General features: G+C 35.3%; 37 protein-coding genes (1 of these 37 only partly in view). 27 read left to right on the top strand and 10 right to left on the bottom strand.

The annotated features are described in order from the left end of the window. Positions 1-267, bottom strand: partial view of a M28 family metallopeptidase gene (locus ACNQGO_RS05580; protein WP_417984617.1) — the 5' end (the start) only. Its footprint begins 1,044 nt before the window's first position; only the first 267 of its 1,311 coding nucleotides appear in the window; it begins with the start codon at positions 265-267; the stop codon falls past the left edge of the window. Between the two features lie 754 nt (positions 268-1,021). Here ACNQGO_RS05580 and ACNQGO_RS05585 point away from each other — a divergent pair. From ACNQGO_RS05585 to acs, 9 genes are all read left to right on the top strand, one after another. Continuing rightward, complete coding sequence (locus tag ACNQGO_RS05585; protein ID WP_417968896.1) at positions 1,022-1,441, top strand: IS1/IS1595 family N-terminal zinc-binding domain-containing protein; 420 nt, start codon at positions 1,022-1,024, stop codon at positions 1,439-1,441. Between the two features lie 101 nt (positions 1,442-1,542). Then, entirely contained in the window at positions 1,543-2,922 is a 1,380-nt protein-coding gene (locus ACNQGO_RS05590; RefSeq protein ID WP_417984618.1) for a porin, read from the top strand. 23 nt (positions 2,923-2,945) lie between these two features. Then, on the top strand, positions 2,946-4,481 hold the full coding sequence (locus ACNQGO_RS05595; protein WP_417984619.1) for an MFS transporter: 1,536 nt from the start codon (positions 2,946-2,948) through the stop codon (positions 4,479-4,481). A gap of 100 nt (positions 4,482-4,581) precedes the next feature. Continuing rightward, the gene (locus ACNQGO_RS05600; protein WP_417946554.1) at positions 4,582-4,806 is read left to right on the top strand and encodes a DUF6814 family protein; all 225 of its coding nucleotides are present in this window, start codon (positions 4,582-4,584) and stop codon (positions 4,804-4,806) included. 143 nt (positions 4,807-4,949) lie between these two features. Continuing rightward, complete coding sequence (locus ACNQGO_RS05605; protein ID WP_417984620.1) at positions 4,950-5,144, top strand: hypothetical protein; 195 nt, start codon at positions 4,950-4,952, stop codon at positions 5,142-5,144. Next, positions 5,137-7,842, top strand: a complete 2,706-nt coding sequence (locus ACNQGO_RS05610) for an ATP-binding protein (RefSeq protein ID WP_417984621.1) — start codon at positions 5,137-5,139, stop codon at positions 7,840-7,842. The genes ACNQGO_RS05605 and ACNQGO_RS05610 overlap by 8 nt, the downstream gene beginning before the upstream one ends. Before the next feature lie 2 nt (positions 7,843-7,844). Next, positions 7,845-8,207 (top strand): response regulator transcription factor, encoded by a 363-nt coding sequence (locus tag ACNQGO_RS05615; RefSeq protein ID WP_417944961.1) that lies wholly within the window; start codon positions 7,845-7,847, stop codon positions 8,205-8,207. A 17-nt stretch (positions 8,208-8,224) separates the two neighbouring features. Next, on the top strand, positions 8,225-10,123 hold the full coding sequence (locus ACNQGO_RS05620) for an acetate--CoA ligase (protein ID WP_417984622.1): 1,899 nt from the start codon (positions 8,225-8,227) through the stop codon (positions 10,121-10,123). Between the two features lie 14 nt (positions 10,124-10,137). Then, positions 10,138-12,045: an acetate--CoA ligase gene (acs, locus tag ACNQGO_RS05625; protein ID WP_417984623.1), complete on the top strand. Its 1,908-nt coding sequence runs from the start codon at positions 10,138-10,140 to the stop codon at positions 12,043-12,045. 112 nt (positions 12,046-12,157) lie between these two features. Here acs and ACNQGO_RS05630 read toward each other — a convergent pair whose 3' ends face one another. The 5 genes from ACNQGO_RS05630 to ACNQGO_RS05650 form a co-directional block, all read right to left on the bottom strand. Continuing rightward, the gene (locus tag ACNQGO_RS05630; protein WP_417968884.1) at positions 12,158-15,034 is read right to left on the bottom strand and encodes an alpha-amylase family glycosyl hydrolase; all 2,877 of its coding nucleotides are present in this window, start codon (positions 15,032-15,034) and stop codon (positions 12,158-12,160) included. A 175-nt stretch (positions 15,035-15,209) separates the two neighbouring features. Beyond that, positions 15,210-15,956, bottom strand: coding sequence for a SusE domain-containing protein (locus tag ACNQGO_RS05635; RefSeq protein ID WP_417968882.1), 747 nt, complete (start codon positions 15,954-15,956; stop codon positions 15,210-15,212). Positions 15,957-15,967: 11 nt separating this feature from the next. Continuing rightward, on the bottom strand, positions 15,968-16,966 hold the full coding sequence (locus tag ACNQGO_RS05640) for a SusE domain-containing protein (RefSeq protein WP_417968880.1): 999 nt from the start codon (positions 16,964-16,966) through the stop codon (positions 15,968-15,970). Between the two features lie 21 nt (positions 16,967-16,987). Then, on the bottom strand, positions 16,988-18,598 hold the full coding sequence (locus ACNQGO_RS05645; protein ID WP_417968879.1) for a RagB/SusD family nutrient uptake outer membrane protein: 1,611 nt from the start codon (positions 18,596-18,598) through the stop codon (positions 16,988-16,990). Positions 18,599-18,608: 10 nt separating this feature from the next. Then, positions 18,609-21,554, bottom strand: a complete 2,946-nt coding sequence (locus ACNQGO_RS05650) for a SusC/RagA family TonB-linked outer membrane protein (RefSeq protein ID WP_417984624.1) — start codon at positions 21,552-21,554, stop codon at positions 18,609-18,611. Between the two features lie 235 nt (positions 21,555-21,789). Here ACNQGO_RS05650 and ACNQGO_RS05655 point away from each other — a divergent pair, with 235 nt between their 5' ends. The 9 genes from ACNQGO_RS05655 to ACNQGO_RS05695 all read left to right on the top strand — a co-directional run bounded on the left by ACNQGO_RS05655 (position 21,790) and on the right by ACNQGO_RS05695 (position 33,985). Beyond that, positions 21,790-22,812, top strand: a complete 1,023-nt coding sequence (locus ACNQGO_RS05655; protein WP_417947520.1) for a LacI family DNA-binding transcriptional regulator — start codon at positions 21,790-21,792, stop codon at positions 22,810-22,812. Between the two features lie 190 nt (positions 22,813-23,002). After that, complete coding sequence (locus tag ACNQGO_RS05660; RefSeq protein WP_417984625.1) at positions 23,003-24,367, top strand: MFS transporter; 1,365 nt, start codon at positions 23,003-23,005, stop codon at positions 24,365-24,367. Beyond that, a complete protein-coding gene (pgmB, locus tag ACNQGO_RS05665) occupies positions 24,367-25,023 on the top strand; it encodes a beta-phosphoglucomutase (protein WP_417984626.1) in 657 nt (218 codons plus the stop codon). Before ACNQGO_RS05660 ends, pgmB begins: the two co-directional genes overlap by 1 nt. A 96-nt stretch (positions 25,024-25,119) precedes the next feature. Then, positions 25,120-27,423: a glycoside hydrolase family 65 protein gene (locus ACNQGO_RS05670; RefSeq protein ID WP_417984627.1), complete on the top strand. Its 2,304-nt coding sequence runs from the start codon at positions 25,120-25,122 to the stop codon at positions 27,421-27,423. 247 nt (positions 27,424-27,670) lie between these two features. Further along, complete coding sequence (locus ACNQGO_RS05675) at positions 27,671-29,473, top strand: glycoside hydrolase family 13 protein (protein WP_417984628.1); 1,803 nt, start codon at positions 27,671-27,673, stop codon at positions 29,471-29,473. Between the two features lie 49 nt (positions 29,474-29,522). Next, positions 29,523-31,181, top strand: a complete 1,659-nt coding sequence (locus ACNQGO_RS05680) for an alpha-amylase family glycosyl hydrolase (protein ID WP_417984629.1) — start codon at positions 29,523-29,525, stop codon at positions 31,179-31,181. An 80-nt stretch (positions 31,182-31,261) separates the two neighbouring features. After that, a complete protein-coding gene (locus tag ACNQGO_RS05685; RefSeq protein ID WP_417984630.1) occupies positions 31,262-31,939 on the top strand; it encodes a glycerophosphodiester phosphodiesterase in 678 nt (225 codons plus the stop codon). Beyond that, complete coding sequence (locus ACNQGO_RS05690; protein WP_417984631.1) at positions 31,936-33,156, top strand: BaiN/RdsA family NAD(P)/FAD-dependent oxidoreductase; 1,221 nt, start codon at positions 31,936-31,938, stop codon at positions 33,154-33,156. The genes ACNQGO_RS05685 and ACNQGO_RS05690 overlap by 4 nt, the downstream gene beginning before the upstream one ends. 85 nt (positions 33,157-33,241) lie before the next feature. Further along, on the top strand, positions 33,242-33,985 hold the full coding sequence (locus ACNQGO_RS05695; RefSeq protein WP_417984632.1) for a hypothetical protein: 744 nt from the start codon (positions 33,242-33,244) through the stop codon (positions 33,983-33,985). A 64-nt stretch (positions 33,986-34,049) separates the two neighbouring features. Here the strand turns inward: ACNQGO_RS05695 and ACNQGO_RS05700 are convergent, their stop codons facing one another. Next, positions 34,050-34,526 carry a TspO/MBR family protein gene (locus ACNQGO_RS05700; protein WP_417944994.1) on the bottom strand — a complete coding sequence of 159 codons (477 nt, stop codon included), beginning with the start codon at positions 34,524-34,526 and terminating at the stop codon, positions 34,050-34,052. A 57-nt stretch (positions 34,527-34,583) separates the two neighbouring features. On the opposite strand from ACNQGO_RS05700, the gene ACNQGO_RS05705 reads away from it, so the two are divergent. Next, positions 34,584-34,763, top strand: coding sequence for a hypothetical protein (locus ACNQGO_RS05705; protein WP_417948259.1), 180 nt, complete (start codon positions 34,584-34,586; stop codon positions 34,761-34,763). Here ACNQGO_RS05705 and ACNQGO_RS05710 read toward each other — a convergent pair. Continuing rightward, positions 34,731-35,444, bottom strand: a complete 714-nt coding sequence (locus tag ACNQGO_RS05710; RefSeq protein WP_417948260.1) for a LytR/AlgR family response regulator transcription factor — start codon at positions 35,442-35,444, stop codon at positions 34,731-34,733. The genes ACNQGO_RS05705 and ACNQGO_RS05710 overlap by 33 nt on opposite strands. 3 nt (positions 35,445-35,447) lie before the next feature. Continuing rightward, positions 35,448-36,494 carry a sensor histidine kinase gene (locus tag ACNQGO_RS05715; protein WP_417984633.1) on the bottom strand — a complete coding sequence of 349 codons (1,047 nt, stop codon included), beginning with the start codon at positions 36,492-36,494 and terminating at the stop codon, positions 35,448-35,450. Positions 36,495-36,697: 203 nt separating this feature from the next. Here ACNQGO_RS05715 and ACNQGO_RS05720 point away from each other — a divergent pair, with 203 nt between their 5' ends. From ACNQGO_RS05720 to ACNQGO_RS05755, 8 genes are all read left to right on the top strand, one after another. Continuing rightward, positions 36,698-39,097: an outer membrane beta-barrel protein gene (locus ACNQGO_RS05720; protein WP_417984634.1), complete on the top strand. Its 2,400-nt coding sequence runs from the start codon at positions 36,698-36,700 to the stop codon at positions 39,095-39,097. A 100-nt stretch (positions 39,098-39,197) separates the two neighbouring features. Next, positions 39,198-40,280 carry a diphosphomevalonate decarboxylase gene (locus tag ACNQGO_RS05725; protein ID WP_417984635.1) on the top strand — a complete coding sequence of 361 codons (1,083 nt, stop codon included), beginning with the start codon at positions 39,198-39,200 and terminating at the stop codon, positions 40,278-40,280. 41 nt (positions 40,281-40,321) lie between these two features. Then, the gene (locus tag ACNQGO_RS05730; RefSeq protein WP_417984636.1) at positions 40,322-40,516 is read left to right on the top strand and encodes a hypothetical protein; all 195 of its coding nucleotides are present in this window, start codon (positions 40,322-40,324) and stop codon (positions 40,514-40,516) included. Between the two features lie 50 nt (positions 40,517-40,566). Next, entirely contained in the window at positions 40,567-41,505 is a 939-nt protein-coding gene (locus ACNQGO_RS05735) for a mevalonate kinase family protein (protein WP_417984637.1), read from the top strand. Between the two features lie 95 nt (positions 41,506-41,600). Further along, positions 41,601-42,557 (top strand): geranylgeranylglycerol-phosphate geranylgeranyltransferase, encoded by a 957-nt coding sequence (locus tag ACNQGO_RS05740; protein ID WP_417984638.1) that lies wholly within the window; start codon positions 41,601-41,603, stop codon positions 42,555-42,557. A 274-nt stretch (positions 42,558-42,831) separates the two neighbouring features. Further along, entirely contained in the window at positions 42,832-43,740 is a 909-nt protein-coding gene (locus ACNQGO_RS05745; protein ID WP_417945001.1) for a pseudouridine synthase, read from the top strand. A gap of 83 nt (positions 43,741-43,823) precedes the next feature. Beyond that, a complete protein-coding gene (locus ACNQGO_RS05750) occupies positions 43,824-44,186 on the top strand; it encodes a nuclear transport factor 2 family protein (protein WP_417984639.1) in 363 nt (120 codons plus the stop codon). A gap of 210 nt (positions 44,187-44,396) precedes the next feature. Continuing rightward, positions 44,397-46,160 (top strand): DUF885 domain-containing protein, encoded by a 1,764-nt coding sequence (locus ACNQGO_RS05755; protein WP_417984640.1) that lies wholly within the window; start codon positions 44,397-44,399, stop codon positions 46,158-46,160. Positions 46,161-46,795: 635 nt separating this feature from the next. Here the strand turns inward: ACNQGO_RS05755 and ACNQGO_RS05760 are convergent. Next, positions 46,796-47,182, bottom strand: a complete 387-nt coding sequence (locus tag ACNQGO_RS05760; RefSeq protein WP_417984641.1) for a recombinase family protein — start codon at positions 47,180-47,182, stop codon at positions 46,796-46,798. Positions 47,183-47,833 lie beyond the last annotated feature (651 nt).

The following is a 47,833-nucleotide window of genomic DNA, read 5'->3' on the forward strand; positions in this document are numbered from 1 at the left end:
ATTTTTAGACTCGGTCATGAAAAACTCCTGCTTAAAATCTTTCGCCCCATTAAATGTTTGCAATCCTATTTTCTTAAATTCAGATTCAATAAAAGAAGAAGCCTTATCAATACCCGGAGTAAATGCTCTACGACCTTGCATATCATCTGCTGCGAGTGCTTTCTCAATTTTGGTAACGTCTTTTGTATTGATTATTTTATTGATATTCTGGGCCTGCAACATACAAGCAGAACAAAGTACAAAGGCACTTAAAACAATTTTTTTCATAAATTATAGCTTTTTATAATAATAGATTCTACAGTAAGAATGCAATATTGAAAATGTGTTACAGTAAAACTACTAAAAAGGTTTGGTCCAATTCACAAGTTGGAGCAGAATGATTGCCGTTTTCAAGAAAAAATCCTCCTGCTGTACGCTGTATCTCTTCGCTACGCTACGAGGATGCCGCTTCCATCAGGGCTAAAAATCACGAACTATTTTCATAATACCGTTTTCACAATCTGAACCTTACGCAAAACGAATCCATTGCAATACATTATTTCCTCAAACAATTAATCCAATTTAACTATTAAAATACCAGAATCCATCGCGCGTGCGATGTCATTAAGTTAAGTGTTTATTTGTCATTCCGACGAAGGAGGAATCTCTGTTTGTTGCTCACGTTTGTTGAGATTCCTCCTTCGTCGGAATGACACAATCATGGGGGTTATTCCTTAACTTAATGACATTGAATGAGCGCATCCCGCTCGTGCCTATAAACAATATTAGTTACATGCTTTTTATAAAAATATCTTTTAAATTAAAAATCGTATCAAAACCATAAGAGCGAATTTTTAAACAAATCAATTTCAAGATATACAAGCAGTTGAAAGTAAAATATTTTGTTTAAAAGGATAAAAATTATTAAACACGTGTATTTTTTATAATAAAAATGCATCTTTCATTAAATTAAAACAGATTACTTAGACAATTCATTTTTATATAATTGCTAAATTGCTATATTTATGCAAAATTTATATATATGGAACTTTTAACGTGTCCGAAATGCCAAAATAACCACATTATAAAAAGTGGCATAATCAACAGTAAACAAAGGTACTTATGTAAAAAATGTAACTATTTTTTTACGGTAAATAAAATAGGCAAAAAGATCGATGATTACTATGTAACCAAGGCATTGCAACTATACCTTGAAGGGTTGAGTTTTCGTGAAATTGAGCGAATTATAGGTGTCTCCCACGTCACCGTAAGCAACTGGGTTAAGACCTTCAACATAAAAAAACCATCGCATGCCAACTACCATCCTACTTACAAGATATTAAGCCACTTAGAACTTATCGAATACCTTAAAAATAAAGAACAATTATCTGGAGCAGGCATGATCATAACCGAACTAGGAGATAAATTTATGCTTATAAAATGGGAGCGATTTAAAGATTAACTATAGCAGTTTACACATAAATATATCTAAATTTTTTTTAACAATAAAATAATAGAATTTGGCACTTTATTAACCAACCATTTACTAACCAAATTTTATTTATGAAAAAAATATTTTTTATGGTGGCAGTACTCTTACTGTCACTCAAAGGATTTTCACAAGGCTCCACTGACTATGGCGCTGGATTGAAATTTAACCTGAACGAAGACGGTTCCAAATTCATGCGAGTAATTGCGTGGAACCAAATCTGGTTTCGTTCTGCACAGATGAATCCCGGAACCATGATTGGAGGAGAGCCAGCATCAACTGCAACCGATATTGGTAATCGACGTTTGCGTTTTCTAGCGTATGCTCAAGTATCTAAAAGATACATGATCTTAACCCATTTTGGAATCAACAACCAAACTTTTATTAACGGTGGTGCAGCAGGAACCTCCGGTACTGGTGGCTACGGTGCCGGAAAAAAACCTGGTTTATTTTTTCATGACGCATGGAATGAATATGCAGTTGTATTGCCCGAAAAAGACAAGAAATTTAGTTTCACCCTTGGTGCTGGATTGCACTACTACATGGGATTGTCTAGACTTACGATGGCTTCAACACTAAACTTCTTAACCATAGACGCCCCTATTTTTAACTGGCCTTTAATAGAGAACTCCGATCAGTTTGCCAGACAAGTGGGTTTATTTGCTAAAGGGAAATACGGTAAGTTAGAGTACAGAATGAGTTATAATAAACCGTATGCTACAAATTTAGTTCCTACTAATGTAACTGTGGCCGATGATGCAGTAGCGGTTGACAATAGTGGCAACACTAAATGGTCTAAAGCGGGTTATTTTGAGTATCAATTCTTAGAGCAAGAAGCCAATGTATTGCCTTTTAAAGTAGGTAGCTATTTAGGAACTAAAAAAGTATTCAACATTGGCGCTGGTTTTTACACTGCTCCAGATGCAACTAAATCTTCTGTAAACAGCACTATCAACAAACATGACATCAAACTTTTCTCTGCCGATGTTTTTCTTGATATGCCTATTGGAAAAAAAGAAAACAAAATGGCCGTTACAGCTTACAGTGTATTATATGATTATGATTTTGGTCCTAATTATTTGCGAAATGTTGGTATTATGAATATTGGCTCAGTAGATCCAAATTTCACAGGGAGTAGAGCTATAGCAGGAGCTGGAAATGCACAGCCAACAATGGGATCCGGAAATATTTGGTACACACAAGCAGGCGTTTTATTACCATGTAAAGACGCAAAACCTAAAATTCGTGTCCAGCCTTTTGGTGCTGTTACCTATAAAAACTTTGATGCTTTGGAACAATCAAGCACACAGTTTGACATAGGATCTAACTTTTTCCTAGATGGACACCATGCCAAAATAACGGCACAATATTCTACTAGACCCGTATACACCTCTCTAACAAACCGCTCAGGATCATTAGGAGACTTCATAGTACAACTTCAAATTTATCTTTAATCAATTTTTTAAAATAACAATACATGAAAGAAAAATCAACAAAAGGAATTTGGAAAGTTATTTCCGCATCCTCAATGGGTACCATGATCGAATGGTATGACTTTTACATCTTTGGAAGTTTAGCCGTTGTAATTTCAACTAAATTTTTCCCTTCGGATAATCCAACAGCAGCCTTCTTATCAACCTTGGCAACATTTGCTGCAGGGTTTGTAGTTAGACCATTTGGAGCCCTTTTCTTCGGAAGATTAGGCGATTTAATTGGAAGAAAATATACGTTTATGGTTACGCTTTTATTAATGGGTGGAGCAACTTTCCTTATAGGCTGTATCCCGAGTTATGAAACTATTGGATTCATGGCTCCTTTATTAGTATTAATTCTTCGTTTATTACAAGGTCTTGCACTGGGTGGTGAATATGGCGGAGCCGCAACCTATGTGGCTGAGCATGCTCCTGTAGGACAACGAGGATATTGGACTTCTTGGATTCAGACTACTGCAACGGTAGGTTTGTTCATCTCTTTAATGGTAATTCTTGCTACAAGAAATATCTTAACACCAGAACAATTTGATGAATGGGGCTGGAGAGTTCCGTTTTGGTTATCCATAGTTATGGTTGGAGTTTCGTATTTGATTCGTAAAAACATGGATGAATCACCTGTTTTCGCCAAAGCTAAAAGCGAAGGGAAAACAAGTACAAATCCTTTGAAAGAAAGTTTTGGAAATCGTTACAATATGAAATTTGTATTATTGGCTTTATTTGGAGCTACAATGGGGCAAGGTGTTGTTTGGTATACGGGTCAGTTTTACGCAATGAATTTCATGAAAACAGTAATGTCCATTGACTCCTCTCAAGTGGATACTTTATTAGGAGTTGCCTTAATTCTTGGAACCCCGTTTTTCGTGTTTTTTGGTTGGCTGAGTGATAAAGTAGGTAGAAAATACATTATGATGGGCGGAATGTTATTGGCCATTTTATTATACCGACCAATCTACAAACAAATGTACGAAACCACATCGGTGAAAAACAAAACCGAAATGGTCGAAAAAACTACGGTACTTGCTGAGTTGAAAGAAAATAAAAAGCAAACCATGGATTCTATCTATACTACTAACAAAGGGTATGCAGATGGAACAACATTAGTAGAAGTAAAAACGGTATCTTTAGAAAACGGTACAGCTAAAGTTGTAGATGGTAAACCTAAAACAGAAACTAAAACCACTATTAAAATTAACTCCAGTGACAATTGGGCTTTGATATTTTTAGTATTTGTACAAGTAATTTTTGTAACTATAGTTTATGGTCCTATTGCAGCGTTCTTAGTTGAAATGTTCCCGGTAAAAATTAGATACACATCAATGTCATTGCCATATCACGTAGGAAATGGGATTTTTGGAGGGTTACTTCCTGCTATTTCAACCTATTTTGTGACAAATGCAAAAGACTTAGGCCATCCGGAGTTTTACCTAGAAGGACTTTGGTATCCAATTGTTATCGCTGCAGTCAGTTTTGTAGTTGGAATGGTTTACATTAAAAATAAAGATAAAAACGCTCACGAATAAAAACACAGCTATGAAATGAGCATTACTGTAATTGGGTCGCAAACACCAATGATGATATGCGAATTACATATGACCGATAAAAAACAATAAAAATCAACATATGAATCAGATAAAAAGACTTTTAGGATTAGTTTGGATTGCATTAGCAGTTGCTACGGCCTATTATTGCATTGACATTTTTGGAGGAAAATTAACCTCCGGCAAACAGGAAGATTTAGTTTTCGGAATAATCATATTTTTCATACTGCTACCGCTTGTGGTTTTAGGACTCGGCACTTTTGGTTACTACTCCTTAATGGGAGATTACGATGAAAAAGACAGTTAACCAAACCATTACCAAAATAGACAGTCTCTGCATGAATTTGCAGAGGTTGTTTGTTTTTTTTTAATTTAAGCCTTCGATTCTAAAACAGAATTATAACAAAAAGACCAAAGCACATTCCGCTGCAAAACAAACTGCATCACCGTATGAAAAAGAGACATGAACAAAAGTTGGTTATCCTTTCAATGCTAATGTTATTGGCTTTGAATGCGCCTCTTTTGCTGTTATTTGACAGTTCACAACCACTTTTTGGATTTCCAATCATCTATATTTATATCTTCTCAGCTTGGCTGTTTTCAATCGCCATATCGTACCTAATCGTAAAAAGATATTATGAATAGCATTGGACTCTTATTAATATTAGTACTTTATTTGTCGATTCTTTTTTATATTGCCTATTGGTCCGAAAAAAGAAGCCATTCTAAATGGACAAATAATCCCTACATTTATTCCTTTTCATTAGCAGTATATTGTACAGCCTGGACCTATTACGGAAGTATTGGTGTTGCTGCAGAATCTGGTTTGGGTTATTTACCCATTTATTTAGGCCCCATATTAATTATCCCAACGTGGATGATTATTCTGAAAAAAATTATCCGAATTTCGAGAGTAAATAAAATTTCCAGCATTGCAGATTTTATTTCTTTACGATACGGAAACAGCAGATTTCTGGGAGCATTAGTTACCATAGTTTGTATTTCTGGTATTTTACCTTACATTTCCCTACAACTTAAATCGATATCAGATACCTTTCATATTGTTACAAAAACACAAGCAAGTTCAAATATTTTTACTGATACTACAACCTACGTATGTCTTGCTCTAGCCCTTTTTGCCTCCTATTACGGAACAAGATATGTAGACGCTTCCGAAAAAAGACGCGGAATAGTAACTGCCGTAGCCATGGAATCTATCCTGAAATTAGTTTTCTTTTTGATCGTTGGTATTTATGTTACCTATTTTGTTTTTGACGGTTTTGATGATATTTATCAAAAAGCGGCTATCCTTAAAGATTTCGATAAAAAAAATACGATTGGCGGCATTACAAACGGAATCAACTGGTTTTTCCTTTGTATTCTATCCATGTTTGCTATTTTCCTTTTGCCAAGACAATTCCACACGGCGATTGTCGAGAACAATAAAGAAAGTCACATCCGAACAGCCATTTGGCTTTTTCCGTTGTACCTGCTACTTTTCAACCTTTTTGTATTCCCAATTGCTTGGGGCGGTAATATTCTTTTTGAAGGCAAAGACCATAATGCAGACACCTATTCACTGCTGATTCCTCAGTTATTTGACAATAATGTATTGACAGTGATGGTTTTTCTAGGTGGATTTTCTGCAGCGATTTCAATGATTATCGTTTCGTCTATAGCTCTAGCCACAATGTTAAGTAACAACTTATTGATTCCGTATGGCTTTATTGGCTCCTTAGAAAATTCGTCGCAAGAAAAAAATAGCAAACGCATCGTAAACAGTCGTAAAATTGGAATTTTTTCTCTAATTATTTTGGCCTATGCCATATACAGATTATTTATTTTAGACTATTCACTGGTTTCAATAGGCTTAGTAGCATTTGTGGTAATTGCCCAATTAGCGCCCTCCTTTTTTGGCGCTATCTTTTGGCGAAGAGGCTCTAAAAATGGCGCTATCACCGGAATCATTCTCGGATTTGCTGTTTGTTTTTATACCTTATTAATTCCGTATGCAACCGGAATGACAAATTCAGTCAGTCGTTTTGTTACCGAAGGACCATGGGGAATTTCCCTCTTAAAGCCTTTTCAACTTTTTGGGTTGGATTATTTAGAGCCTATTCCGCATGCTGTTTTTTGGAGCTTATTGATTAACATCATGAGTTATGCAGCAGTATCGGTGAGTTTTAAAGGTAATTACAGAGAACGCAATTATGCCGAAATGTTTGTGGATATTGACAAATACATCACCAATCACGAAAACGCTTTTGTATGGAAAGGAACCGCTTACATCTCGGACATTCAAAAAGTGTTGCAACGCTTTCTTGGCGAAGACCGAACAAAACGAGCTTTGACTATTTTCAATTTAAAATACAACATCGATAAAAACATTACGACTGCCGATGCTCGATTTATAAAGTTTGCCGAGAATTTATTAACAGGTCACATTGGTACGGCTTCCGCCAAAATATTAATATCAAGCGTAGTTAAGGAAGACAAAATCAGTTTGCCCGAAGTATTGCGAATTTTAGAGGAATCCAAAGAAAACATTATTATCAACAAAAAGCTGACAGATACTTCGAATGAATTAAAAAAAATATCGGAACAACTCAAAAATGCCAATCAGGAACTGGTCAACAAAGACATTCAAAAAGATGAATTTCTGGATACGGTTACCCACGAATTGAGAACGCCAATAACGGCGATTCGTGCCGCAAGTGAAATTCTTCATGATGATGACGACATTCCGGAGGAATTGAGAAAGCAGTTTTTGCAAAACATCATATCGGAGTCTGATCGTTTGAATCGTTTGATTGATAAAATTCTGGATTTAGAAAAATTTGAAACCGGAAAACAAAAGATTTATTTGTCTAAAAACAACATTACAAAAACCATTAAAAACACCTTAGAATCCTTAAATCAATTAATTAAAAATAAAAAAATTCGCATTGAATTTGATGATTCAAACAAGACAATAAGAGCTTTTTATGACGAAGAACGAATTGTTCAGGTGATTCATAATTTGTTGTCGAATGCCATAAAGTTTTGTTCAGAAACAAATGGAAAAATAGCTATTTCGATACTTGAAAATGAAACCAATATAGAAGTCAAAATTCACAATAACGGTAAAATCATTAAAGCAGAAGATACTGAAGCGATTTTTGATAAATTCTATCAATCCAGAAACCAGAATATCAAAAAACCAGTAGGAAGCGGTTTAGGATTAGCCATTTGTAAACAAATTATAGAACACCATAAAGGAAACATTTGGAGTGAAAATAATATAACTGACGGAGCCACTTTCATCTTTACATTACCCAATTATAATACAACAGAAAATAGCTAAAAATGAAGAAAATTTTAATTGTAGATGACGAGCCAAATATTGTAATGGCTCTAGAATATACTTTCAAAAAGAACAATTTTGAAGTTTTTATAGCACGCGACGGCCAAGAGGCTTTAGATATTTTAGAAGTACAACTTCCGGATGTGATTATTCTGGATGTTATGATGCCTATGGTTGATGGTTTTGCCACATTGGAACAAATAAAAAAAGACGAACGATTGCGGCATTGCAAAGTCATTTTCCTTTCGGCAAAAAACAAAGAAAAACACATTGAAAAAGGACTTGCATTAGGTGCAAATTTATATGTGGTAAAGCCTTTTTCCGTCAAAAAATTAGTAGAACAAGTACAGGATTTAATTCAATAAGGAACAAATTCAACACCATGAAATACGAAGAAATTTATACCCGAAGCATCGACCAACCAGAAGCATTTTGGGCGGTACAGGCCGATGAAATTGAATGGTATAGTAAACCGGAAACGATTTTGTCTAAAGATGAAAATGGATATCCACTTTGGTACAAAGATGGTGAATTGAATATTTGTTATCTCGCATTAGACAAGCACATTCAAGACGGATATGGCGATCAAATTGCCATTATATATGATTCCCCAGTAACACAAACTATAAAAAAATACACCTATTCAGAAGTAAAAACGGAAGTCGCAAAATTAGCCGGAGGCATGCAGTCGCTAGGATTGAAAAAGGGAGATACTGCCATAATTTACATGCCAATGATTCCTCAAACTGCATTTGCCATGTTGGCTTGCGCGAGAATTGGCGTGATTCATTCCGTTGTTTTTGGAGGTTTTGCACCACATGAATTGGCCATCAGAATCGATGATTGCAAACCCCGAGCAATCATAACCGCTTCTTCCGGGATTGAAATAGATCGATTAATTGCGTACAAACCATTGGTTGATGAAGCCATTGAACTTGCTTCACACCGACCAAAAAAAGTAATTGTTTTTAATAGAAAATTAGGCGCTAGAATTCCGTTTAAGAAGTATGATGTGGATTACGATGCATTAGTTTACGGCTCCGAAGAAACCCCTTGTGTTCCTGTGAATTCGAATCATCCGCTGTATATTTTATACACATCCGGCACTACGGGAAAACCGAAAGGAATTGTAAGAGACACTGGTGGATATGCCGTAGCATTGAAATTTTCTATGAAATACATCTATAATGTCAAAGAAGATGAGACTTTCTGGGCAGCATCAGATATGGGTTGGGCAGTGGGTCACAGCTACATTCTTTACGGACCGTTATTAAACAGAAATACAACCATAATTTTTGAAGGTAAACCGATAAAAACTCCAGATGCGAGTACGTTTTGGAGAATAATTTCAGAGCACAAAGTGGGCACCATGTTTACGGCTCCTACCGCCATCAGAGCCATCAAAAAAGAAGATCCCGACGGAGAATTCATAGAACAAAATGATTTAAGTTGTTTAAAAAATCAATTCTTGGCGGGCGAACGTTGTGATAATGCCACTTTAGAATGGTATCAACAACATATTCCTATTCCTGTAATTGATCATTGGTGGCAAACAGAATCAGGCTGGCCAATGATTGCTAATTCTCTTGGTATTGAAAAAATGAAGGTGAAATCCGGCTCTGCCACAAAAGCAGTTTGTGGATATGATATTAGGATTTTTAACGAACATGGTGACGAATTAAGTGCCAATGAAGAAGGTTTAGTTGTCGTAAAGCTGCCGTTGCCTCCGGGAAATATGCTGGGAATTTGGGACAATGAAGCGCGTTTCAAAGCCGGTTATTTCAGCAAATTTGATGGTTATTACTTGTCTGGCGATGGTGGTTACAAAGATGAAGACGGATATATTTTCATCACCGGAAGAACGGATGATGTCATAAATGTAGCGGGACATCGATTGTCAACGGCTGAAATGGAAGAAGTCGTTGCTTCCCACCGTTCCGTTGCTGAATGTGCCGTTATTGGAATTCAAGATGAGTTGAAAGGACAAATTCCTTTGGCTTTGGTGGTAACCAAATCAGGAGATGAAATCGAACAGTATCAATTGGAACAAGAAATCATTAAACTGGTTCGATACCAAATTGGGGCAGTTGCTTCCTTGAGAAATGTAGTTATTGTACAACGATTACCAAAAACGCGCTCAGGGAAAATCCTCCGAAAACTGATGCGCAGCATTACCGATGGTGCCGAATTTCAGATTCCTTCCACCATTGATGACGAATCCATTGTGGAAGAAATAGTTACCACATTAAAAAAGTATAAAATAGGCGTTTATCATATTTAATATTTACCAAAATCATGAGTTACTATAAAATTAATAATTTAGAAGAATACTTTAAACATCACAAAAAATCAGTTCGTGAACCCAAAAAATTCTGGGACAAAGTGGCGTCTGAAAATTTTACTTGGTACCAAGAATGGGATAAAGTTGTAGACTTTAATATGGCTGAGGCCGATATAAAATGGTTTACCAATGCGAAAGTAAATATTGTAAAAAACTGTATCGACAGGCATCTTGCCAAAAAAGGAGATAAAACTGCTATCATTTTTGAACCAAATGACCCAACAGAGCAGGCGTTGCACATCACTTACAATGAACTGCACGAGCGTGTTTGCAAAATGGCAAACGTACTAAAAGAACAAGGCATACAAAAGGGAGATCGCGTTTGTATTTACCTACCCATGATTCCTGAACTAGCCATCACCACTTTGGCCTGTGCCAGAATTGGAGCGATTCACTCGGTTGTTTTTGCAGGATTTTCTGCTTCGGCAGTAGCAGCAAGAATCAACGACAGCGCATGTAAAATGGTCATCACTTCTGATGGTGGCTATCGTGGGAACAAAACGATTGATTTAAAAAGTATTGTTGATGAAGCCTTATTGAATTGTCCCTGTGTGGAGAACGTCTTGGTTGCCAAAAGAATCAACTCCTCTATCAATATGAAAGATGGTCGTGACCAATGGTTGCAACCTCTTCTAGACCAAGCTTCGGATAATAATGTAGCCGAAATCATGGATGCCGAAGATCCTTTATTCATCCTTTACACTTCCGGTTCTACAGGAAAACCAAAAGGAATGGTACACACTACGGCAGGTTATATGGTGTATTCCGCCTATACGTTTAAGAACGTTTTTAATTATGAAGACAATGATATTTTTTGGTGTACCGCTGATATTGGCTGGATTACCGGACATTCCTATATTCTTTACGGGCCTTTATTGAACGGAGCTACAACCGTAATTTTCGAAGGCGTTCCGTCTTATCCAGATTTCAGTCGCTTTTGGCAAACCATCGAAAAGCATAAAGTCACTCAGTTTTACACGGCACCAACAGCCATTAGAGCTTTGGCAAAAGAAAGCATCGAATACGTGCAGCGCTACCAATTAGACTCTTTGAAAGTAATAGGATCCGTGGGAGAACCTATTAATGAGGAAGCTTGGCACTGGTACAACAACCACGTAGGAGACAAGAAATGTCCAGTTGTAGATACGTGGTGGCAAACAGAAACGGGAGGAATTATGATTTCGCCAATTGCCTTTGTAACCCCAACAAAACCTACGTATGCTTCTTTACCATTACCGGGAATACAACCCGTTTTGATGGACGAAAAACGCAACGAAATTGAAGGCAATCAGGTGACCGGAAGTTTGTGTATTAAATTTCCGTGGCCCGGAATTGCCAGAACCATTTGGGGCGATCACCAGCGTTATAAAGACACGTATTTTTCTACCTTTCCAGGTAAATATTTCACTGGAGATGGCGCTTTGCGTGATGAAGTTGGATATTATAGAATTACGGGTCGTGTAGACGATGTAGTTATTGTTTCAGGACACAATCTAGGAACTGCTCCTATCGAAGATGCCATCAATGAGCATCCTGCAGTTGCCGAAAGTGCTATTGTTGGTTTCCCACATGACATCAAAGGAAATGCTTTGTATGGTTTTGTAATTTTAAAAGAAACGGGAGAATATCGCGATAGAGAAAACCTTAGTAAAGAGATTAACCAGCACATATCCGATCATATTGGACCAATTGCCAAATTGGATAAAATTCAGTTTGTTTCCGGTTTACCAAAAACCCGTTCTGGAAAAATCATGCGTAGAATTTTACGTAAAATAGCCGAAGGCGATTACTCTAATTTTGGAGATACTACAACCTTATTGAATCCTGAAATTGTGGACGAAATCAAAGAAGGTAAAATTTAATTCTAGGTTTTAATTTGTTGTTGAAAAACTGCTTCATTTCTGGAGCAGTTTTTTTTTACCGAAAACGGCTGTCTTTTTAGAGACAGCCGTTTTTCACTAATTCAAAACATTCTTAATTTTTCAATAATTTTAATACCGTCATTTCATTATTTTCATCAAACGCTTTTACAATGTAAAGACCTTGATTCAAATCACTAACTGAAAATTCAGATCCTGCCGATTGATTAGTATCAAAACTTTTTACCAATTGTCCCGTGATAGAAAAAATCTGAACTTTAGAAGCCGTTTCGTTTAAAGTAAAATAATCAGATGCAGGATTAGGGTATAAAGCAATTGTAGCTGCTTTTTCGTAATCAGCAATTGCCAATGAAGCGACTTTATTACCATAAATTCTAAATTCTCCTGCTGGTATTGACATTGTTGCATTGACATCGCTAACTACAAAAGAGGTATTATCCATTAAGTTATACCAAGTTCCCGGATAAGGAAAGCCAGTAGGTACATTTTGAGTTGTTACATTAAAATTGGCCAACACTAAAACATCCTTTAATTGAGTCGATGCCAACGCATTATTCGCAATCTTAATATTCGGTAATAAAGTACTCGTATTGCTAATACTGGCTGTTCCTAAAAACACAGGTTCTGTAGTTTTCATGGTAATCATTTTAGACCAGTCGGTATAAATTTTATTCCTATTACTATCACCAAGCCAATTAGAAGTCCATTGTGGTTGAGGCTTAGTATCTAATTTACAATCACCTGCTGTACCATCTGATGGGGTATTCACTGATCCATTATTACAAGAAAAAATTGACTTTTCCCATCCCAATTCGCCAAATTGCCAAATCATTTTAGGCCCAGGAACCAATAAAGAAACAGCACCTAGAGCAGACATTCTCGATAATGCCACAGACAATGTTTTCACATCATGAGTAGAAGCGGAACTATTACCCGATTGCAGATTATTATACATTAAACGTTCCTCATCATGACTTTCTGCATATCCCATCAAGCGGTGTGCAGTAAAACCTCTATTGGATGCAACCATTCTTGAAATATTACCACCGTAGCCCTTTGTTAAATTGTTATAATCGTTGGTCAATATTCCCCACATCATAACTCCCTTGCTAGGCGTTTCATTCAATTTATAATTGGCCCATTGCTGTTCTTCATCATCATTCCCTAAATGTTCAAAAATAGCATAATGTGTAGGGTCTAAATTCCAAGAATAATCAGCATAAGCTTTTAAAACATCAACTCTATCTTGTTTGTAACTATTCGTACAACCTTGATCATTTGCGGTACACAATTGAGTAAAACCCTTAGTTAAATCCCAACGTAAACCATCAATTTTATATTCTTGAATCCATTGTTTAATGACACGCTGCACATAATTTTGCGTTCTTGCCTGTTGATGATTAAAATCCTCTCCTACATTATAACTGTGTTTGGCTACTGTATTGAAATACGGATTTTCAATAGATGGTGATCCCCAACCATCGCCATCAGGATCGTTCATCCACATTCTGACCATTGGATTTCTGCCAAAAGCATGATTCAGCGCCACATCAAGAATAACTGCAATTCCGTTTTGATGACACAAATCAATAAACTCTTTTAACTTATCAGAAGTACCATAGAATTTATCCAAAGCCATGTGAAAAGAAGTATTGTATCCCCAACTCTCATTGCCCTCAAATTCCATTACCGGCATTAACTCAATCGCATTTATTTTCAAATTTTTGAAATAATCAATTTTATTAATTAAGTCTTGGTAGCTTCTGTTAGCATCAAAATCACGCACTAACAATTCGTATACCACTAAATTTTCTTTAGCTGGTTTCACAAAATTTGTTGTTGCCGCACTCCAAGCATAAGGAGATTTTCCTGTTTGTAAAACGGTAACTTCTCTCTCTTGTCCTACTGGATATGCCGGCAAATTAGGATAACTTGCAGCCGGAATACCTCCATCATCAAAAGGAGATAATACTAAAGTAGAATAAGGATCTGCAGTTTTTACTAAAGAAGGAGTTCCTGCAATTGGGGTTTGATCTACCACCCAATACTGATACGTATACGTAGCAGGAGTGCTTAAACCAGTAAGTTCTAGCCAAAATTTTGTCGAGGCAGGATCTTTTTTCATAGCGTATGCCGCTGTAGGTTGCCAATTATTGAAACTTCCGGCCACATAAACAAAATCTTTAAATGGCGCATCTACAACTAAAATAGCTTTTGTAGCATCGGTGGTATTATAATTAATCCCATCTACTAAACCAGCTGGCAATGCTTCGCTAACCACATTTGGGTTTACAATGGCGCTGAATTTTTTTGTGATAACTGTAGTTCCTTGTGTAACCTGCAATTCATAATTTTGATTTACAGCAATACTCGTATGATTATATGAGTAGTTCGAAGTAGCAGCATTTGTGTTTAAAGTTGTACCGTTAGCCCTGAGCACATAACTGGCATTTCCGCCAGTATTAGTTGCAGCAATACTCAAACTTCCGCCAGATGTAATTATTGTAGCACTATTTTCTGCAGGAGCAGTTAAGGTTACTTGAAAACTTCCAACTTCAGTTAATATGTCTTGCGATTTTTTATCACCCGTACCGTCTTTGGCTTTGACCAAAAACCCTATTCTACCAATTGCGGTTCTGCTATAGAAAGTAGTTGGTGTAATGGTTTTAGTATAAGTATCCGAACCTGCGTTGTACGTAAAGCGGTTCGCTTCATTGGATGCAGTCCATGCACCATTAGTAGGACAATCAACAATATTAGCATCATTGATGTCATAAGACCAAGCCCACATATATAAAGCATTTCCAGTTACTCCCCAAGCTGATTCATTTACACTACTCCCATTGATGGTAATAGTTATTGAAGTCGTTTCTTCAAAAGTAGGAGGATTAATGCTACTGGTAACTGTTTGTTGTTGAGCAAATGTTGAAATTGAACAAAACAACAACGTTAAAAATATAATTTTTTTCATAAATAATTAGAATTTAAAAAGACCTAATAGGCAAAACTTTACCTATAATTGAGATGATGTACTATTTATAAAATCAAAAGAGAATATCGATTTTACAAAATACAAGTACACTTTTTAAAAAAAAAAGAAGCTGTTACAATAAATGGAACAGCTTCTTTCAGGTTAATCAACAAAATTATAGTTTTGTAACTTTATACGTTTTGGCATTGAAGTCTGCAGTTATTTTGTAAGATCCTGCAACTGTAATTGGAATATTAGCACCATCTGCATCCAAAGTTAAATTATTACCATTATCTCCAAAATTAGTACTCCATCCGTCATCTAGTCTAAATTTAAACTCGCCAACTTTCATATTCATAGTAATAGAGTATGTTTTGGTGCTTAAACTGTAGTCTAAATTAGTATCAGAATCCCATCCTGTTATGGTAGCACTTCCTATGATTCCCCAATTAGGCCAAGCTGGATATGGCGTTACTTTAATAGTGTAAAAATTAGAATTTTGAGCAATACTTCCCGAAGTACCAACTGTAGACTTAATACGCACATCAATTGCACTTTCAACAAAAGGAGTAAAACCCGCAGCTAATACCGCAGCATTTAATTCTCCTACTTTAAAATTTTTAAAACGCTCCATAGAAGTTGCAACAACCGTTGGGGCAGCAAATTTAGTTCCTGCTGCAGCAAACTCAATACTATAACTCACGGTGGTAGCAGTACCTGAATAGGCTGCATAATTCCAAACCATGGTTGTTACCATATCATTTGGTTTGTCTTTATCTAAAACGAATGTTAGGCCTGATTTTGGACTTAATAACTGAGGAGCCACACTAGCGGTTAACTCTTCTCTATTTGAAATTTCATCAGTACATGAAACTGATGCTATACTTAAAATAGCAATTAATAATTTAGATATATTTTTCATACTGTTTGTATTTATAATTGTTTAATAGTATAATTCAATCCATTAAAATCAGCCGTGATATAATAATTCCCGGCAGTCTTTACAGCAATATTATCACCTCCTGAATCTAGGGATAAATTGTTTCCATTATCGCCATAATTAGTTCCCCAATCACGATTTAATCTGAATTTAAACTGACCTGCATTCATTTTTACAGTGATAGAATATTTTTGAGTCGTAGGATTATAATCCATAAGGGTGTCTGCACCCCATCCTGTTGGAGTTGCGTCTCCAATAATTCCCCACGCATTAGTAAGGCGAGTTATTGTGTACGTCTTAGTAGTAAAGTTAGCCGTGATGGTGTAATCTCCTGCAGTTACGGCAATGTTACTTCCCCCAGCTTCAAGTGATAGGTTATTTCCATCATCACCAAAGTTAGTAGCCCAACTGTTATCTAATCTAAACTTTAATTCTCCAGTAGTTAAACCAAGAGAAATTGAATAGGTACCAGCTGCAGCATTGTACGTCATATCCGTACTTGCATCCCACCCTTTTGGCGTTGCACTCCCGATAATTCCCCAATTTGGTTGGTAAGGAGTAACCTTTAGTGTAAAAACGTTTGAAACTCCAGCTGATGATTTAACACGAACATCAATAGCGCTCTCCACAACGAAAGGCAAACCCAATGTTTTCGCTACAGCATCAAGAGTCCCAACTGTTACATCCTTAAACAAACTGGTTGTTGGTGTTCCTATTACCACAGGTACAGCAAAATTTGTACCTGCCTTAGCTGCTTCAATAGTGTAGCTTACAGTTGTACCCGCAGTACTATTTGAAGTGTCATTCCATACAAATGTTGTAGCTAAGTCATTTAACTTAGTCCCTTCTAGAACTAAATTAAAACTAGAAGTAGGAGCCAATAGGGTAATTCCAGTTGCTTTCTCACCTGCAATTTTAGTTTCAACATCTTCCGTACATGATAAGGTAAGGAAGCTGATGAAAGCAATTACTAATTTAATTGTGTTTTTCATCTTTATAAATTTTATATTAGTCTAATATCCAATGTTTTGTGTCAGATTTGGATTTGCTGCTATTGAGGCCGAAGGAAGTGGAAAAACATTTAAATTGGTTCCAAAGGAAGTTCCGTTAGCAATATTTCCTTTCCAAGCCCAATTATAGCTTCCGCCACCGTATTTATTAAAACGAATTAAATCTTGTCTTCTGTGTCCTTCCCAGTGTAATTCTCGGGCTCTTTCATCAATTATGAAGTCTAAATTCACTTGACTCTGATTCACATTTGCAACCGTTGAACCATTGTTAGCTCTCTGTCTTAACGCATTAATATAGGTCAACGATTGCGCTGAAGCAGTATTAGCAGTGTTCGCATTTGTAGCACCATCTTTTCTCATTTGTGCCTCAGCATACATTAAATACGCATCTGCCAATCTAAACAATGGAAAATCAGTATCTACAAATGTTGAGCTTAAACCAGCAACACCTGCACTTGTTTTATTTGAAAATTTATGTAAAATATAACCTTGCGCCGCATTTGTAGGGTCAGCAATATCAATTGATCTTGAACCAGCAGTGTATGTTTTTCTTACATCTGTTGCAAATTGAGATCCATCAAACTTTTCTACTAATTGTTTTCTAATTCTCAAAGCACCTCCAAAACCACCAACACCAAACTCTGCACCATTGCCTTCAAGTGATCCTACTTGACCGTTGATAATGATCGTAGAAGCACCATAGTTTTGTGTTCTGACACCATCGGACTGCAAAGTAAAAATCATTTCAGAAGAAGTATGGTTATCTGCCTTGAAGTTGTCTAAATAATTAGTTTTTAAAACATACCCCCCAGCAATTACATCAGCACACTTAGCCATACATTCTGTGTACTTTGGCGTCCCAATATAAACTTGAGCATTTAGATACATTTTAGCTAAGATCATTTGAGCCATCGCTTTATCTAATCTACCGTACTCGTTTGTTCTTGCCGCTTTCAAGTTCGGAATAACTTCATTTAATTCTTTCTCAATAAACGTAAACAATTGCTGTCTATCGTATTGAGGTCCTTTGAAATCTAAAGGGTCATTTTCAGTTACAAAAGGTGCTTTCCCAAACAAGTCCATCATATTGTAATAAGCAAAAGCTCTCAAGACACGTACTTCATTTCTGTAAAAATTGATTTCAGCAACATCAGCAGGAGCAGTAATACCTCTAGAATTTAGTAAGGCAGGCGTAGATTGTCTTAAAAAATCATTGGCAATCGCAACCTCAGCCATAGTTCTACTAAACATTCCTAGTAAAATAGGATTAGCAGCAGTCCAAGTATTACGTTGCAATTCAGCTACACCTCCATCATTTTCATACGTCCAGATTACCTCATCAGTAGTCAAATCTTGTAAGTACCACATACACCTTCCAAATTGGCTTGTTCCAGCATCTATTCCTTGTAAAAACGAAGAACCTGCATCACCTGTTCCTGTTAAACTAAGATTTCCATATACTCCAGCAAGTGCTTGTTTGTATCCTTTTGGCGTAGCAAATAATTCTTCAGGAGAAAGAACACGTGGGTCCTCAGAAACTACATCTAAATCACTAGTACACGATTGCAATGCCGCGAATGCGAATAGAACGTAAATAAATTTTATTTTTTTCATGATCTGTTTATTAAAATTTAACATTAACCCCACCTAATATTGAACGTTGTCTAGGGTATATGGTATTATCAACTCCGTTATTAGCAACCTCAGGATCCAATCCAGAATAATCTGTAATTACAAATACATTTTGCATTCCAGCAAATAATCTCAAAGAAGCTTTCCCTTCCAACCATTTTGGGAATGTATATCCTAATGTGATGTTATCCATTCTTAAAAATGATGCGTTTTCTACATACAAATCAGATAAAACTACGTTTGATGTTGTCGTAAAATCAGTATCTAAAACAGATGTTGGAATGTTTCCTAATTGAGAATCGGGTACTAATTGTCTGTACTGTGCTCTTGCAGCATTAACTGCATTAAAAACACGGTTCCCAACGCTAGCTCTTAAATTAAAAGAGAAATCAATATTCTTGTAATTTAAGGTAGATGCAAAACCAAAAACTGCTTTTGGATCTGGATTTTTATAAATATACTTATCATTTGCATTGATTATACCATCAGCATTTGAATCTTCGTAGGCACCTTCAACCGGTTTACCGCCAGCATCATATAGTTGCTTATGTACTAAGAATGAGTAAGGCGCAAAACCTACTTGAAACACTTGACCTTGTGTTCCTGTCCCCGCCAAATTATCTCCTAAGAAAATAGAAGAAGGATTTAAACTAGTGATCTTTCTTTCAAAAGCAGTCGCATTGAAATTTAAATTCCAAGTTACATCATCTGTTCTTACTACGTCTGTACTTATAGAAAGCTCTACACCCTTTGTTGTCAAATTTCCTATATTTTGCCATGATCTATTCGAAAAGTTACCTCCGTCTGCTGTGGCTACATCTGCTAACAAATCTTTAGAATCCTTGTAAAAAACTTCTAAACTACCCGTTACTCTATTGTTGTACAATCCAAAATCTAAACCTGCATTATATGTAGTTGTTTCCTCCCACTTTATATCTGAACTTTGTCTTGCCGAAACCGCAATAGGCAAAGCAACTGTGCCAAAATAATACTGAGAGCTACCACTTCCTAGATTGTATTGTTGCAAAAAATCATTATTATTACCTATTTCCTGTTGTCCAGTAATACCATACCCTACTCTAAGTTTCAAGTCAGATACTGTAGTGCTGTTTGGCAGTAAATCTTCTTTAATTTTCCAAGCAAATGCAGCAGCTGGAAAATTTGCCCATTTATTGTTTTTATCAAAACGAGAAGAACCGTCTCTTCTAAATGATACAGTTAATAGATATTTATCATCAAAATTCAAGTTAGATCTCCCAAAGAAACCAACATTTACTCTGTCAAAATCAATCGTAGTTCTAGGGAAACCACCTTCAGACGCTGGTTGTAAATTTGCATCATTTGTATTTCCTGTAACATAATTATATGAATCCCATTTTTGATATGAATATCCTGCTGTAGCATCAAAAACAAGTTTGTTAAATGTTTTGTTGTACACTAAATAAGCATCCAGCAACTTATTTTTTCTTTCGCTTTTTGAAAATTCATTTGTTCCAAAAGGAACATTGTTATTTGCACCTGAGCTAGCAGCAAATCTAGAAGCTGTTTTTGATCTTTCTCCATTGGCTTGATCAAAACCAGCATTCACAACCGCTCTCAACGCAGGAAAAAAATGAAGTTTATAATCTAATTCAAAGTTACCAAAAAACCTATCATTAATTCCTTTATCAAAAGTTTGCAATAATTGAGCTACGGGATTACGTGGTGATTGAGCAGACAATTCGCCGTTGGTACGGTTATAGTATTCAAAGAATCCTCCATAAACAGATCCAGCACTATAAATAGGTTGTGTAGGATCGAATCTAATAGCTGCACCTTCTACTCCATCTGCAAATCTATTTTTCTCGTTCGAGTAATTAGCATTTAGCTTAATTTTTAAATGATCTTTAAGAAAAGATGGATTTAATGCTAAACCAACTGTACTTCTATTGAACGTATTTGTTAATCGCAATCCTTCTTGATACGTATTTCCTATTGTTAAACGAGTTGGAATCGCATTAAATAAATTTCCTCTCAAAGAAATATTGTTGTCAACAAAATCTGTTTTTCTATAAATTGCTTTTTGCCAATCAGTGTTAGCAGTTCCTAATTTTGATACATCTGCAGGGCGTTTTTCTGCAATAATTGCTCGGAAAGCCGCAGCATCAAATACATCTGTGGTTTTAACGAGTTCTCCACTTCCGTATTGAAAGTTATAATCTACTGCAAGTGTTTTTCCTCCCTTTTTTGTAGTGATGATAATAACACCATTAGACGCACGCGAACCGTAAATTGCGGTAGCAGAAGCATCTTTTAATACAGTCATCGACTCAATCGTACTTGGGTTTAACGATGCTAAAATAGAAGTTGAACCAAAGTTTTTATCTGAGTTATTTTCAATAGGCAAACCATCTATTACAATTAATGGATCATTACTCGCAAATAAAGAGGAACCTCCACGAATTCTAATTTGAGAACCAGAACCTGGAGCACCACTAGTATTAATGGTCACACCGGCAACTCTACCATTTAATAAGTTTTCAACTGTAACGTTCGCTCCTTTATTAAAATCTTTAGTACCTAAAACGGTAACTGCTCCTGTGGCATCCTTTTTCTTAACGGTACCATATCCTACTTGAACAACAACCTCTTTTAACTGATTTGCATCTTCTTCTAATAAAACATTTAGTGATTTTTGACCAGTATAGCCTACAACACTATTTTTATATCCTATGTAAGAAAATAATATTTTATCCCCATTTCTGACGTTTGTCAACTGATATGTACCATCAAAACCGGTTGAGACACCATTAGAAGATCCTTGTACATTTACATTTACTCCCGGAAGTGGCTGTCCTGATACTTTATCGACAACAGACCCAGTAACTGCGCTTTGAGCCAAAACACTAAAAGGGAGTAATAGTACTAAAATCAACAACTTTTTGTAAATTGTTTTCATACTTTTTATTTAATTTAATTTAATTTTTGGTTTAGTTTTAAGTTTAACTAGTACTTCGAATGTTAAACTTATGTAAATTTTAGTATACCCCAACAACACCAATATTTATTTGAGTCACGAAAACGTAATAGTGTTGAAAACTTTCTCATTTATGTAAAATTTTACCAGTTTAATTACCATTTCTAAAATTAAATTTTATCTTTATTACGAAATAAATTTATTCCCCAAAAACAACATGAAAAGGAAAATAACGCTTAAACAAATTGCAAAAGAATTAGACGTTTCCATTTCTACCGTTTCAAAATCATTGCGAAACAGCCTTGAAATAGGTGAAGAAACTAGACTCAAAGTGCAGGCTTTTGCCAAATTTTATAATTATAAACCCAACAACATTGCACTGAGTTTAAAAAATCGAAAAACTAAAGCTATTGGAATCATTATTCCTGAAATTGTGCACCACTTTTTCTCTACGGTCATCAATGGAATTGAACAAGTTGCCAATGAACACGGATATAGTGTGATCATTTGCCTTTCAGATGATTCTTTTGACAAAGAGGTTCTTAATATGGAAATGCTGGCAAATGGAAGTATTGATGGTTTTATCATGTCCCTTTCTAAGGAAACCCAATTTAGAGGGGATTTTCACCATATTACCGAAGTGATCAATCAAGGTATGCCCGTAGTCATGTTTGACCGTGTGACCAATGATATTCTTTGTGATAAAGTCATTATCGATGACAAACACGCTGCTTATGAAGCCGTACAAAGTTTAATTAATAAAGGACGAAAAAAAATTGCCTTAGTTACCACAGTTGATTACGTATCTGTAGGGAAACTGAGAACCGATGGCTATATCAAAGCACTTATAGACAACGGAATTCCATTTAATGAGAATCTAATCATCAAAATTGAAGACATTGACACCTGCGAAATCACCATTGGAAAATTATTAGAAGACAAGGCCATTGATGCTGTTTTTGCAGTTAACGAACTTTTTGCGGTTACCATCATCAAAACTGCTAATAAAATTGGACTCAATGTCCCTAAAGATCTTGCTGTTATCGCCTTTACAGACGGTATAATTTCAAAATACTCTACACCTACTATAACGACTGTAAGTCAGAGCGGTATAAAAATGGGAAATAAAGCTGCCAAAATGCTAATTGAAAGACTCGAAACTGAGGAAGATGAAGAGGACGAAAACTACAAAACAGAGATAATCGAAACCCATTTGATAGAAAGAGAATCAACCAATTAGCATTTAAATGTTAATTTATTCGCAACTACAACCTTGTAGTTGATAAAGATCAATAAAATTTATTTCTCAAAAACAAAAGTTTAAAATATATTTTTATATTTACCACTCAAAGCTTTAACTTTTACTTCGAAAATAAGGTAAGTTTTGATAAGCATTGCGCTTATCGTATTAATTTTTTTAAATTACGATAATGGAAAAGCGTAGATTAAGTTTCTGGGAAATTTGGAACATGAGTTTCGGTTTCTTGGGAATACAGATGGGTTTTGCCCTTCAAAATGCTAATGCCAGCAGAATTCTTCAAATTTTTGGCGCAGATGTACATGAACTATCTTGGTTTTGGATAATTGCCCCTCTAATGGGACTAATCGTTCAGCCTATTATAGGACATTACAGCGACAAAACGTGGGGGAAATTTGGAAGAAGAAAACCTTTCTTTTTAGTAGGTGCTTTGTTAGCCTCAATTGGACTAATATTAATGCCTCAAGCCGAAATTTTTATCGCTTTTCTACCTGCCTTATGGGTTGGTGCCGGAATGCTGATGATTATGGATGCGTCTTTTAATATCGCCATGGAACCTTTCAGAGCTTTAGTGGGAGATAATTTAAGAACAGACCAAAGAACATTAGGGTTTAGCGTACAAACGGCATTAATTGGCTTTGGTGCTGTTATTGGTTCATGGTTACCGTATGTTTTAACAAATTTGTTTGGTGTTTCCAACCGAAATGAGGATGGCGGCGTTCCTATGCACTTGATTTTATCATTTGTAATTGGAGCCATTATTCTTGTTGGCTCGATTTTGGTTTCCATATTTACGACCAAAGAATATTCTCCCGATGAATTACTACAATTTGAGGATGAAATGGCACATCGGGAAACTAAAATTGCAGATGCTAATGCTAAAGAATCCAGTTTATTAGACATTTTTGAAGATTTCAGAAAAATGCCTACCACCATGCGACAATTAAGCTGGGTACAATTTTTCTCTTGGTTTGGTCTTTTTGGAATGTGGGTTTTCACCACTCCAGCTATAGCACATCATATTTATGGCTTACCTATTTCAGACAGCAAAAGTGAAGCTTATCAAAACGCAGGAGACTGGGTTGGAGTCCTTTTTGGAATTTACAATTTAGTTTCTGCTTTCTATGCTTTTGCACTACCGTATATTGCAAAAAAAATAGGACGAAAATTAACGCATTCTATCTCCTTAATTATTGGTGGACTCGGATTAATTTCCATCTATTTTGTACCCAATGAAGACTGGCTTATCTTATCGATGATTGGTATTGGAATCGCTTGGGCAAGTATTTTATCGATGCCATATGCCATATTAGCCGGATCAATCTCTCCAATGAAAATGGGAGTTTACATGGGTATTTTCAACTTCTTTATCGTTATTCCCCAAATTATCAATGCCTTGATTGGCGGACCGTTAGTTAAATATGTATACAATGACAATGCCATATTTGCATTAGTTACAAGTGGCATCAGCTTCTTGATTGCTGCAATTTTAGTAGTGAAAGTAAAAGATGTTGATGACGTAATAAAACAACAATAATGAATACGAAAGCATTTATATTCGATCTAGACGGGGTGATTGTAGATACGGCTAAATACCATTATTTAGCGTGGCAAAAAATCGCGAATGAATTGAATATCGAATTTACACTCGAGCACAATGAATTATTAAAAGGAGTTAGCCGTGTTCGCTCTTTAGACATTATATTAGAATTAGGAAAAGTAACCGCTTCGCAAGAAGATAAAGACCGATGGCTCTTTCAAAAAAACGAAGACTATTTATCGTATTTAGTTGATATGGATGAAAGTGAAATTCTGCCAGGAGTTTTTACAATTTTACAATTTCTGAAAGACAACAACCAACCCATTGCACTAGGTTCAGCTAGTAAAAATGCACGACCTATTCTAGAAAAAACAGGTTTGCTTTCGTATTTTGATGCAGTTGTAGATGGAAATGATGTGACCAATGCCAAACCAGATCCGGAAGTTTTCTTGATGGCTGCAAAATTGCTAAATATTACTCCAGAAAATTCGATCGTGTTTGAAGATTCAGTAGCGGGAGTTCAGGCTGCCAATATTGGGAATATGACCAGTATCGGAATTGGCGAAGCGTCTACATTACATGAAGCAAAATATATCTTTAAAGATTTTACAGCAATTGATACGCACTTTATAGAAGAATTAATTAAAGAATAAAAAACAAGATTCAAAAACAAGAAAAAAGGATCAGATTGTATGTGAACCACAACAATCTTTGAATTTTAAAATCATTGAATTTTAAATTAGAAAAAAATGAATCAAGATTATATAAAACCAGATAATTGGTCCATCATAGAAGAAGGATTTGATGTAGAACGCGTCAAATCGTCTGAAAGTTTGTTCAGCATTGGCAACGGTGCTATGGGACAACGTGCTAATTTTGAAGAAAATTATACTGGCAAAACTTTCCAAGGAAGTTATATTGCCGGAATTTACTATCCAGACAAGACAAAAGTAGGCTGGTGGAAAAACGGCTATCCAGAATATTTTGCTAAAGTTTTAAATGCACCCAACTGGATTGGAATCGATATTGAAATCAACGGTGAAAAATTTGATTTGAATGCGTGTTCCAACGTGAAAAATTTTCGTCGGGAGCTCAACATGAAAGAAGGCTGGTACCATCGTTCTTTTGAAGCTACTTTAAATAACGGTACCGAAATCGCAGTTTCAATTCGTCGTTTTCTATCAATCGTTCTCGACGAAGTGGGAGTTATTAATTACGAAATTACGTCTTTGAACAAGGACTCAAAAATAGTTTACAAGCCCTATATCGACGCTGGTGTTAGCAATGAAGATGCCAACTGGGAAGAAAAATTTTGGGAACCTCTTGATGTTAAAAAATCAGGAAATGAAGCTTTTGTAACGGCTCAAACCTTCAAAACGCATTTCAAGGTGACCACTTTCATGCACAATAGCATTTTGACAAATGGTGAAAAAACAAGTATTTCGCCATCCAATATTGACGCAACTGCAGATAAAATTCAGTTTAGCTATGATGTAATTGTGGCTCAAGGCCAAAAATCATCCATTCAGAAAATTGGTGGTTACACGGTTTCTTTAAACCATGACAACACGGTAACCGCTGCCGAAAAAGCCATACAAGCCGCATTAAATTTGGGCTACGACCAATTACTACAAGATCAGATTAATGCTTGGGCAAAAATCTGGGACATGTCAGACATTACCATTGATGGCGATGTAAAAGCACAACAAGGAATTCGTTTCAATATTTTTCAATTGAACCAAACGTATTTAGGAAAAGATTCTCGATTAAATATCGGACCAAAAGGATTTACTGGTGAGAAATATGGCGGATCTACCTATTGGGATACCGAGGCCTATTGCATTCCGTTTTACATGGCAACCAAAGACCAAGAAGTAGCCCGAAATTTATTGACGTACCGCTACAATCAATTAGACAAAGCTATAGAAAATGCTGCTAAATTAGGATTTACAAATGGCGCTGCTTTGTACCCAATGGTTACTATGAACGGTGAAGAATGCCATAACGAATGGGAAATTACTTTTGAAGAAATTCACAGAAACGGAGCCATTGCCTTTGCCATTTATAACTTTTATAGATATACAGGAGACTACAGTTACATACCTGAAAAAGGATTAGAAGTACTTATTGGCATTGCTCGTTTCTGGCATCAAAGAGCGAATTTTTCTACTAATTTAAACCAATACGTAATTCTTGGAGTTACGGGTCCAAATGAATATGAGAACAACGTAAACAATAATTTCTATACCAATTATATTGCAAAATGGTGTTTAGAATATACATACGAACAAATTCAGAAAGTATCTCTGGAATATCCCGTTGATCACAAGAGAATTACCGAAAAAGTAAAAATCACAGACGCGGAATTGCAATCTTGGAAAAAAGTATCGGATGCTATGTACTTTCCTTTTTCGGAAGAACATAACGTTTACTTGCAGCAAGATGGTTTCTTAGACAAGGAATTGGTTCGCGTAGCCGATTTAGACACAAACCAAAGACCAATTAATCAAAAATGGTCTTGGGATAGAATTTTACGTTCGCCTTACATCAAACAAGCTGATGTTTTGCAATGTTTCTATTTCTTTGAAGATCATTTTACCAAGGAAGAACTGAAAAACAACTTTGAATTTTACGAATCGTTCACCGTTCATGAAAGTTCACTTTCGCCTTGCGTACACTCAATTCAAGCCGCTTTATTAGACAAAATGGATATGGCGTACACGTTCTATTTAAGAACTTCACGCTTGGATTTAGATGACTACAACAAAGAAGTAGAGGAAGGCTGTCACATTACATCGATGGCCGGAACCTGGATGAGTATTGTGGAAGGTTTTGGAGGAATGCGAATTAAAGACGATACGCTTCATTTTTCCCCAAAAATTCCAAAAGAATGGAAGGGGTATTCGTTTAAAATTAATTTCAGAAACCAGATTTTGACAGTCGCAATCAATCATAAAGAGACTATTTTTTCAGTTGATGGCAATCATGAATTAGAAATTATGGTTAATGGCAATCCAGTTTTGGTTCATGCTGAACATTTAGCTACTGTATAATCAAAAATTGTTTGCAGGTATCGTTCCTTCTAACATTTGATTAAAAGACATGTAACATTAAAAACAATCCCAATTTTCATTGGGATTGTTTGATTTGCAACCATTTAAAATACAAGTGAGAATTCAACTTCGTCTTGATGAGAAAAAAATTAAAACACTAAAAACATTCTTAATAATGAATAAAATGATTCCTTTAATGCAACAAAATAAAAGCTTCCTAAAAAAAACAACTTTATTCCTTTTTTTTATGTCTTTAACTTTAAACGCTCAAATCGACAAGATGGAACCTCCTTTTTGGTATGCAGGTATGCAAAATCCAGAATTGCAAATACTATTTTACGGGAAAGAAATTGCACAAAATAAAGTTTCTGTTTCTAATGGTATAAAAATTACGAACATTACAAAAACCGAAAATCCCAACTATATTTTTGTCACCATTGACACCAAAAAAGTGACTGCTTCTGATTTTGTTTTTACTTTTAAAAACAACACAGCAACCATTACACAAAAATACAGTCTCAAGAAACGAAGAGAAAATTCTTCGGAACGCAAAAGTTTTAATTCTTCGGATATGATGTATTTATTAATGCCTGACCGATTTGCCAATGGTAACAACAATAACGATAATGAAAACAATACCAAAGAAAAACACAACAGAGAATTACCTGGCGGAAGACACGGTGGCGATATTGAAGGAATCATAAAAAACCTAGATTATATTGCGTCACTTGGCGCTACTGCAATTTGGAGTACGCCACTTTGTGAGGATAATGATGCAGCTTATTCCTATCACACTTACGGACAATCTGATGTGTATAAAATTGATCCGCGTTATGGAACCAATGAAGATTATGCAAGACTAGCGGCAGAAATGCACAAACGAAAAATGAAGCTCGTGATGGATTATGTAACCAATCACTGGGGTATTGAACATTGGATGATCAAAGATCTACCTACAAAAGAATGGATCAATCAATTTGAAACCTACACCCAAACCAATCACAAGCGAACTGTAATTCATAACATCAACGCAGCTGAAATTGATAAAAAAACAGCAATAGACGGTTGGTTTGTGCCCACCATGCCAGATTTAAATTTAAAAAATCCGTTGACTTTAAAATACCTCATTCAAAATGCGATTTGGTGGATTGAATCATGTGATTTGGATGGATTTAGAGTAGATACCTATAACTATTCAGATCCAAAAGGAATTGCAACTTGGACCAAATCTATTACCGATGAATATCCCAATTTTAATATTGTAGGCGAAATCTGGATGCAAAGTCAGGCGCAAATGGCGTATTGGCAAAAGGACAGTAAAATTGCAGCCATCCAAAATTATAATTCTTACTTACCAAGTGTAATGGATTTTACACTTTACGAAGCCACAACCAAAGCATTCAACGAAGACGATGGCGGTTGGGACAAAGGAATGATGAAATTGTATGACAATTTCACTAATGATTTTCTATATTCAAAACCCAGCAACATTTTAATCTTTGCAGAGAATCATGACACCAATCGAATCAATGAAACGTATGGAAACGACATAAGAAAATATAAAATGGCCATGACCGTTTTAGCAACCATGCGTGGTATTCCGCAATTGTATTATGGTAGCGAGATAGGCATGGCAGGCAATAAGGACAAGGGAGATGCAGCTATTCGTCAAGATTTTCCAGGCGGTTGGGATGGCGATGCAAACAATGCATTTACCAAAGAAGGACGAACTGCAACCCAAAACGAGTACTTTGATTTTACGGCTAAATTATTCACTTGGCGCAAAGCAAAAACAGCTATTCATACTGGAAAAATGACGCACTACATTCCAGAGAACAATGTTTACGCCTATTTTAGATACAACAATAATGAAACAGTGATGGTTTTAATAAACAACAGTAACGAAACTAAAACAATAAAAACCGATAGATTCAAAGAAAACATTAAGAACTTCAAAATAGGAAAAGATGTTATTTCTGAACTTACATTTGATGTTACAAACGAAATAATTATAGAACCTAAATCGGTTTTGATTTTAGAATTGAAGTAACACAAACCACATCAAACAGCTAAGAAACAAATCATTTAATACTAAAAAAATGAAAAAATATTCAATCCCACTTTTACTGTTTACCATGACAATTTTAAGCAGTTGTTCCAGCATAAAAAAGATTTCTGAGAGTAACAAAACACCTTTCGTTTGGGAAGGGGCGAACGTTTATTTCCTGATGACAGACCGTTTTAACAATGGTGACAAATCCAACGACTTAAACTTTGACAGAAATAAAACAACTGGGAAACTTCGTGGTTTTGAAGGTGGCGATATCAAAGGAATTTCTCAAAAAATTGACGAAGGCTATTTTGATAAACTAGGAATCAATGCCATTTGGTTTACACCAATAGTGGAACAAATTCACGATGGCGTAGATGAGGGAACCGGTTTAAGTTATGGCTTTCACGGCTATTGGGCTAGAGATTGGACCAACTTAGATCCTAACTTTGGAGCCAAAGAAGATTTAGCGGCACTAGTTCAAAAAGCACACGCACACGGAATCAGAATCATTCTGGATGGTGTAATCAATCATACAGGACCTGTTACTGCTGAAGATACGGTTTGGCCAAATGACTGGGTGAGAACAGGACCAAATTGCGATTACAAATCGTTTGAGAACACAACTGCCTGCACGCTAGTTTCTAATCTTCCGGATATAAAAACAGAGAGTCTACAAAATGTTGCTTTACCTCCTTTTCTTGTCGAAAAATGGAAAAAAGAAGGCCGCTACGAACAAGAAATAAAAGAAATCGATGCGTTTTTTGCTCGCACTGGATATCCAAGAGCTCCAAAATATTACATCATCAAATGGTTGACGGATTATATTACTGAATACGGAATTGACGGATACAGAGGCGACACTGTAAAACACACCGATGAAACGGTTTGGGCCAATTTCAAGACCCAATGTGATTACGCATTTGAAACTTGGAAGAAAAAAAATCCAACAAAAGTATTAGACAACAATTCCTTTTACACCATTGCTGAAGTTTACAATTACGGAATTAGCGGCGGACAAGATTTTGATTTTGGAGACAAAAAAGTAAACTATTTCATCAATGGTTTTAACAACATGATCAATTTCGAATTCAAATGGGATGCCCAGAAAGACTATGAATTTATTTTCTCTAAATATTCAAACAAGCTGAACAATGAGTTAAAAAGATACAGCGTTCTGAACTATATGTCTTCGCACGATGATGGCGCACCATTTGATGCCAGACGCAATAAAAACAGAGAAACAGGAACTAAATTATTACTTTCGCCTGGAGTTTCACAAATATATTACGGTGACGAAAGCGCTCGTTCATTAGTAATTGAAGGAACACAAGGCGATGCAACTTTACGATCTTTTATGAATTGGGAGGCCATAAAATCAAATCCTGAAACTCAAAAAACATTGTTGCATTGGCAAAAAATAGGTCAATTCAGAAAAAATCATCCATCAGTTGGAGCAGGAATTCACCAGCAAATTTCGGCTCAACCGTATACTTTTTCCAGAACTTTTTCTAAAGGAGAATATATCGATAAAGTAGTAGTTGCATTGGATTTAAAAATTGGTGCCAAAGAAATTTCAGTTGGAACTATTTTTGCAAACGGCACCTTATTAACAGATGCATACTCCGGAAAAGAAGTACGAGTTGTAAATGGAAAAGTAAGTATCGATTCTGAATTTGATATTGTTTTATTGGAATTAAAAAAATAATTTTCAAAATAATTTCATCCAAGCGCCTTTAAAAATGAAGGCGTTTTTTTTATGTTTACCTTTACCAAAAATTATAGACAATGCTCAAAATTGGACATCGTGGCGCAAAAGGATATGAACCTGAAAATACATTAGTCTCTTTCCAAAAAGCATTAGACATGCAAGTGGACGGAATTGAGCTCGACGTGCATTTGAGTGCTGATGGTGAAATTATCGTTATTCACGACGAAACTATTGACCGAACGACCAATGGAAAAGGTTTTGTAAATACATTATCTTTGCGCGAATTGAATGCTTTTCGAATAGATGGAAAGCACCAAATCCCGATGCTGAAAGAGGTTTTTGATTTGGTAAACCAAGATTGTTTTATCAATATTGAAATCAAAAGTTATGAGGCTACGGATAAAGTAGTTTCACTAATTGAAAAGTATGTCGCTAAAAAAGGCTGGAAATACGACCGATTTTTAGTTTCTAGTTTTGATTGGAATGCGTTGCAGCAAGTGGCATTTTTAAATGATAAAATTCCTATTGGCGTATTAACAGAAACCGATTTAGACTTGGCTTTGGCTTTCGCAAAATTCATTCAGGCAAAATCCATTCACCCACATTTTCATTTATTGACAAAAGAAAACACCGCGCAAATACAAGAAAAAGGATTGCAGGTTTTCCCCTGGACCATCAATGAAGTAGAAGACATACAAAAAATAAAAACATTCCACGTAAACGGAATCATCACTGATTTCCCAAATAGAATATGAATCAGAATTTTGATATAATAATAGTAGGCGGCGGCGCAGCGGGTTTTTTTACAGCAATTAATATTGTGGAGAAAAATCCAAAACTGAAAGTCGCAATTTTAGAACGCGGTGCAGATGTATTGCAAAAAGTTAGAATTTCCGGCGGTGGAAGATGCAACGTCACGCACGCTATTTTTGAGCCGAAAGAATTAGTGAAATTTTACCCTCGTGGGGAAAAAGAACTACGCGGACCTTTTCATCAGTTTTGTTCAGGCGACACGATTGAATGGTTCGAAAAACATGGCGTAGAACTCAAAATTGAAGCGGACGGACGCATGTTTCCCGTTTCAAATTCTTCACAAACCATTATTGATTGTTTTCTTAAAGCAACTCAAAAACTCGGAATCTCGGTTCTTACCGGACAAAGCGTACAATCTATTTTCAATACGGAAGTTTCGGGAGAAAATGTTTGGAAGATAGAAACACCAACCGAAAATTATCTTGTCGAAAAATTGATTTTAGCAACAGGAAGCAACCCGAAAGTATGGGAAATGCTACAAAATTTTGGTCATGCAGTAGTTAGCCCAGTTCCTTCCCTATTCACTTTCAATATCAAAGATTCCAGAATAAAAGAGTTACCTGGAGTTGCAGCACAGGTTACCGTAACCGTACAAGACACCAAACTCACATCAACAGGACCTTTGTTAATTACACATTGGGGAATGAGTGGCCCAGCGATTTTGAAGCTCTCTGCTTGGGGTGCCCGAATTTTGCATGATAAAAATTATCTGTTTACCATTTTTATAAATTGGTTGAATGATGAAGACACAGCGGATGTTGAGAAAAAGCTAAAAGAATTAAAACAAGAACACCCTAAAAAATCAGTTTCAAAGAAATCACCTTTCGAAATCACCAACAGATTATGGGAAAGCTTGGTTCTTGCTTCCGGAATTGAAGTGGAGACCAAATGGGCCGACTTATCTAAAATACAATTGCAAACTCTAGCCAATCAATTAACAAAAGGAACTTTTCAAGTCAACGGAAAAAGTACTTTCAAAGAAGAATTTGTAACGGCTGGTGGAATCGATTTAAAGGAAATAAACTTCAAAACCATGGAAAGCAAATTGCATGAAAATCTATATTTTGCTGGTGAAATTGTAAATATCGATGCCATCACTGGCGGATTTAACTTTCAAAATGCTTGGACAAGTGGGTATATTGTGGCTAATGCTATCTAAAAACAGTATTAACAAGAGTTTATAAATCCACTAAGTTTTATTTAAGAAGATTCTGATAACTTTACGCCCGTATTATCAGAATCTTATGAAGACAAAACTACTCGCTTCTATTTTCATTTTTATATTTTATCAAAGTGGGCTAGCACAAGGAAACAAAAGTATTCGGGGGCAAGTCTACTTTGACAAAACCGCCGCAACCAAAGTTGAGGTAATCAACGCAACCGCCAAAACAGTTACTTTGACCAATGCTGAAGGAAAGTTTACCATTGGTATCAATGTAAACGACCAATTGGTTTTTGTTGCTAAAAATCATGAAATAAAAGAAATGAAAATTTCGATAGCCGTATTAAACCAAGGTGACATTAAAATCTCATTATCCCCAAAAGTCGAAGAACTTAAAGAAGTAATAGTTCAAAGCATGCCATCAATAAAACTAAGTAAAGATGCAAAATGGGAACAAGCCAAACTTGATCAATACACATTAGAGAAAAATGCAAAAAAATTAAAAAATTCTGGTGTTTACACAGGAAATATTGAAAACGGCATGGATTTAAAGCGAATTGGAGGGATGATTCTTAAGCTATTCCTAAAAGAAAAAGAGGAAGTTAAAAAAGTAGCAATAACCGACATAGATTTTATAACACTAGCTAAATCCAGTTGTGACCAAAAATTTTATATGGAAACTTTAAAATTAAGATCAGATGAAATAGCTCTTTTCCTCCAGTTTTGTGAAGCCGACCCAAAATCGAAAACACTACTAGAAAATAGTACCGTTTTATCGATGATGGATTTTTTATCGATCAAAAATATTGAGTTTAAAAAGTTATGAAACTCTAAAGGAAACTAGCGTTTAATCACTCCATGAAAAAAAGACTAAAACTAAAAACTTCCAACTATCTATTCAACCACCAAATACTTCCATTCAACACCGCAGCAAAACTCACCCACGCCAAATACGGAATAAACAAGTACCCTGCAATTTTATTAATTTTTGCAAATTGAATGTAGGTTTCAAAAATCATCAACCACAATACAATTATTTCTAGTCCAGCAAGCATTGGGTTTTGTAATCCGAAGAACAAATACGACCACAAAGCATTAAGTGCCAATTGAATTGCAAAGAAAAGCAACGCTTTTTTCACGGCTTCTTTCTCAACTTCTATTCGGTCCCAAACCAATCCTGCAGCCACACCCATCATCACATAGAGCATACTCCAAACCGGTGCAAAAATCCAATTGGGTGGATTAAAACTAGGTTTTATCAAAGTCGGATACCATGTCGTAATAGCAGAACGAGTAACCATTCCAGAGAAATAACCAATGGCAAGACACGTAACGACAACTGCTAATATTCGGGTGATTTTATTCATTTTTACTTTTTTTAATGAAAGTCAAAATTACTCAAATATTCACTGGGATTCCATAAAATGAAAAAAGCTTTCGCTAAACCGGCAAACGGAGTACAATTGAAACTAATTTTAAGGAATTTAGTACAACATAAAAGTACATCCAGAAAATTTGACAAAACATTAATTGAAAAAGTCGCTTTTTACCTCAAAGAAGATTTTAAAACGTTACAGTTTTTTTTGTTGAATGATTTCAAATAATTCTTTCTTGTAGGTATCGCCAATAGGAATGCTTTTTCCGTTTATAAAAACATTTAAGGAATCCGTTTTCGTGATATGACGCAACGAAACAATAAATGATTTATGCGTTTTAACAAAGTCACTAGTTGGTAAAAAATCCTCGATACTTTTTAAGGTATTGTTAGTAATTACTTGTGGGTCCTTTAAATGAATGGCTACATAATTTTTCAGCCCTTCGATATAGCAAATCTCATTAATTTGCACTTTTTCAAAATTATTTTTACCATCGGTTTTGATAAAAATAAAATCATCCACCTCTTTTGGAATCTCCGTTACTTCAGCTTTAAAACTATTTTTCACTTTTAAAACAGCCTCGTAAAAACGTTCAAATTCAAATGGTTTTAATAAATAATCAACAGCATCCACTTCGTAACTTTGTATGGCAAACTGCGGATAAGCAGTGGTAAAAATAATTTTTGTTTTCCCTTTCACGAGTTTAGATAATTGCAAGCCTGTTAAATCGGGCATTTGAATATCCATAAAAACGAGGTCGATACCTCCTTCTTCTATTAGCGAAAGCGCCGTAAGTGCACTTGTGGTTGAGGAAACTAATTCCAAGAAAGGAATTCTACTCAAATATTTTTCTATCAATCGGATAGCAGGCGGTTCATCGTCAACAATAAGGCATTTTATTACTTTCATAATTTATAATTTAAAGGGCAACTTCAGCAAGGTTGTAAATACATCATTTGAATTGGTGTAAAGTAAAACAAAATCCTCTTTATAAATCGCACTCAATCTACGTTCTAAATTGTCTTTTCCAATACCAGTATTCGTATACTTTTCTGAAGATGAAATACTATTTGACGTTTCAATAATTACTTCTCGCTCTGTAATTTGTATTTTAATTTTGGCTGGAAAGGCTGCATTATTAATCATGCCATGTTTAAAAATATTTTCAACAAAATGTATAAAAACAAGCGAAGGCACTCTTTGTTCGCCAACAATTCCCTCAACGGTGTAATCTAAAAATAAAGTATCTTCAAATCTTTTTCGGTGCAAATAAATGTAATCTTCTATGAATTTAATCTCTTTGGTGAGGGGCATAAATTCATTTCCAGCTTCATACGTTACATACCGCAGGAGTTGAGACAACCGATAAATATCTTTGGCCACCTTGGGCTGAACATCAATTAAATCAGTATAAAAAGTATTTAAGGTATTGAACAAAAAGTGGGGTTCGATTTGTGATTTAAGCAAATTTAATTCTGCTTTGTTATAATCGAGTTCTAGCTTGTGCAGTCGACTTTGATTGGACGCAAATTCAAAAAAATAGAACACTACGGTGCTATACAAAATCGATTTTATAGCAAAAATCGAGTTATCAAAAGTGTAGAACAAAAACTTACGGGATTCTTCAAAATAATTGTGTTTCCCTGTAAAATGATACAAAATGACTTCCTCAAGCAAGTAACGAACTCGTCCAAAAATAACAATTAGGAATAGTACACCAATAGCAAATCTCCAATAGTGTTTCTTTCCTAAAGTGTACGGACTTACAAAGTAATAATTAACCGCATACGTTGTAAATGTTGCCGTGTACATGATGATTTGATTGTAGTTTAGAGGGAGTTGAAAATTCCTCAAAAAGCCCTTGCTGCCTCCATACACATAATCCGAAAAAAGGTCCATCAATACAATAATGAGAACAAGCCCAAAATGAAAGTACCATTGTTTTTTATTTATTTCCATGAATCGAATTTACGCATTCTCGTTTTACTTATTATTTTTTTTTGGATGAACGCCTAATTTCTCTGTACGAACAGGTTTTTTTTAACCAAAACAATAAAAAAGTTCTTTTTTCAGGTTTCATGTAGTAGAAAACCCAGATGGTGTAAAATGATTTTTGGCCTCTGCAATCTCCTATACATTTGCTGATAACAAAACCAAACAACATGAAAACCACAATCGCATTTTTATTATTGTTCAACATTAGCTTACTTTTTGCACAAGAAACCAAACTTACTGGAGTCGTTACTACAAAAAACGGTGCCGAAAAAGTAGCCTTTGCAAACGTTGCTATATTTGATGCTGCAAGCAATACTTTTTTCAAATATACCACAACAGATGAAAACGGATTATACGAAATACAACTTCCTACTACTTCTTTTTTTGTTAAGATCGAGTTATTAGGTTTTAAAACGGTACAGTCAAAAACTTTTGTATCAACTACTAAAAATATAACTCAAAATTTTGAATTGGAGGAAGATTCAGTAGCGCTAAACGAAGTTGTAGTGCTGCAAAAGAAGAGCATAATAAAACTCAGCAGAGACAAGATGATTGTAGATATTGACAAAGCAGGTTTTGGCAATGGCAATGACGGACTAGAAACCTTAAGTAAATTGCCTGGTGTACAATTGGACAAAGATGACAATGTAGTATTTAGAGGCAACGCCAACCTTCAAATAATGATTGACGGGAAACCATCCCTTTTATCAGGTGAGGAGTTGAAACAGTATCTTAAATCAGTAGATGGTGCCAACATTAAATCGGTTGAAATAATAGCAAATCCTTCTGCAAAATATGATGCCTCGGGAAGTGCAGGAATTTTTAATATCGTTCTAAAAAAATCAGCCGCTACCGGTTTAACTGGAAATGCAAGAACCTCAGTAGGCTATGCGGAGTTTATCAAAAATAATAACGGATTAAACCTGTACAATAATACCGAAAAATGGAATCTAAAATTGGGTATAAATTACGGCTATGTTGAAAGTGTAAATCGCAGAACCATAGACCAAACCGTGGTAACGCCAACAATCACCACTACTTTGCAACAAAAAAATGATTGGCTACCAGTTTCAAACAATTACTCAGGAAATTTTGGAGCAGGATACAAAATAAATAAAAATGCGAGCATGGGTGCTTCAGCCAATTATTCCTTGTACAAAAGTGATGAATTTACAAAAGGACGTACCAACGAATTTGATGATATGGTTTACAAAAGATACACCTTCTTAAACACTCAAAACGACTTGGTGAACAATACACTAACGGGAACTGTATTTTACAATTTTGCATCTGATAGTTTAGACACCAAAATAGATGCTCAAATTAATTATGCCAATTACAAAAATGACAGCAACCGCATTACGACCAACTCCTACTTCACCTCAGATACGAATGAAATGTACCGCAACACCGAAGATGTTAAATATCAAAACCCTACAAACTTCAATATCATCAGTGCGCGAGTAGACTTCGAAAAAAAGATCAATGACAAATTCAACTTTGAAACCGGTAGCAAACTGAGTTACGTAAACAATGACTACACCATCATTTTAAAAGATAGAAATGATCAAGGAGAATACATAACAAACACGAATAGAAGCAATCAATTAATTTACAAAGAATCAATTCTATCGGGCTATGGCATCACCAATTTCACAAAAGGGAATTTTGACATTCAAGCTGGACTAAGAGCAGAATACATCAATTACAATGCAACCTCTTTAACCTCAAATAACACCAACAAAGACAATTATTTATCGCTTTTCCCTTTCTTCAGTATTAACGGGAATTTTAAAAACGATCAATTCAAATTTTCATACAGCCGCCGTATTCAAAGACCACGCTACTTGTACTTGAATCCTTATTTTGAGTATATTGACACCTATAATGTCTCTGTAGGGAATCCAAATTTAACACCTCAATTTACAGATGCGTTTGAAGTAGTATGGATTAAAAAACAAAAAACGTCACTTTCCCTTTTTGCAAATTTCTCGAAAGATGAAATGTACCAAATTATTGATTATGATACTGATACCAAAATAACTACTTTGTCCTATGACAATATCGGAAAATCAAAAACTATCGGATTATCACTCAATACCAGCATTACCGTTAAAAAATGGTGGGAAGCACAACTCAGCAGCGAGCTTACATATGGTCAAGCAACTTCTGATTTAGAAAACTACAAATTTAACGATAGCGGCGTCTCCTTTTCGGGAGCGTTAAATCAATCATTTACTTTGGCGAAAGATTGGAGCGCCACTTGGAACAGTTTTTACAGCCAAAACGGCGCTTACGGAAACACGACTTTCAAACCATCCTATGACATGTCATTTACGATGAGAAAAGACTTTTTTAACAAAAAAATTCGTTTGAATTTAAGTGCTCAAAATGTATTGAGAAAAAGCCAATGGATACAAAGCACGAAACAAGATAACGTAACTACTAATTGGGTTAATCGATGGGAAACTCGCAAAATAACGGTATCCGTTACTTACAATTTTGGAACAGCAAAAAAGAAAGAAGTAAAAGAGGCCGACCTGAATGAGGAGCAAAACAGATTGTAAGCGTTAATCATTCCGTTTTACTCAAAAAAGGGTGACGATTTCAAAAAACTACGAATCAGTGGTGGCAAAAAAAAGTATCTTTGCGTAAATTTTTCATTTTATGATTGCAGCAAACAATTTTATTCCATTATCATATACCAATACAGTTGAAAGCGGGAATTTTCAATGGAGCGCACCCAGTAATATTGCACTTGTAAAATACTGGGGGAAAAAAGAGAATCAAATTCCAGCTAATCCATCGGTGAGTTTTACATTGAATAATTGCAAAACGATTACCAAATTCGCTTTCGCCAAAAAAGAAAACGACGGTTCTTTCTCGTTTGATTTGCTTTTTGAAGGGCAGCCCAAAGAAGATTTCAAACCGAAAATTCAAAAGTTTTTGGAGCGAATAGAAATCTATTTGCCGTTTTTAAAAGACTATCATTTTACAATTGACACCGAAAATACGTTTCCGCACAGTTCCGGAATTGCGTCATCGGCATCAGGAATGGCAGCCTTGGCAATGAATTTAATGAGCCTCGAAAAAGCGTTAAACCCAGCAATGTCTGACGATTATTTCTATCAGAAAGCGTCTTTACTTGCCCGTTTGGGTTCTGGAAGTGCTTGCCGAAGTGTAAAAGGACAAGTTGTAGTTTGGGGAAACCAAGCTAATATCCAAGGAAGTTCAGACTTATTTGGAGTTGAATTTCCGCATGCGATTCATGCTAATTTTAAGAATTTTCAAGACACGATTCTACTTGTTGACAAAGGTGAAAAACAAGTCTCGAGTACCGTGGGTCATGACTTGATGCACAACCATCCTTTTGCCGAAAGGCGATTTGCACAAGCTCATGAAAATCTAGACGCACTGATTACTATTTTTGAAAGTGGTGATTTAAATGCTTTTATCAAAATTGTAGAAAGTGAAGCCTTGACATTACACGCCATGATGATGACTTCGATGCCGTATTTTATTTTAATGAAACCAAACACATTACAAATTATTAATGCAATTTGGAAATTTAGGAATGAAACGCAAATTCCCGTTTGTTTTACCCTAGATGCTGGTGCCAATGTACACGTATTGTATCCCGAAAACGTTAGCGAAAAAGTTTTGCAATTTATTAAAGACGAATTAGTTGGCTATTGCCAAAATGGGCAGTACATTTGTGATCAAATAGGAAACGGAGCAGCGCTTGTTTAATCTTTTTTTGTGTATCTTTAAACATCCTTAAAAAAAAGTTGATGGATATTCAATCAGAAAAAATAGAATTGATCAAAATGTTACTCGCAACTACTGATGCCACTTTATTAAGAGTTGTAAGAAACGTTTTTGAAAAACAACAACATACCGTTTGGACGGAACTATCAGCCGAAGAACAAGAACAAATTGAAATTAAAATCCAAGAAGACAATCGAGGCGATCAATTGGATTTATAAAAATAAACACATTACAATTACCAACCCCAAATTGTTAATTTAAAATACATATGAAAGGACCTTTATTTTATTCAAAAATATTACTCTTTGGAGAATACGGAATCATTCGTGACTCAAAAGGGCTTTCAATTCCATATAATTTTTATAATGGTGCGCTGAAAAAAGAGGATAATCCCTCTCAAGAAGCAATCCAATCAAACGGTCACTTGAAACGTTTTGTAACGTATTTAGAAACATTGCAAAACGAGCAACCAGAACTTGTTACTTTTGATTTATCTCTTTTAAAAGAAGATGTTGAAACTGGAATGTATTTTGACTCTAGCATCCCACAAGGATATGGAGTTGGAAGTAGTGGCGCTCTAGTAGCGGCTATTTACGATAAATATGCAAACCTTAAAATCACGGTTTTAGAAAACCTAACCCGTGAAAAATTATTGCAGTTAAAAAATATCTTTTCTCAAATGGAGAGTTTTTTCCACGGGAAAAGTTCAGGTTTAGATCCTTTGAATAGTTACTTGAGTATTCCAATTTTAATTAACTCTAAAGATCATATTGAAGCAACGGGAATTCCTACTCAAAGTTTTGATGGTAAAGGCGCTGTATTTTTATTAGATTCAGGTATTGTGGGCGAAACCGCTCCGATGGTAAATATCTTTATGGAAAACCTAAAAGACAAAGGTTTTAGAACCATGTTAAAAAATCAATTTGTAAAATATACCGATGCATGCGTTGAAAATTTCTTAGGCGGAGATATGAAATCACTTTTCATGAACACTAAGAAACTTTCAAAAGTAGTTTTAAACAATTTTAAGCCTATGATTCCTGAGCAATTTCATGGAATCTGGCAACAAGGAATTGATAGCAATGACTACTATCTAAAACTCTGTGGATCAGGTGGCGGAGGTTATATTCTGGGCTTTACCGAAGATTTAGAACGCGCAAAAGCATCGTTGAAAGATTACAAATTAGAAGTAGTTTATCAGTTTTAGTCATCCTCCCCAAAACCCTCTCCATTGGAGAGGAAAAAGAAAACCTAAAGCAGTATCTTTAGTATTGGGAATCATATCTTATTAAATAAATCTAAATGTTAAGCAGGCAACACAAACTTCTAATAATGAAAATTGCAAGTTTGTTCTCTGTTGTGCGAGGATACAACATTCCCATCATTATTTTAGCACAGTATCTTTCAGCTGTATTTATTTTGGCTCCCGAAAAAAGGGCGCTTGATATTTTACTCGATTTCAATTTATTTATTCTAGTTTTCGCATCTTCGCTAACGATTGCATCCGGATATATCATCAACAACTTTTACGATAGTCAAAAAGATTTAATCAACCGTCCTACTAAATCGATGTTGGATCGATTGGTGAGTCAAAAAACAAAATTAAACGTTTATTTTACACTTAATTTCATTGTCGCTTTGATGGCTTTGTTTGTTTCGTGGCGTGTATTTTTATTCTTTTCAGGATATATATTTTTCATTTGGTTGTATTCCCATAAAATAAAAAAACACCCAATCATAGGAAACCTAATGGCTGCTTTACTGGCTATTTTGCCTTTTTTTGCAATACTTCTGTATTTTTACACCCGAATTCCATTTGAAGAAATTGAAAATTACAAACAGCAACTTGGAGTAATTTTTGCGCATGCCTCCTTTTTGTTTTTGCTGTTGCTCATCCGGGAAATGATTAAAGATTTAGAAAATCTTAAGGGGGATTTAGTAAACGACTACAAAACGATTCCCATTGTTTACGGCGAGGAAACATCAAAAAAAATAATTACTCTTTTGACTCTTTTGACAGTACTTCCTGTTTATCTTTTGATCGAAATTTACGATGTAGGCTACATGGACGGCTACTTTTATTCCTGTTTGATTGTACTTATTTTTTTTCTTATTTACCTGTGGAAGTCAAATACTAAGCTACAATTCTTATTGCTTCATAATCTTTTAAAATTTCTTATCGTAGCTGGAGTCTTTTGCATTGTCTTGATTAATCCAAGTGTTTTATGGCAAGGGAAAAGATTGTTGATGACGGTTTAGATTCATTCTAGTTTTAGCATTTAAAAGCGTTGTAAAAACACTTTGAAAGACTACCAAATGTTTCATTGAAGATAGCCCCGATAGTAGTGAAAATCCTTTTCTTTTTTCCTTTAAAAAAGAAAAGATTGCAACGGATAGCGGGAATTAGCTCCAAAAAAAACGATACTTAAATATATTAATTAGCTTACTAATTAGCCAGTTAGCGTTTTTATAATTTGCGGTTATTGATTGTCAAGTATATAAATAGTATCTTTGCACAAATTATTGGAATATTATGAATAACAAGGAAGGCAATAATAAGAAAAGTGGTCCAAGAGCAGCTAGCTCAAGACCAAGTTCGAATAAGCCAAAACCTGCCATGCAGAAGCGCGCCCAAGGGCCAAAAAAAGTTAAAGTTACTACTAAAGTTGCCGATATCGCTACTGATAAAGTAGAGAAAAAACCAAATCAAGCACCAAAGAGACCGAAAGTAAAAGACGAAATTCGTTTGAATAAATACATTGCAAATTCTGGTGCGTGCTCGCGTCGTGATGCGGATATTTACATTCAATCTGGTACTGTAAAAGTAAATGGAATTCCTGTAACCGAAATGGGATACATGGTAAAACCGGGAGATGTTGTTAATTTTGATGGATCTACATTGACTCCAGAGAAAAAAGTGTACATCTTGCTGAACAAACCTAAAAACTTCACCACTGCGATGGACGAAGGTCAGGAATACCGTAACGTATTAGAATTGGTAAAAGGTTCTACTACTGCAAAAATTGGTGCAGTAGGACGAATGGACAAAAACACAACAGGATTGTTATTGTTCACGAACGACACGGACATGATTCGTAAGTTTACATTACCTAGTCAAAAATCATCTAAGATCTACCAAGTTTCATTAGATAAAAACTTAAAATTTGAAGATTTAGAAAAAATCCAAAAAGGATTAACACTAGACGGTCACCGTGTTTTTGTAGAAGACGTAAGTTACATAGAAGGCGAGGCAAAAAGTGAAATTGGGTTGCAATTAAGATCAGCTAACGTGAAAGTTGTTCGTTCTATCTTTGAACACTTTAGTTATGATGTACTGCGTATTGATAGAGTTTCTTTTGCAGGTTTAACCAAAAAGAATTTACCTAGAGGAAACTGGAGGTTGCTTACCGAACAAGAAATCATCAATTTGAAAAACGTATAAATCATTTTCAAATTATAAATAGTAAATCCCGTTTCGCATTGCGAAAGGGGATTTTTTGATTAAAAACACAATCTTACAATAGTATGACGCCAGAAAAATTACAATCAATTGCTTTTAAATGGTTTGAAAGTTTCAACAATAAAGAATTAGAAAAATTATTATCCTTATACGATGATGATGCAGTACATTTTAGTCCAAAACTAAAAATGCAACATCCCGAAAGCGATGGTTTTGTTAGCGGCAAAGAAGGTTTGCGTAGGTGGTGGAAAGATGCTTTTGAACGTTTACCCAGTTTAAACTACAAAGTAAAATCGCTTACCGCAAATGGAGACCGCGTATTCATGGAATATACCAGAACGGTTACTGGCGAAGTTGACCTGGAAGTGGCAGAAGTCCTAGACATTAAAGAAAATAAAATAATTGCCTCGAGAGTGTATCACGGATAAAAAATTGATTTTTTTTAAATCTGGTATTGTAGGTATATGCCAAAACAGATACCTAAGATCCCATTCGCTTTAAACCGAATGGGATTTTTTTTGACCGATAGGGAATGAAAATATAAAAAGTCCATGTACCGCATTACAATAGCAATATATTTGGGGTAATAATTAATTATTTTTGGATAAATTAGCTTCACTAATAATCAAATCTAAACAATGAAAAAAATAACCACACTTTTCTTCTCAATAACAGCATCGTTGCTGCTTATTAATTGTAAATCTGAAGACAAAAAACAAGATTTTACAAGTTTAACAAAAAGCTATTTTGACGACAAAAACGCTATGGATCCTCTAGGAGCAACACAAAGTGGTCAAAATCAATATAACGATCAGTTGCAATTTGAAATGACAGACAGTTATAGAAAATCGCAAGCTGCTTTTTATGACAAATACGAAACAGCATTAAATACAATTTCAAAAGAAAACTTAACAGCGGAAGAAAAAAACAGCTACGAAATCATAAAATGGGAAGTTGAGATTGGAAAAAATCTACTCAAACAACCGACCAATTTACTTCCTGTACATCAATTTTGGGGTACACACCTTACGATGGGACAATTTGCAGGAGGAACTAGCGCACAACCTTTTAAAACAGAGCAAGACTACACCAATTTCTTGAAGAGAATGGATAAGTACTCCGTTTGGATCGATTCGGCAATGGTCTACATGAAAAAAGGAATGGCAAAAGGAGTAGTATTACCAAAATCGCTGACGGTAAAACTAATTCCGCAATTTGCAGAGATGGCGACACCCAAAATCGAAGATAATTTATTTTACTCTGCCATTAAACTGATGCCAGACTCTTTCCCGGAAAGTATCAAAAAAGATTTGACAGCCAAGTATACTGCCACCATCAATGACAAACTGATTCCACAGTATAAAAAAATGGCTGATTTCTTAAACAAAGAATATCTTCCTGCATCTAGAACAACAAGCGGAATAGGCAGTTTGCCTTTTGGAAAAGATTTATATGCTGCCTACGTAAAACAATGGACCACTACTGATATGACTCCCGATGCCATTCATGAATTAGGATTGAAAGAAGTTGCCCGTTTAACAGCCGAAATGGAAAAGGTAAAAACTCAAGTGGGTTTTAAAGGTACATTAATCGAGTTTTTTGAAGAGGTTCGAAACAAAAAAGAACTAAAACCTTTCACCAAACCAGAAGAGGTTATTGCTAATTTTCAAAGTATTTACACCCGTATTAAACCCAACGTAGACAAATTATTTGCGTTACAACCGCAAACAAAATTTGAAATCAGACGCACAGAAGCTTTTAGAGAACAAACAGCGAGTGCCGAGTATAATCAAGGAACTGCAGACGGAACGCGACCAGGAATTTTTTATGTTCCTATTCCAGATGTAGCAAATTATAATATGTATGGTGACGAAGATTTGTTTTTGCACGAAGCGATTCCGGGTCATCACTTCCAAATATCCTTGCAGCAGGAAAACAAAAGCTTGCCTGATTTTAGAAAATTTAATTGGTTTGGTGCTTACGGCGAAGGTTGGGCTTTATACACAGAAAGTTTAGGTAAAGAATTAGGATTGTATCAAGATCCATATCAATATTTTGGTATGCTAGGCAATGAAATGCACCGAGCGGTTCGATTAGTAGTTGATACCGGTTTACATGCTAAAGGTTGGACGAGAGAGAAAGCTATCCAGTTTTCTTTAGCCAATGAAGCCGAAAGTGAAGCGAGTATTATCCCAGAAATAGAGCGTTACATGGCTATTCCTGGACAAGCACTTTCGTATAAAATTGGTCAGTTAAAAATAATGGAACTCCGCAAAAAAGCCGAAACTAAAATGGGAGCTAAATTTGATATTAAAAAATTCCATGAAAAAGTATTGGAGTCAGGTGTAATGCCCTTAGCTTTAGTGGAACAAAAAATTAATGAGTGGGTTGAAGGAAAATAAAAACAATCATACTAAAAAGCTTCTCACCATGAGAAGCTTTTTTTATCTCTAAATAAGTTTTGAAATAAAACCTCAAGAAAACGTGAGAGAAACAACTGGATTACCAACAGAGTTACTAAGTAATAAAAAGTCTTGAATTAAATTAAAAACAAATTTTCCAGCACTCTACAAACCAGAAATAATGTGAGCTTAATACTAGAAATGTGATTGTAACAAATAGATACTTTATGCACCCGCCACGTAGAATTAGTTTTTAATTAAACAACTTTATCTGTTTGAGTGTTTTTACAGAAGCTTCTGAAAAAAAATCGCGCCATTCGCAGAAAAATCAGGACAGTAAAGATTGCATTAAAAACGATTCTCGATACACATCACTTTAAGTGCCAAGCGTATTGAGAAGTTTACTTCGTTGTACTTCACAGAATTCCCAAACTTATGAGATGAACTGTCAATTTAAATAATGACATTAACGGGTCCTACCAAACAAGTAGTGTGTCCCGCGGCATAGAAACCGCAAAGCGACACAGCACATAAACTACAGACCTATTTATTGACAAATTGATTTACTTTACGCTTAAAAAGCATTGCCGCTTATCGACTGAAAAACAAAACGTTCTCAAGCTACTTTTACATATCTAATAATTTTTCCATTCTTTAAAAATTTTTTCTGATAATGTGGACAAAATACCAATGACCATTTTTGCGATTGGATTTTCTTTACCATCAATTAACATTTGTAGCCCTTCTTTCTCTGCATTAACATTGCAACCGTGAGAGGTAATACGATTAATTACACTTAAAATATCGGCAGCATTTTTGCCAAATCTTTCAATTGAATATACATAAACTTCTGTGACACTGCCATTCTCGATTTCTAACATCAACTTACTTCCTTCCGGTCTATCAGCAAATTTTAAATCATTACTGCTCTTATCGGTGTACACTTTTGAATCTTCAACAGCATTTTTTGGAGTTGATATCATATCCTCCATTTCACCAAAAATTTTATAAACTGCTCTCATTTGTATGTAGTATTAAATTCAATACAAATGTATTGCACAAGACAAAATTTTGTTGCTTTACACAACGACTTTGGCGCTGTTTTTAATCAATACAAATAATTTTAGTAAGGTTGAAAATTAAACAATACCCTGCTCTTACATAACGAGTTAAACAATAGTTAAGAAAATTGATTCTATTAAAAAATTCGCTGTCACAATACCATAAACATTAGCTCTTCTTTGCACTTACAAAGCTTATTATCACGTTAAAAATCATTACTCGTGTTAAAAAAATCTGCCAAACGTAACGAATAAATGAAAAAATTACTTTGAAATTATTCTATTTTTTAGTGCTCATTGACTTTTACACAAATAAAATACTTAGCCAATATTAAAAAACAAGAAAATAATTATCTACTCGTGGACTTTTTGAACAAATAATAGTCCTTCCCGATAAAATCGGGATCAAGTCTAAAACCTGTGGGGAAATATTAAATTTCGATATTTGTATTTTAAAAATAGATACAAATGCAAGATTCTTTTAGTGAGCTAATCAAGGATCAAGTCTAAAACCTGTGGGGAAATATTAAATTTCGATATTTGTATTTTAAAAATAGATACAAATGCAAGATTCTTTTAGTGAGCTAATCAAATTATTATTACCTGAAATTG

The sequence above is a fragment of the Flavobacterium frigidum genome (assembly GCF_048286735.1).
Classification (GTDB): Bacteria; Bacteroidota; Bacteroidia; order Flavobacteriales; family Flavobacteriaceae; genus Flavobacterium.

Coding starts and splice junctions, on each gene's coding strand:
- ACNQGO_RS05585 (WP_417968896.1), top strand. CDS start 1,022: ATGGAACTTTTAACGTGTCCGAAATGCCAAAATAACCACATTATAAAA.
- ACNQGO_RS05590 (WP_417984618.1), top strand. CDS start 1,543: ATGAAAAAAATATTTTTTATGGTGGCAGTACTCTTACTGTCACTCAAA.
- ACNQGO_RS05595 (WP_417984619.1), top strand. CDS start 2,946: ATGAAAGAAAAATCAACAAAAGGAATTTGGAAAGTTATTTCCGCATCC.
- ACNQGO_RS05600 (WP_417946554.1), top strand. CDS start 4,582: ATGAATCAGATAAAAAGACTTTTAGGATTAGTTTGGATTGCATTAGCA.
- ACNQGO_RS05605 (WP_417984620.1), top strand. CDS start 4,950: ATGAAAAAGAGACATGAACAAAAGTTGGTTATCCTTTCAATGCTAATG.
- ACNQGO_RS05610 (WP_417984621.1), top strand. CDS start 5,137: ATGAATAGCATTGGACTCTTATTAATATTAGTACTTTATTTGTCGATT.
- ACNQGO_RS05615 (WP_417944961.1), top strand. CDS start 7,845: ATGAAGAAAATTTTAATTGTAGATGACGAGCCAAATATTGTAATGGCT.
- ACNQGO_RS05620 (WP_417984622.1), top strand. CDS start 8,225: ATGAAATACGAAGAAATTTATACCCGAAGCATCGACCAACCAGAAGCA.
- acs (WP_417984623.1), top strand. CDS start 10,138: ATGAGTTACTATAAAATTAATAATTTAGAAGAATACTTTAAACATCAC.
- ACNQGO_RS05630 (WP_417968884.1), bottom strand. CDS start 15,034: ATGAAAAAAATTATATTTTTAACGTTGTTGTTTTGTTCAATTTCAACA.
- ACNQGO_RS05635 (WP_417968882.1), bottom strand. CDS start 15,956: ATGAAAAATATATCTAAATTATTAATTGCTATTTTAAGTATAGCATCA.
- ACNQGO_RS05640 (WP_417968880.1), bottom strand. CDS start 16,966: ATGAAAAACACAATTAAATTAGTAATTGCTTTCATCAGCTTCCTTACC.
- ACNQGO_RS05645 (WP_417968879.1), bottom strand. CDS start 18,598: ATGAAAAAAATAAAATTTATTTACGTTCTATTCGCATTCGCGGCATTG.
- ACNQGO_RS05650 (WP_417984624.1), bottom strand. CDS start 21,554: ATGAAAACAATTTACAAAAAGTTGTTGATTTTAGTACTATTACTCCCT.
- ACNQGO_RS05655 (WP_417947520.1), top strand. CDS start 21,790: ATGAAAAGGAAAATAACGCTTAAACAAATTGCAAAAGAATTAGACGTT.
- ACNQGO_RS05660 (WP_417984625.1), top strand. CDS start 23,003: ATGGAAAAGCGTAGATTAAGTTTCTGGGAAATTTGGAACATGAGTTTC.
- pgmB (WP_417984626.1), top strand. CDS start 24,367: ATGAATACGAAAGCATTTATATTCGATCTAGACGGGGTGATTGTAGAT.
- ACNQGO_RS05670 (WP_417984627.1), top strand. CDS start 25,120: ATGAATCAAGATTATATAAAACCAGATAATTGGTCCATCATAGAAGAA.
- ACNQGO_RS05675 (WP_417984628.1), top strand. CDS start 27,671: ATGTCTTTAACTTTAAACGCTCAAATCGACAAGATGGAACCTCCTTTT.
- ACNQGO_RS05680 (WP_417984629.1), top strand. CDS start 29,523: ATGAAAAAATATTCAATCCCACTTTTACTGTTTACCATGACAATTTTA.
- ACNQGO_RS05685 (WP_417984630.1), top strand. CDS start 31,262: ATGCTCAAAATTGGACATCGTGGCGCAAAAGGATATGAACCTGAAAAT.
- ACNQGO_RS05690 (WP_417984631.1), top strand. CDS start 31,936: ATGAATCAGAATTTTGATATAATAATAGTAGGCGGCGGCGCAGCGGGT.
- ACNQGO_RS05695 (WP_417984632.1), top strand. CDS start 33,242: ATGAAGACAAAACTACTCGCTTCTATTTTCATTTTTATATTTTATCAA.
- ACNQGO_RS05700 (WP_417944994.1), bottom strand. CDS start 34,526: ATGAATAAAATCACCCGAATATTAGCAGTTGTCGTTACGTGTCTTGCC.
- ACNQGO_RS05705 (WP_417948259.1), top strand. CDS start 34,584: ATGAAAAAAGCTTTCGCTAAACCGGCAAACGGAGTACAATTGAAACTA.
- ACNQGO_RS05710 (WP_417948260.1), bottom strand. CDS start 35,444: ATGAAAGTAATAAAATGCCTTATTGTTGACGATGAACCGCCTGCTATC.
- ACNQGO_RS05715 (WP_417984633.1), bottom strand. CDS start 36,494: ATGGAAATAAATAAAAAACAATGGTACTTTCATTTTGGGCTTGTTCTC.
- ACNQGO_RS05720 (WP_417984634.1), top strand. CDS start 36,698: ATGAAAACCACAATCGCATTTTTATTATTGTTCAACATTAGCTTACTT.
- ACNQGO_RS05725 (WP_417984635.1), top strand. CDS start 39,198: ATGATTGCAGCAAACAATTTTATTCCATTATCATATACCAATACAGTT.
- ACNQGO_RS05730 (WP_417984636.1), top strand. CDS start 40,322: ATGGATATTCAATCAGAAAAAATAGAATTGATCAAAATGTTACTCGCA.
- ACNQGO_RS05735 (WP_417984637.1), top strand. CDS start 40,567: ATGAAAGGACCTTTATTTTATTCAAAAATATTACTCTTTGGAGAATAC.
- ACNQGO_RS05740 (WP_417984638.1), top strand. CDS start 41,601: ATGTTAAGCAGGCAACACAAACTTCTAATAATGAAAATTGCAAGTTTG.
- ACNQGO_RS05745 (WP_417945001.1), top strand. CDS start 42,832: ATGAATAACAAGGAAGGCAATAATAAGAAAAGTGGTCCAAGAGCAGCT.
- ACNQGO_RS05750 (WP_417984639.1), top strand. CDS start 43,824: ATGACGCCAGAAAAATTACAATCAATTGCTTTTAAATGGTTTGAAAGT.
- ACNQGO_RS05755 (WP_417984640.1), top strand. CDS start 44,397: ATGAAAAAAATAACCACACTTTTCTTCTCAATAACAGCATCGTTGCTG.
- ACNQGO_RS05760 (WP_417984641.1), bottom strand. CDS start 47,182: ATGAGAGCAGTTTATAAAATTTTTGGTGAAATGGAGGATATGATATCA.